Genomic DNA, 57515 nt, shown 5'->3' on the forward strand with positions numbered 1-57515 from the left:
AAATGTCGGATGAGCCATAATCTCTTTCGATTCTTTATATATAGCCCATGTCTGATAGCATGGGAAGAGATTTGCGTATCTGTCTTTATATTTAACAAATCGCTATTTTGTCCCGAATTGGGGAAAATATTATAAATATTTTAAACATCTATGTTCTGTCTCGTGGATTATTATTATATTTGCATTATAAATAGCTCGTCTAAAAGATAAAACAATGACAGTTATGATAAATAACAGTATATAAAAAAACAAATACTATGATTAAGGATTTTAATTTCTATGCACCTACGCGTGTAGTTTTTGGCAGTAATGCTGAAAAACAAATAGGTAGTCTTGTAAGTGCTTATGGCGGCCATAAGATATTACTACATTATGGCGGTGGGTCTGCAGAAAAAACTGGTTTGCTGAATGTGGTGCGCACACAATTGCGTGACGCTGGTTTATCATTTGTTGAACTTGGCGGCGTGGTGCCAAATCCTCTGCTAAGTAAAGTTTATGAAGGAATTGATTTGTGTCGCAAACATGATGTGGATTTTATTCTTGCCGTTGGCGGCGGTAGCGTTATAGACTCTTCAAAGGCTATTGCCTATGGTGTGCATTATGACGGTGATGTTTGGGATTTTTGGGACGGAAAGGCTGTTCCTCAGCAATGCCTGCCAGTTGGCACTGTCCTCACTATTCCTGCTGCAGGAAGCGAAATGTCTTCAAGTTGCGTGATAACGAAAGATGACGGTTTATTGAAACGTGGCATAAACAGCGATTTATGTCGCTGTAAGTTTGCTGTAATGAACCCAGAGCGGACTTACACCTTACCTTCTTATCAGACAGCTGCTGGCGGTACAGATATTATGATGCACACCATGGAACGTTATTTTTCCAAATATGAGGAAATGACATTGACTGATGGTATTGCAGAATCATTGATGCGTACGGTGAAGGATGTGCTGCCATTGGTACTCAAAGATCCTGAGAATTATCGTTATCGTGCCCAAATTATGTGGGCTGGCTCTCTTGCACACAATGACCTGACTGAGTGTGGAACAGAAAAAGATTTCGCAACCCACCGTCTTGAGCACGAACTGAGTGCTTTGTTTGGTGTAACACACGGAGCTGGCCTTGCAGCCCTTTGGCCCTCATGGGCACGTTTTGTCATGGATCGACACATGAATCGTTTTGTTCAATTTGCTGTCAACGTCATGGGAGTCACAAACGATTTTGCCAATCCTCGGCAGACTGCTCTGTCCGGTATTGAAGCTGTGGAGAAGTTTTATCATGAAATTGGTATGCCGACTTCAATTCACGAACTTCTCGGTCGTGAAATTACCGAGGAAGAGCTAGAGGTGATGGTTGACAAATGCTCTCGTGGTGGAAAGATTACCGTGGGTGCCATGGAGGTTTTGGGTCAGAATGAAATGCGAGAAATATATCGTATGGCGCGATAATTCACTCCCCCTACTCTATTCTTATGTAAAATGTAATTGTTTATAAAAAGAACGACGAAAAACTATCATAAGTACTTGTGTTGCAGAAAAGTAAAAGTACAGAGTTTTAGTGTTTAATGAAAGACTTTCGTTATGAAGAGTTTTTAAAGTTCACTATAAAATAAACAAAAAGAAGTTCCGGCTTTACTAAAGATCATTTAAAACCGGAACTTCTTTCTTGTATGCTGATTCAATTTGTTGGTTTATTGATGGTTTTCTTCCCAAATACTCATTCTTTCTTCCAATTGTGCATATTGGTGATCTTCAATGAAAGAAGTGCACACCCGCAATCCTTCTTGGTCAGATCCTGTAGTTACGAGGCATATTGCTGAAACACCATAACTCATCAATTCGTAAGCCAATTGTCCGCTACTCATATTTTTGTATCCTATGGTGAAATAGAATCCATCCGCTACAGGTTCGTCCAAGTCTTTATCATAGACAATATGGAATCCATGTCGAAGGAATATTTCTTTCAGTTGATGTGCTCTTTTTCCATAGACACTTACTTCGCTTCGGAAATCATATTCCCCATTAGAAGCAGCTCGCAGCATGGCTGCCATAGCATATTGTGCAGAATGACTAGTTCCAGAGGACAAAGCATAAAGCATGCGTGTAGAGAAAACTGGTCCGAAGGTCAATCCTCCATATCTTGCTGCAAGTTCATCGAAATGGCGATGAAACAGTTTGTCCGAGATGCATGTCACACCAATACGCTCACCCGCATAACTGAAAGCTTTAGATCCGCTAATCAGCAGGATGTAATTGTCTGTATAGCGACCTACCGTCGGTTGGTACGGAGGCAGGAACGGTTTACTCAAGTCTCGACGGAAATCCATGGCAAAATATGCAAGGTCTTCCATCACAATCGCATCGTATTGAGTGGCCAGTTGTCCAATCGACTTGAGTTCTTCCTCGTTGAGACAAATCCACGACGGATTATTGGGGTTTGAATAGACAATAGCACAGATATTACCTTGTTTCAGATAAGATTCAAGTTTCTCACCCAGACGTTCTCCCCGGTAACTATAGACATCAAATGTTTCATATTTTACCCCCATAACCTGCAATTGCATTTTCTGTACAGGGAATCCTGGATCAATGAATAGAACCGTATCTTTTTTGCTGTCAGCCTGCGAACAAGTCAAGAAAGAAGCAAACGTACCCTGCATGGAACCACAAACGGGCACACATCCTTCAGGTGCGATATCAATGCCGATGAATGCTTTGACGAAGCGTGACGCTTCATTCTTCAGTTCGGGCAGTCCCTGAATATCAGGATACAGATTAGCTATTCCGTTGCCCAACGCTTTCATCTGAGCTTCCACCCCTACCTTTGCAGCAGGAAGTCCTGGAATACCCATTTCCATTTTGATAAACTCCACTCCAGACTGTTTCTCTGCCCGTGCAGCCACGAGTTTAACTTCTCGTATAGTTGCTTTAGCAAAGTCGTTAATGCCCAGTTCGCCTACCAGTGAGTCAATGAGTTTTGGATCTATAGGTGTCTGTTTCATAATTGGTGTTCCTTTCCAATGGCCAATGCCTTGATATTCGCCTCGACGATAGTTTTTCCTTTTCTGGCGAATACCCGTTGTATGGCAGCTTCCAACTTATCATATTCAATATTCAAAGCCTTTTGTGCAGCTCCCAGAAGAATTACGTTGGCAGAACGAGGCACACCATTGTCCTTGGCCAGTTGTTCGATATCGAGCATGATAACGTGTGGTAATTTTTTGAGGTCATGCTCAATAACTGCCATTTCTGGATAGTTTGGTATATTGACAAAGGGAGATGCAGAAGTGATAATCCATCCCTCTTCGTTGAGGAACGGCAAATAGCGTAGAGCCTCCATAGGTTCCATGGAGATGATAACATCAGCCTTACCTTTTGCAATAAGGTCGCTGGCGATAGGTTTATCAGAGATACGCAGATTGGACTGCACATCACCTCCACGTTGTGACATTCCGTGTACTTCAGCCTGTTTGATATAAAGGTTTTCGTTCATTGCGGCTTCACCGATAATCGTGGCAATAGAGAGAATTCCTTGTCCGCCGACACCGCATAGTATGATATCTGTTTTCATCTTGTTCTTGGTTTTAGTATTATACGGAATATGTTATTTTCGCTCGGCATTCTTTTTCTGCTTCAGATGTCTTTGCAACGTCTGCATGCACTCACGTCTTGGAATGATCACACTAGGACCATGATAGTTGATTTCGTCACGAATGGTCTGTGTGATTTCTGCCATGTTTTTAGGCAGGGGGACAACCACTTTGAGATGCTCCTCGCTTAGTCCCAGTCCTCGGCAGATGGCTTCAAACTTATTAGTTCCAGCCGAGTCTTGTCCACCTGTCATTGCTGTGGTGAGGTTGTCGCTGATGATAACTGTGATGTCAGCATTTTCGTTGATGGCATCTAAGAGTCCTGTCATTCCCGAATGAGTAAATGTAGAATCTCCGATGATGGCAACAGCAGGCCATTGTCCGGCATCTGACGCTCCTTTAGCCATTGTAATAGACGCCCCCATATCTACACAAGAGTGAATAGCTTTGTATGGTGGAAGGAAACCGAGAGTGTAGCAACCAATATCGCCAAATACGCGTGCGTTGGGATAGTCAAGCAATACTTGGTTGAGAGCAGCATATACATCGCGGTGTCCACAACCTTGACAGAGTGCAGGTGGGCGTGGCACGACATCCTCACACGTAGCATACCTCTCGTCGCTTTCTATACTCAAAGCCTTTTTGATGAGGTCTGGATTAAGTTCTCCTGTACGTGGAAGTTCTCCTGTGAGTCTTCCTTTGATGACAGTATTTCCAGGCATTACGCCACGCACCATTTCTTCTACGAATGGTTGTCCTTCTTCTGCAATCAGCACACTCTCACATGCCTCTGTCATTCGTCTTACTAACGCTTTTGGTAACGGGTAATGACTGATTTTGAGTACGGGGAACGGACAACCGTCAGGGAAACATTCCATCAGGTAGTTATAGGCAATTCCCGTAGCGATAATACCCATGGAATGATCAGCAGCATCCTCATATTTATTGTGTGAACTCTTTTCTGCAATAGTTTCGAGTTCTGCTTGTTGCGCAGTAACGATAGCATTACGTTTTCTAGCAAAAGCAGGCAGCAATACCCAGTTAGAAGCCTGAGCATTGTAGTTGAGTTCGTTTTGTTGTCTTGGTGTCTCTTTCACTTTCACCACGGCACGAGAGTGAGCCATGCGAGTTGTAACACGCACGAGTACTGGCAGATGTTGTTCTTCAGAGAGTTGGAAAGCTTCTTCCATCATATCGTAAGCCTCTTGTTGGCTTGCGGGTTCGAGTGTGGGAATCATGGCAAACTTACCATAGAATCTGCTATCTTGTTCATCCTGTGAAGAGTGCATTGATGGGTCATCAGCCACTAGAACGATGAGTCCACCGTTTGTTCCCGTCATTGCCGAGTTGACAAACGGGTCGGCGCATACATTCAGACCTACATGTTTCATGCAGACCATGGCTCTTTTACCCATGAAGGACATTCCCAATGCTGCCTCCATTGCAGTTTTCTCGTTGGTTGACCAACGACTGTGCACTCCCCATTCGCGTGCGAGTGCAGAGCCTTGGATATACTCGGTAATTTCCGTTGACGGAGTTCCAGGATAGGCATAGACGCCGCTCAATCCAGCATCGAGAGCTCCTTGCGCAATGGCTTCGTCGCCTAATAATAGTTTCTTCATGATTTTAAGTATTTTAGTTTATATCTGCATATTATGATTGTTAGAAAGGCATAGGTCCGTCAGGTCCATCATAGCCAAACGGAGATTCCATCGTGCCACCTTGGTCTCCCCCATTCACTTTGCTGCCAAGAATTTCACCTCCGCCGTCATTTGCGTTCTTAGTGTTGAGTTTGCCGTCTTCCGGATTCTCAAATCGTGTAAACTCACCTCTGAAGTTGAGCAACACATCACCAGTCGCACCTTTACGGTGTTTGGCAATGATAATCTGTGCCATACCTCTGAGGTCGTGTCCGTGTTCATCTTGATAAATATGGTAGTATTCTGGTCTGTGAACAAAGAGCACCATGTCCGCATCCTGCTCAATGGCACCCGATTCACGCAAGTCAGACAATTGAGGTCGTTTTCCATCATTACCTTCTCGGCTTTCAACACCACGGTTCAGCTGCGAGAGTGCGATGATAGGGATATTGAGTTCCTTTGCGAGTCCTTTGAGTGAGCGGCTGATGGTCGATACCTCCTCTTGTCGTGAAGAGAACCTCATACCTTGAGCGTTCATCAACTGTAGATAGTCGATCATGATAATCTTCACCCCATGTTCTCTGACGAGGCGTCGTGCCTTTGTGCGCAGTTCGAAAACCGACAGTCCCGGCGTATCATCCACATAAAGCGGTGCTCCCAATAGATTGTTGAGTCGTTTGTCAAGCCTATCCCATTCGTCAGGGTGCAGTTGTCCGTTGAGTATTTTCGAACCCTGGATTTCGCATACGTTAGAAATCAACCTGTTGACCAATTGCGTATTGCTCATTTCAAGAGAGAAGAAAGCCATCGGAACTTTATTGTCTGAAGCAATATTCTTAGCCATGGAGAGTGCGAATGACGTTTTACCCATGGCAGGTCGTCCTGCGATGATGATTAAGTCAGAGGCTTGCCATCCACTGGTCATATCATCAAGTTTATAATAACCAGTGGAAACACCCGTCAGTCCGTCTTTGTTTGCTGCAGCCTTTTGAATGCCATCTACAGCATTTTTGATGACCGGGTCGATTTGGGTATAGTCCTTCTTCATATTCTTTTGCGAGAGTTCGAAGAGCGAACCTTCTGCCTCCTGCATCAGATCTTCCACATCTATCGTTTCGTCAAAAGCTTTCGTTTCGATGACGCTGGCATAGGAAATCAGCTGTCGTGCGAGGAATTTCTGCGCAATGATTCTTGCGTGATATTCGATACTTGCCGATGAGGAAACCCTTGAGGAGAGTTCAGTAACATACCCTGGTCCTCCAACATCTTCGAGGTCCCCTTGATGAGCCAACTGTTCGGTCACAGTCCATACATCAACAGGTTTTTCGTGCAATTCGAGTTCTCTTATTGCCTCATAGATTTTTTGGTTTCGAGGTTCATAGAAACTTTCAGGATACAGCAGCTCACAGACCACCGAATAGGCATCTTTGTCGATCATGAGTGCTCCGAGCACAGTTTTTTCTATTTCTGTAGCTTGCGGCTGAACGTGTACGAAAGTATTATCAGTCGCCGGTTTTCTTGTGCGGCGTGGTTGTTTGTTATCTGGCATTTTGTTTTTAAAGTGTTATAAGCTTTCACATTCTTTTACCCACAATGCATTTGAGGCATCACTTGCCATTCTCCAGTCACCTCTTGGCGAGAGGCTGACGCTTCCCACTTTCGGTCCGTCAGGCAGACAAGATCGCTTGAATTGCTGGTTAAAGAATCTGCGGCAGAATGTGGTCAGCCATTTTTTGATGGTTTTCCTGTCATATTTCTCGTCGAAAGCTTGTTCTGCAAGCATCATGATCTTTCTGGGTCTGAATCCAAATCTCAGGAAATAGTAGAGAAAGAAGTCGTGCAGTTCGTAGGGACCTACAAGGTCTTCTGTCTTCTGTTTGATTTGTCCTTCATCGTCAGCCGGTGTCAGTTCTGGCGAGATAGGTGTATCAATAACGTCGATGAGCGTTGCTTTTTGTTCGTTGAACAGTTCAAGTTCTGCCATGTATCTTATCAGATACTGTATCAGCGTTTTGGGTACTCCTGCATTGACTCCGTACATTGACATGTGGTCGCCGTTATAGGTTGCCCATCCCAGCGCGAGTTCAGAAAGGTCACCAGTTCCGATGACGAGTGCGTTTTCCTTGTTGGCGAGATCCATAAGAATTTGCGTGCGCTCTCTTGCTTGCGAGTTTTCGTAGGTCACATCATGAGTGTCAATATCCTGTCCGATGTCTTCAAAATGTTGTTTGACTGCTTTGGCAATACTTATTTCCTTTTGGCTGATGCCCAGTGTCTGCATGAGACGGATTGCATTGTCGTGCGTGCGGTCTGTAGTACCAAATCCAGGCATGGTGACTCCCAATATCCCTTTTCTATCGTAGTCAAGCATATCGAATGTTCTGACACATACGAGCAAAGCCAACGTCGAGTCGAGACCGCCGCTTATTCCTATCACAACCTTCTGGCAATTGGTATGTACCAATCGTTTGGCAAGACCAGCCGACTGGATGTTGAGTATTTCTTCGCAACTTTCCTGCATATCGTCATCGTCGGGAGTGAACGGATGCGGATCTACGTATCTTGACAGTTTAAACTCAGCTGATTCCACCATTTTACATGAAATAATCTGCGCAAAAGCTTCTCGTTGGGCATTTACAAACGTGGTATTGTCCATTCTGTCCGTTCTGAGTCGGTCCACATCGATTTGTGCCACTTGTATCTGTGGCTGCAGCGAGAAGCGTTCGCCTTCAGCGAGCAAGTGTCCGTTTTCAAAAATCATGGCATTACCTCCATAGACCACATCTTGCGTAGATTCACCGAATCCCGATGAAGCATAAACGTATCCGCTAATGGTTCTTGCACTCTGTTGCATGAGCAGGTTGCGAAGGTATTTATGTTTGCCGGTGAGTTCGTTGCTTGCTGAGCAGTTGAAGATAATATCTGCTCCAGCCAGTGTGAGATTGTTACTTGGTGGCACAGGTGCCCATACGTCCTCACATATTTCCACTCCAAACTTCACTCCGTCCGTTGTTTGGAAGATGGTGGGTTGTGCAGTCAGCGCGACGGGTGATCCTGCTAAGTAAACTTCCGTTGTTTTGAGATCTTGCGCAGAAGCGAACCATCGTTTCTCATAGAACTCGTTGTAGTTGGGCAGATATGTTTTTGCCACGAGTCCGAGCAGTGTACCTGCTTGGATGACAGCTGCGCAGTTGAGCAACATTCCTCCTGTCTGTACGGGTAGTCCCACGATGCAGATGACGTTGAGCTGTCTTGTAAAATCAAGAAGCGTCATGAGTCCCTCTTCCGCCTGTGTTAGTAACAGCTGTTGTCTGAACAGATCCTGACAGGTATAGCCCGTTATACATAGTTCTGGAAAGCAGAGAATCTCCACTCCCCTGCCCTCTGCGTCGGCAATGATTTTCTCGATTTCAAAGACGTTGTATGCTGTGTCTGCCACTTTTACTGCAGGAACAGCTGCTGCGACATTTACAAATCCGTATTTCATATCTCAACTATTTGTTACTATTTGCTTGTTTACTTCTCCGTTTATGGTATGAGGAGCGAAGAGTCGCCATAGCTCAGGAAACGGAAATCGTGGCTTAATGCGTAGTCGTAGATGCGTTTCCAGTCGCCTTTCACAAATGCGCTGACCAGCAAGAGCAACGTGCTTTGCGGCTGATGGAAATTGGTGATGAGCATCTTCACTATTTTATATTCATAGCCTGGTGCGATGATGATTTGAGTGGAAGAGTGAAGTGTGGTCAGATGGTGACTATCGAGCCATGCGATGATATTCTCCAAAGCCTTTTTTGCAGGCAGTTTACTGTCTGTTCCGGCTCCGTTTTCCTCTTCGTATGGTTCCCACTGGCAAACATGAAGTTGTTCTTTGGTGAGTTCCGGGTTGCATTCGAGTTTCAGACCTATATAATATAGGCTCTCCAGCGTTCTGACGCTGGTGGTTCCTACGGCAATGGCATTGGCATTGTGCTCCACGAGGCGCTCCAATGTATGTTTTCTGACAGCAATATATTCTGTGTGCATGTCGTGTTCGCCAATGTGTTGGCTTTTCACCGGTCTAAAGGTTCCTGCTCCAACATGCAGTGTGAGTTCCTCGCATTCCACTCCGTGACGGTCGAGGTCTGCGAGCACCTCCGGTGTGAAGTGGAGTCCCGCTGTTGGTGCAGCCACACTTCCTTTTATTTTAGAATATACGGTCTGATAGGTAGTTTTGTCGCTTTCCTGTGTTTCTCTGTTGAGATACGGAGGTATAGGGAGTTCGCCAGCCACATCGAGTATATCTGCAAAGTTTACATCTGTATTGTCCCATTCGAAATCCACCCATTGACTCGTACCGTGTTCGCCTTTTCTCGTGGCTTTGATGGTGAGGGTATGTTGCTTAACCGTGATGGTTCTGCAGAGTGTTCCCTCTTTCCATTTCTTGAGATTTCCCACGAGGCAGAGCCAACTGCATTTTTTGTTGGTTTGGAACATCTGTTCATAGTCTGCCGGTTCTGCCGGTTCGAGCAGAAACACTTCAATGAGTGCTCCTGTTTCCTTTCGGAAATGTAGTCTTGCCTGTATGACCTTTGTATTGTTGAACACCATCAGGGCACCTTTCGGCAGGAATTCTGCGAGGTGGTAGAACTTACTTTCTGAAATGTTTCCTTGCTGATAGATCAGCAATTTAGATTGGTCGCGCACGGGCAATGGGAATTTTGCTATGCGTTCATCGGGCAACGGATAGTTGTAATCGCTGATTTGTATTTCTTTCTCTTTCACGATAATATATTATTCAGACCTGTTTTCGAATGCACTTGTCGTAAGCTGATTGCGCCCTCGTCTTGTTGCTATCAAATGATGATTCGTGTCTTGTGGTAGTTCTCCCGAAACTCTGTCGGTGAACAGTCTTTCTTCTTCTTAAAGATACGATTGAAATTGCTGAGGTTGTTGAAGCCACATTCGTAGCATATTTCCGCCACGCTTTTTGAGGTATCCACAAGCATTCTGCTGGCATATCCCAGTCTCATGTCAATGACATAGTCGCTGAGTGTCCTTCCGGTATGGAGTTTGAAGAATCGGCTGAATGCCGACGGACTCATACCTGCAATATCAGCAAGTGTTCCGAGTCTGATCTCGTCCATATAGTTTTTGGCTATGAAATTCTTAACCTTGAGCACGCGTCTTGAGTCGCTTGCCACTTCTACCTTGGCGTAACTATTGCTTGCCAGCGGGCGCATTTTAGTGCTTTTCGACAGTTCGTAGAGTATGGCAAGAAACTGTGTCACAGCATAAAAACCGTCTTTGATAGAGCTGAGTGTATCTATAAGGTTATAGACGCGGAGGATGTCTTCCATGTGGAAGGCCAATCCTTTCCTTGCTTCAAGCATCATCTTCCGTAGCGAGTTGAATGGATTCCTACCGAAAAAACCGTCTTCGCTCAAGTCGATATAGAACTGTACAGTGACTTCGCGTATGTCTTCACTCTTACATTCGTTTTGTTCCCATACATGTTCAAGGTCAGGACTGGTTATGAGGACAAGGTCGTATTCTCCGATCACTTCATTAGAGTCACCCACAATTCTCCTCACACCTGGTGCATGTTCCACAAAGTTGAGTTCAAACACTTCATGATTGTGAATAGGATAAGTAAACTCCTTCTTTCTGCGGTCGGCTATGTAGAGGGAGTCTTTGCCCATCAAGGGCGTAATTTCGTGAATAACCCTGTTTTCCTCCATAAGACACTTGATACTTTAGATTTTCAGTTCCTTCATGATCTCGCTCATGCGCTGCAACGTTGAGATGCGTGTGGGAACCAATGGCAGTCGTAAGATATTGTCGATGAATCCCATTTCGTGAAGCATCGCCTTAACGCCTGCAGGATTGCCATCTACAAACAAGAGCGAGAAAAGATCGGTAAAGCGGTGGTGTATCTTTCGTGCGCCATCGTATTCACCTCGCAACTGCAAGCGAATCATCTTAGAGAACTCGCGTGGCAGCGCATTGCCTATAACGCTGATCACACCGACGGCTCCGCATGATATCATGGGGAAGGTAAGCGCATCGTCGCCTGAAATAACATCAAAGTCGTTGGGCTTGTTCTTGATGATTTCATCCACCTGCTCCAGATTGCCGCTTGCCTCTTTGATAGCCACGATATTGTGGCAGTCGCGTGCAAGTCTGACGGTGGTTTCCGCCTTCAGGTTGACACCTGTTCTTCCCGGTACATTATATAGTACTACGGGCAAATGAGTAGCAGCCGCAATGGCTTTGAAGTGTTGGTAAAGGCCTTCCTGCGATGGCTTGTTATAATATGGGCAGACGCTCAGCACACCATCAATGCCTTTGAAGTCGCCATTCTGCAACTCTTCGACAACGGCAGTTGTATTGTTGCCGCCACAGCCTACGAGGATGGGTACCTTTCCGCTTACTGTGTTAATCACCAATTCCTTGATTTTCTTTTTCTCTTCTGCGGTCAATGTGGGTGTCTCGCCTGTTGTTGCGAGAATGCAGAAAAAATCGGCACCGTTGTCCAACTGATATTCCACGAGGCGATGAAGCGACTTGTAGTCAACCTCTCCGTTCTCTGTAAATGGTGTAATCAGGGCGATGCCCAAGCCTTTGAATATATTGTGTACCATAAAAAGCAATGTTTCTGTGCGCAAAATTACATAAAATTTTCTGGAATCTATTACATTTTGAAGAATTTTTCACTAATTTTGCAGCATTGAAAATATATAATGAATAAACAATCAATTCCTATACCGAAAAAAATATTCGGGTTGGCGTTCGCCACCATTGCTGTGCTGGCTTTTTCTGCCTGCCAGTTTAATTCTGATTCTTCCAACTGTCGTTCGGCCGCCAAGACGCAGCGTCTGATGGCTTTGGGAGATTCGCTCAAGCGGCAACAGCCGGGTTCTGTAGATTCCATCCGTCACGCCATGGCGACTGCCGATGATTCGCTCGAATATTACGACTATGCCCTGCTTTACGCTTCGCATTTCCTGATGACCGTCACACCAGACTCCTCTTTGTTTTATGTGGATAAGGCAGAACATTTTCTCAAGGCGTTTCCTGTCTCGCCCCGCATCAACGGTATGCGCGCCAGGATGTTGGCAGCACGCGGTTCTCATCTCTATCTGCTCCATGGCAATCCCGACAGCGTAGTGAGACTTTACCGTAGCGCATACCAGTTATTGTCTGTTAGCGACCAGACAAGCTACTTGCCCGACTTGGCGGCTAATATGGCGGATGCCTATGCCGAGAAACATGATCTAACGAAGGCTTCACATTGGTTTAGAAAAGCCCTCGTGCTTGCCGACTCATTGGGTAGAAACGATACGCAGACACTCTCCTATCGTATGGGACTCGGTCGGGTTTATACTGCTCTTGGCGACTTCCCCTCTGCACTCAGGAGTTACAAAATCGTAGATCAGCGTTTTGACGACCTCACTCCTGCCATGCAGATCGTGTTTCTTAACAACTATGGTAATACCTATTATTACCAAAAACAATACAGGCAATCGCTGAAAGCCTTTCGCAGACTGCAACGCCATTTGGAGCAAAAGGGAACCCCTGATGTGCTCGACATGAAGATTTGCAAGCTCAATATGGCAGACGTCTTTCTCCGACTCCATCAGTCTGATTCATCACGTGTTTATCTCGAACAGGTTGAACCTTTCTTCCACCAACGAAACATAGAGGCTGGCGTGTTCTATTGCAACACCATACGTATCGGTCTTGCACTCCATGCAGGACACTATGCAGACATTGAGCACACCTTGAGACAGGAACGCCTTTCCGCTCCGGTCAATCCGATGCTAAAAGACATACGCTACGAGTATCTGAGTGAGTATTACGCGCGTACGGGTGACTATTCACGTGCCTACCGCTTGCAGAAGAGTGTTTATGAGACCCACGACAGTATCATGAACCGACAGAATATCGCGCGAGCGAACGATATCATGGTGCGTTTGAGTGAAGATACGTTGCGACTCCACAACCAGCTCCGGGTGCAGGAGGAGCGTGCCAACTATCAAGTCAATCTCCATATCATGGGGGGAATCGTTGCTTTCCTGATCGTGGTGGTGTCCGTATTGTTGGCAAAACTGTTCTATAACCGCAAGCGCACCTTACAGCGTCACATCGATATGCTGAACCTCCGTCTGACCATCGTGCGCCAGCGCATCTCTCCCCACTTCATCTTTAATGTGCTCAATTCGTGCGTCGGTTCTAATGGTCCCAATGAGGCCAATCGGCTGACGCTGCTGGCGCGTCTCATTCGGTCGAGTCTCGACATCTCCAGCAAGACTTTCGTAACGCTGGACCAGGAAATAGACTTCGTGAAACAGTTTGTTGAAATGGAGAAATCACTTATGGGACAAGACTTTATCGTGTCTTATGACTTTCCTCCAACAGACAAGATGAACGCCATTCTCATCCCGTCGATGTTTGTGCAGATACTGACCGAGAATGCCATCATTCATGGACTGAAACATAAGGAAGGCGAGAAACATCTTATGATCAGCGTTGCCATTGACGATCAGCAGGCATGTATCTGCGTGAAAGACAATGGTCCTGGTTTTGACATCCGTGCCTACAACAATGCCAAGGCACGTATCGGACTGAATATCATCCGCCACACCATGGCGATTATCAACGAAGAAAACAAAAGTTCGAAGATCCGTTTCGACATCCATAATGACCATGGATGCAGCGCCATACTTACGGTACCGAGACACCTGAAAGCACTATAAAGTAAATATTTTACGAATTTAAACTGTTACACTATAAATTAAATACTTATGAAAACAATCATCATAGACGACGAGATTCTGTCCATCGAAACTCTGAGCCGCATGCTCTTGGAATACGACGATATTGAAGTGGTGGGAAGCGCCTGCAACACCACGGTGGCAGAAGGTCAGATCAAGGTAGCTTCTCCTGACCTCGTCTTTCTTGATGTAGAACTGCCGGGCATGTCGGGAGTGGATTTCATCCGCGAGGTGAAACGTCTGACACAAGGACGCTGCCGGGTGGTGATGTACACCGGACATAAGGACTCGATGCTTTCTTCGTTTCGTAACGAGGCATTCGACTTTCTACTCAAACCCGTTGACCGCGACGAACTCTCGGCGATGATTCAGCGCTTACGCCTCCATATCGAATCCTCCAACCAGAAGGCGCCTGACAACAATCCTGCCGACATCAACAGTACTGTACGGCGCGACCGCGAAAAACTGATTTTCAATACCAACTTCTCTGACTTTCGAGTGGTTTCCATTGCCGACATCGGACTCTTTTACTACAATAGTGACCAGCGAATCTGGGAAGTCGTTGTGTCGGGATGTGAAGAACCCATACGCCTGAAACGTAACGTCAACTGTGAAACATTGCTCGCCCTCGACCCTTGTTTTGTACAGGTGAGCCAGCGCTTTGTCATCAATATCAACTGTTTGATGGAAGTGTGCGACAATGTCTGTCGCCTCTATCCACCCTTCGACCATATTAATAATGTCAAGGTGGCGCGGCTCTATCGCAAGAAACTCATCAGTCGGTTTAATACCATTTGAACCGCTGTTGCCGACAAAAAGAAATAATATATCCATCACCATCATGAAAACTGAAAGCAACAACGATATCAACAAGCGTTCCAAGCAGACCATCCTCTTTCTGTGCATGGCCATGATCTGTCTCCTGACGGCGTGCAACGACGTTTTTGATGTTCATCCCTACGATGTCAACTACAAAGGCGAGACCCATCATAACAAGCAGGCCATCGCCGAAATAGAACAACGGTTTGCATCAAGAGACTCCCTGCGCATCGCTTTCATCAGCGACACCCATGGCTGGTACACCAATACCAAGGCAGAGATTGACGACATTAACAAGCGTAACGACATCGATTTCGTGGTGCATTGTGGAGACCTCACCGACACGGGCACGAAAAAGGAGTATGAACGGACACGGAAGATCCTTCAGAAGCTGGATGTACCCTATGTGGCATTGATAGGCAACCACGATTTCTTAGGCACGGGCGATCAGTCATACCAAGTACTCTACGGATCCTTGGATTTCTCATTCATCGCAGGACGCGTCAAATTTCTCTGTCTCAACACCAATGCCACAGAATATGATTATATGGCGGCAGTACCCAATTTCGACTATATTGAACAGGAGATTACCGCGCGTGCCGATGAGTTTGACCGTACCGTCATCATCATGCACGCCCCACCCTATAGCGACCAGTTCAACAATAATGTGGCAAAGGCATTTCGAAGATATATAGACTTTCTGCCCCATCTCATGTTTTGCGTCTATGGTCACAACCACAATAGCGTAGTGAACAATATTTACAGCGACGGACTGCTGTTCTACGGCATCGACTGTTCCGACCACCGCATCTATCGCATCATCACAATCAGAAAGGAGGGATATGATGAAGAAGAGGTTCATTTTTAGTCTGATCATGCTCCTCGTGGTGTTCCGTGCCCAAGCACTCCCACCAGACACCACATACGTGGAAAAGGCAAAAGAGAGTTACTATGACAAGCGCGTGCACCGTTACCGTAAGCATTGGGCCGCGCTGATTCCCACACAATTCATCATTCAGAACGCAGGCAACATGGGTGTGGTCTCTGCTGGATTGGGATGGGATTATGGTAACCGCCGACAATGGGAAACCGACCTTCTCTTCGGTTATATTCCTGCCCACCAGAGCACACGTGGCAAACTCACCATGACGCTCAAGCAGAACTTCGTTCCGTGGAGTCATAGCATGAAAAACGGGTGGAGTATCGAACCGCTGACCGCCAGCATTTACATCAATACCGTCTATGGTCATGAGTTCTGGAAATCACAACCCAGGCGCTATCCCGATGCCTACTACAATTTCATGTCAACAAAATTCAGACTCAATATCGCGTTAGGCCAGCGTGTCACCATGACCATTCCCAACCACCGCACGAAATTGTTTGCTAAAAACATTTCGTTCTTTTATGAAATCAGTTCGTGCGACCTATATATCCGCTCGATGATCCTCGATCATGCCGTCAGTCTGAATGACATCATCGGCTTATCACTCGGAGTAAGAGTCTGCATTTTGTAACCGCAGAAATTTTTAAGGTCAGAAATAACGGAATTATTTAAGGTCATACTTTACACGGATTACACTCTAAGTTTCCTAAAACGAATTTTTTGCGTTACAAATAACAGATAACTGTTTCCTAAAACGAAATGACGAACAAGAAGCGGGTAAGTTTCATTGGCAGAAAATGGAAAGGGTGCACCCAAAGATGCACCCTTCATTTCTTTTGGTCCTGTGGGAACGGACCTACGCAAACTAAGTAATTCTAAATGTTTCAGCTCTGTGGCTGAGTCTTCTTGCTTAAAATCTCTTGCCAGTTGAAATTACGAATCAGACCTGTGACGGTTTCGAATGTCATAATGAAAACTGAGATGAAACAGAAGATAAATACGCCCACAACCATCAGTCCGATCTTCATCACGATATAGATGAAGTTGGCGGGGTTGACCTCTCTACGGGTCTCCGTATAGCCGTTGGAATAGCGATATTTCACAATATCGTCGGGGAGTAACTGCATGGCAAGACCTACTCCGAAGAAGAATGCTGCCAAACGGAATCCCCACTTCTGCAAGCCTCGCATGAGACTTGCCTGGCGACGGTGACGTGATAATATATAGCCTCTGGGGTAGCCTGATATGATATATAGCGGGATGAGAATGATGAGGTAGATCATCCACGCACGTTTGGTATTGCTGCTGCTCTTCATAGAGTCAACAGCTCCCTGGGTATCTTTCAGCGCCAGTTCTTTCACAGCCTTGAAATCTTTTGCTGCGAATTCCTCAAAGCGCTTCTTGTATTTCTCGTAGTCTTCCTGTTCCTTTTCGGAAGACTTCAAATAGGCTTTCTTCCTTTCGTCGGTAGAGGCGGTGTCTGCCTGCTGCTTGTATTTTGCAGAATTGAGGCGTGAACTCTCTGCCCTCTGGTTATAATCGGTGAGATAGTAGGCTTTATATGCATTGGCACCATTGAGGCGCTCGTTGTAGTTTAAATTCCTTTCCCAAAGGACGGTATCCATCTTCTGATAAGCAATGGTGGTGTCGGCTTTCTGCCACAACTCTACTATCTTCACGTCTTTCTGGCGGTTTTGGGCTGATTCCTGATCTTGGTTGCTGAAATACCAAAAGATGCAGGCACCGAGAATACTTCCAGCGATAAGTGCCAATTTCCAAGTACGGTGACGCTTGCGAGAATAGTGCACCACCTCTTTCAGGTCGCGTATGCGCTCATTGAACTGTTCGTCGTTAGGGTCGTCTGCCGAAGCCTGTGCCTGCTGGATGAGATCCTCCATGCGGTCGATTTCTTCTGGTGAGGTCGGATAGACGTTGTCCCAGTCGGTACTTCCCATCTTGATGTCTTTTGCTTTCACATGCGATGAGGTGAAAAGAGCTTGGTCAAGGTAACCCCAAGCGTCATAGTTTTTTTGTTGCTGTTCGTCCATAATTGTTTTATTGGGTTAAGTAATAATTGTCTTGTCGACTACGATGTCGCAAAGGTAATGCTTTTATTAATAAATCGTGTTTCATTGGGTAAAAAAACATGCTCATTAAAACAAAATCAGCATCTACCATTTGGTAAACGCTGATGTTCATCGGGTAAAAACAGCTTAGTATCAGGACGATGTGTGGATTTTACGATATTCTATGGGTGAACAGTCATGATAGCATGCAAATACACGGCGGAACGTAGATTGGGAGTTGAAACCTGATTTTTCTGCCACGATTGCCAGCGAATCAGATGTGGTGCGGAGCAGATGTTCGGCATGACTGATGCGTAGTTTGTTGACATAATCATAGAAGGTCTGACCGTTTTCCTGGTTGAAATATCTGCTGAGATAGGTACGGTTGGTACCAACCAGCGTGGCAACATCTGAAAGTTTAAGTTTGGGGTTGAGGTAGATTTGTTCCTGATAGAACAACCGTTGCACGATAGTGGCTATTGTACTCTGCTCCATATCGCTTTCATCTTGTGGTTCGTCGATGGTTTCAGTATTGACGAGTTCGTCTATGACAGATTCGTGGCGATACAGAAAATAGCTCAATACCATCCATAATGCCAGCGAGCATATCATGTATAGGTCGTCAGCATACGCTGTGCGCCGTAAAGAGGCTATGGTCCATACGATGAGGATAAAGAAGAAGCTGAACAATACGCCTTGCAACCAGTTGAGATTGATATTTTCCTGATAGGAGAAGCGGTCTTTCAACTGGCGATGGTAGTCGGAAATGAGCATCAAGGTTACGACAAGTGTGCCGATACCATAGATGGCGCCCCACCCTACAAGGCAGTGAAACCAAATAGGTGCATTGGTTATAAACAGTACTGCGATGAGGACAATAAAAACGGTCTCATGGAGTATGACTTTCTTCCAAGTAAGCCATCCGGGCTTAACAAGTTCCTTGAGGATGAAATTATAGATCGGTATCACCACCATGTCCATGGCTGTGAGTTCGTTCCACAGACCATCGTTCACTATGTTCTGGTTTTCTATGTAGAGGAAAAGGTCCTTGAAACTCTCTGCACAGGTGATAATCATGAGGATGGAAAACAGCCGTGAGAGCATATCGCTTCCTTTGCGCCAAAACATCCATGCCATCATAGAATAAAACATGGTACACAGGCCATATATATAATAGGTGAGCGAATCAATCATCGGTGTCGTCCTTTTTTTGTAAGTAGCGTTATGTTTTTAGTAAATGCAAAATTACGAAATAATAATGGAAAAAAGAAAACTTAACGCCGTTTTTTTCTTCGATTTTAAACAAAGTGTAACTTCCTAACCCTAATATCGGCTAATTTCTTTGGAGTTTCACTTTTTATTTGTAACTTCGCAGCGTTCTATAAACATTTTCAGCAAGATGCAAAGCAAAATCCTACTCATTTACACAGGTGGAACAATCGGTATGAACCGAAATCCACACACAGGCGCTTTGGAACCTTTCGATTTTGAGCACCTGCTCTACAATGTGCCAGAACTCAAACAGTTTGACACGAAGATTGATACCATACAGTTTGAGCCTCCTATCGACTCCAGCGACATGACGCCTGCCCGATGGACTGAACTGAGTCACATCATCGCCAGTCACTATGACGCATACGATGGATTTGTCGTGCTTCACGGTACTGACACCATGGCATATACTGCCTCTGCCCTATCCTATCTGCTGGAAAACCTCACCAAGGCGGTCATCATCACAGGGTCGCAGCTGCCCATCGGGATGTTGAGAACGGACGGAAAGGAGAATCTCATCACCTCGATAGAGATTGCTGCAGCGAAAGACCATGAGGGTCATGCGCTCGTCCCTGAGGTTGGCATTTATTTCAATGGACGCCTGCTACGAGGCAACAGGACAACGAAGCAAAGTGCTGAGGAGTTTAATGCTTTCGAGTCGTTCAACTATCCTCATCTTGTGGATGCAGGAATTAATATCACCTACCATACGGAAAGGATGCTCAAACCGGATTGGGACAAACCGATGATCCCGCATTTCAAGCTCGACAATAATGTGATTATATTCTCGCTCTTTCCCGGCATACGCGAAGACTTGGTGCGCCACGTGATTGCCACACCAAATCTGAAGAGTATCGTCATGCGTACCTTCGGTTCGGGCAATGCCCCACAACGACCTTGGGTGATGCACGCGCTGAAAGAGGCTACGCACAACGGCAAGGTGGTGATCAACATCAGCCAGTGTATTCAAGGTGCAGTAGAAATGGGCCGATACGACACGGGGTATCAGTTACAAGAAGCGGGGGTCATCAGCGGCTACGATTCAACAGTGGAAAATGCGGTGACCAAACTGATGTATCTGCAATCGATTTTTGATGATCCGGAAACGGTAAGATATTACATGCGGCAAAGCATCCGTGGAGAAATAACCGTCTGACATCGGTAGTGTTTCGGGATATGCCACACAAACATTTCGCTTGATCCTGCCACACATCGATTACAAAAAAATAAGCCCCATACCTTCAAGGTATGGGGCTTAAATATTATCTTCCAGTTTCTACTTTTAGAAGAAGAGGTAGCGGTTGTCAACTACTTCAGCCTTCTGGTTGAGTTCCTGCATGTAACGTCCTGCTGCACGCATTGCCATCTGCTGAAGCATCGCCATCTGCTGCTTCACGTCAAACTTAGCACCTGCCTGCAGACTGCGCTTAGTCACTTGGAAGATGTAAGCACCACCATTGCCCTTGACAGGAGCCTGACACATCTGTCCCTGCTTAACAGCTGAAACTGCACCACTCAAAGCTGGCTCGCTGGCACCTGTGCTCTGTACGAATGCAGGAGCAGAGAATGTGATCTGGTCAACATTGCTGATGACAGCACCCTTCTGCTTGGCAGCGGCAATGGATTTAACACCATTCAACTTAGCAGCGGCAACTTCAAACTTCTTATCGCGGATGACTTCCTGACGTACCATGTCTTTCACGTCGTCAAGGCTACGATAGCCTACACGGTGAATCTTGGTCAGCGCAATAACCATCATGTGGTCGTTGTTTCCACATTCGTAGAGTGGTGAAACATCGCCTGGCTTAGCATCAAATACCCATTTCATAGCTTCACGTGTTGAGCGTACGCCTGCCACATAGTGCTCTGAATTGACCATATCCTGACGCTCCATCACTTTGAAACCAAATTTCTGAGCATTCTTCTCCAGTCCCTCCAGTGTTTTGTTTTCACTGACAAACTGGCTGAACTTGTTGTATGCCTGGTTGTAGGTTTCCTTAGAGAAATCAATAGTGTGCTTGATGATGGCAACATCATATTTGGTGGTCATCGCCTTGCGGTTGGTCACTTGAAGTACCATATTAGCCTGTGAGAGACTGAGCTTCACTACCTCGCCAACAGCAGTGTTGTTGAGGGCTGCGATGTATGCCTTCGTATCAGCATCGAGCGTCTGTGCACTTTCGTACATGGCAGAAGTCATCCATGTCTTCTGACCAGTCTGACCATACTTCTTAGCGAGGGCTTCAAAATCAGCATTACCCTTCAAGGCTGTATAAACGCTGTCTGCACGCTTTGCAGCTTCAGCTGTTTCGTCGCCTACCTGAATCATGCGGAACTCGATAGAGTCTGGCTGTTCTACTTTAGCGATGAGCTTGATGACGTTCAAGGTGTTGTCATAGCTTGTTTCGAAAACAGCAGAGGTCTGACCTACAGCCATAGAGTCAAGTTTGGCAGCTACATCAGCTGGGAATGCACGCTTGGTGGCTGCAATGCCTGTGTAGGCAACCTGTGACCGAGCTTTGCGAACAACTTCAGAAGGAGTCATTCCGCTTTCAAGTTTCAGCTTGGCTTCGCTCATGGTCTTGTTCAGCACAGCACGGTCAGTCTTTGAAGGGAGAACCTGAAAGTCAACATACTTGATGTCGCGGCTTTCAACGGTCTGTTTGAACATTTCCTTCATCTCGTCATACTTAGCCTTCAGATCGCTGTCGGCAATCTTCACCTCGTTGTCTTTGATAGAGGTGTATGGGATGGCAGCCAAGGTGATGTTGCTTTCAATATTGTTATCATCGAAAGCCATCTTTGCTGAAACAGGGTTAGACAGCAGGCAATGACCCAGGAGGCTCTGGTATTTCATCATCAGCGTCTGCTGACGCAGCTGCTTCTCGATGAATTTCCAATAGTCGTAGATCTTCTTGTACTGCTCTGCAACCTGTTGCTGTTGTGGCTGTGACTGCATTTTCTTATACTCATCAAGGAATTTGGTGAGCTGGGTTACGTCGAAACGTCCTGTCTGCTGGTTGATGAAAGGAGTCTGAGCCAACATGGGGTTGGTACCGGCCTTCAGAATATTCTGAAGTTCTGCATCGGTAACGGTCAGACCTAATTCGTTGGCCTCTTTCTCCAGGATGGTGGTATTGACCACTTCCTGCCAGATTTGGTCTTTCAGCTGATTGAGTTCATCGTCAGAAAGGCTTTCGCGACCTTGGGTCATCTTGATTACTTCCTGATACTCGTCGACCATTGCCTGAAAGTCCTGAACGGACACTTTCTTACCTAACACTTCGCCGACTTGTTGACGTTTCTCGTTGTTTGTTGCTTCGCAAGAGCGAAACATTTCTTCGGCGATAAAAGCAAAGAGGGCCAATCCAATCACGGTGGCGAGGACAGGTCCCCAGCTTCTGATTTTTCCAATTACTGCCATTGTTTTTTAATTATTTTATTTTTTTTGTTATTGCTCTAAGTTTTTCATTGACATGTTCCACTTGTCTTTTTCTGCCATGCTGTCAGTATAGGCAAAGATGTGCAACTTGTGGGTCATGTTTCCGCTTTTAGCGTACAAAGTTAGTAAAAAATAGTCATTAAACGAAAGATAATCACAAAAAAGTGTAGTTTAGAATCGTTATTCTTCTACTTTCAACCTTACAAGTTCTATCTTTGTCATGGTATTTTTTACTATCTTGAATTCAAAATGCCCGATTTTGACCACTTCATTGAGTTTCGGAAAACTTTGATATTCATGAAGAATGAGGCCTCCGACTGTCATATAGTCGTCGCTTTCGGGCAGGTCGAGGGAGAACATCTCGTTGACCTTTTCTATTTCCAGTCGGGCAGAAAGCATATATTCGCCTTCACCCAACTGTTTTGCCACATAGTGCATGTTGTCATGCTCGTCTTCAATATCACCGAAGATTTCCTCAACAATGTCTTCAAGCGACACAAGGCCACTGGTGCCACCGAATTCATCGATGACCACTGCCAATGATTTCTTTTCTTGAAGGAATGTGTGCATCAGTTTGCTTGCTGCCATCGTTTCCGGAACATATGGCATTTCGCGGATCATGCTACTTGGAATCGGGTCTTCGCCCACGATTTTAGCGCCTATTCTGAAAAGATCTGATGAATGGACATAACCGATGACGTGGTCAATATCTTCACGATAGACCACAATCTTGGAGTGACCACTTTCTATGAATCTGCTTTTCAGCTGGTCCATCGATGCCTTCTCTATATCCACCGATTCTATCTCTGTGCGGGGAACCATACAGTCGCGTACCTTGGTATCAGAGAAGTCGAGTGCATTATGGAAGATCTTGACCTCTTCAATCTGTTGTTCGTCAGGAGCATTGTCTATGCTGGCCTGTACGAGATAGTCCAAATCTACTTTTGTAAATGCCTTGTCGGCACTATCGTTGTCGATCTTCTGTCCTGACAACCGCAGCAGACCTTTTGATAGTACTGTGGCAAAACGCGAGATGGGAAAGAGTGTGACGTAGCACGCCATGGTAGGAACAGCAAAGAATCGCAGCATCGTATTGGGACTCGCCTTGAATATCGTCTTGGGCAGAAATTCTCCTGTAAAGAGCACAATGACTGTGGATAACAGCGTGTCGGCCGTGACACGACTTCCGTCATTAAGTGAGGCAAACAAGGTGTTGTCGAATATTGCTGCAAAGAGAATACCATATACTACCAGAGCGATATTGTTGCCCACTAGCATGGTGCTCACAAAGTCGTTGGGGTGGCGGTAAAAGAAGGAAATGGCCTTGTCTGCCAGTCCGTTTTTCTCCCGTTCCATCTCCGCTCTAAGTCTGTTACTGGAGACGAAAGCTATTTCCATGCCTGAAAAGAAGGCTGAAAATATCATGGTAATGATGATACCTACTATAAGATTTGTCATGGTTGTGATGTTTTGGTCATTGCGGCACGCCTGACAGCCGGTTGGCGTTGTGACTGTTGTGTAGTGGCAGTATCGGAAAGTGTGGCAGTCTTCTGCTTGTCGGGAGCAGTGTTCTCGCTTTCACCACTCATATCCGACTCCAGGAAGGAACCGACACTATTGGTGACTTCATAACGTTGCATGCGTTCGTCACTCCGAAAATACGTGCCTTGCATTTCGCGTTCGGGCGTGATAACCTTGGAAAATTTATGGGAATAGAATTCATGGGCAATACCGTCCCAGAACAGTTCTTCGCTTCTGAATATAAGTCCGTTTACATTACGTATGCGCACTCTTCCACGCAGTTCCCACAATTTCTTTTGATCATAATACCACGCAGTATCGGCCTGTATATAACCTTCTACATGAAACTTCTCATCAAACTGTTCAAGGAAAATGCCCTTTTCAAAAGTCCAACGACTGGGGTTCTTCACGGTATTGACATCCCACCGTTCAGTAACGATGCGGTATTTGATGACACCAGAGTCGCTGATGAGGGTGTTGATACCATAACTTGTCATCATCGAGACAGAGTCACGGTCACGCACAGCAGGTGCAGTATGGTCTTTTGGCTTTTGGCAGGACCCTGCCCCCACAGACAACAGCAGGGCAAGCATAGTGCCCGCCCAGATGTTGGAAGAATGGTATTTTCGCTTAAGTATCAATTTACAAGTGTTGTTTGTTTATTATATGTTCTGAGACAGACTTATTCTACTTTCCACTTAGCAAACCATTTCTCATTGAAGGTAATGCCAAGATTGATGCGGAAGGTATTTTCTGTTATCAGATTGGTGGCTGACTGTCTTGCCCATTGGACACTAATGTTGAGAACAGAACGGTTACCCCATTTGTTGACCAATGGGATGCCCATACCTGCACTCACGCTGAGTTCTTTCGGTCCATCTTGTCCGTTTACTTTATAATAAGGTGTGGCGTAAGATGCGCCAAAACGATAGTGGGTGTGCGTAAGAAGATTCTTAAGACTCAAGGAAGTCCAGTTGGATGCACTTGGAATCCAATCAAGTCCAACAGTCATCTTGTGGCGGTTGTTGAGCAATCCGCTTACAAGTTGATATTTGTTGTTTTCGTATTTAGGATAATCGATGTTTGACCAACGCTGGAAAGAATAATCCGCACCAACTGTGAGCGTTTTGTTGTGACACCATGCAAAACCAAGACCCAATGTCATTGGGAGCTTGAAAGCATCGTCTATAGTCGCCGTGTCTGACGTCATTACACTATTCTGGGTATCGGTATTGGTATTGATCAGCTGTGCCTCGCCTCCCATTTTATGACCTAATCCGAATGTTGCACCAATGGTCAGTACATCTTTCTTACCTAAAGCCTGTTGGTACTGCGCTCCAAAATCGAGTTTGTAGGTATTGACGCTTGTTGAATAAATACGGCTCAGGGTATTGGCTGCAGACTGGTTGGTGGTGTTGGTAATGCTGCGCTCTGTATTTCCCCAGAGATAGCCAGCGTTGACACCGACAGAAAATCCTTTAACAGGTTCCCAACCGGCACCGACATATACTTCACGCAATCCGCCGTTACCGCTATGGGTCTCTATACTATAGAGTGAAGAACTGGCAACATCGGTGCGCGAATAGGAATAACCTACATTGGTGAATGGTACGATACCGAAACTAATACCCAAACTGGGCATTGCACGGAACATAGCCACTGCATATTCAAAATCAGCATTCTTGGCATTCACCTTCGTGTTACCTTCCTTAAAATTTGTAATTTGTCCGGAAAGCCCCACGTCAAAAATCATAGTTAGGGAGTCGGCTGCAGAATACGATGCAGGGTTGAGCGTATTCACCTGATTTCCGTAGCGGAAGCCAAGGCCAAGACCATTCATGCCACGATTAAACCCTTGTGACTGTTCTGACAAAATACCGAGGCCATATTGGCTGTAAGGCGAGTTGGTGCCACTCTGAGCGCTAACAGTCAGGGCACTGGCAAAAAGGAGTATGCCATTTATAAAAAGCTTCTTCATCTATTTGTTTTGTTTATCTTTTCGATTACGGCTTGCAAAATTATCGAAAAAAAACGAAATAAAAGCACGATAAGTGGAAAATATAGGTTAATTTTGCATCGTGAAACATTTAGAAAACATTTTTAATGCTCTTAAAGGGGGACTTTTAACACTCTCGCTGGTATTGTCGCAAGCAGTATGGGCACAACCTTATGCCCCCGTTGGAAGCAATAGCGGAACTGTTGCTGTGGAAGATGAAAACAAAGAAAAAGCGTCGGATACGAACGCAACAGGCCAGCCCGACTTGTTTGCCCAGCGAATGGATTCTGTAGAAATCAGTCTCCTAACTTGTCAGCCTCACGACGAAATATACAGTCTTTACGGACATACTGCAATTCGCTATCATGAATTGTGGCCTAAAGGCATTGATGTCGCTTTCAATTACGGTGTCTTTGACTTCAGAAAGCCTTTCTTTATAGGAAGATTTGTATTAGGATGGACCGACTACGAATTAGGAGCTTACCCCTATACTTTATTTAAAGAGGAATACCGACGCTTTGGAAGCATGGTTACCGAACAGGTTCTCAATCTTACTACCGAAGAGAAGCTATGCTTGAAAAATGCACTTGCAGATAATCTTCAGGACGGAAACCGTATCTATCGTTATAATTACTTTTATAGCAACTGTACTACGAAGGCACGCGATATTATAGAACAATGTATTTCCGGGAAGCTCATATATGAGCCACGGGATAATTATCAGCCAACCTATCGTGAAATGATTCATGAGATGACAAAACGTCACCCATGGGCTGCTTTTGGCAATGACATGCTGTTGGGAATCCGTTCTGACATAAAGACAGACCAAAGGCAACAAGAATTTTTGCCTAATAATCTCATGTATGATTTTGACCATGCACGCATCTTCGCTAATGGCGAATATCGTCCGTTGGTGAAAGAACGAAGAGTGGCTGTTCCGGCTGGTGTTCAGCTGTTAAAGTCTGAGTTTCCATTATCGCCAACAGCATGCGCTATCATCATCAGCTTATTGGCGTTAGCTCTATTTGTTGTTCAATGCCGAGTACATAAGATTCTGTTAGCTTGGGACATACTGTTGGTCGCCATACAGTCAATCATCGGACTGTTGCTCTTTGTGATGCTTTTCTCTGAGCATCCTACGACCACCCTGAATCTGCAGATCCTGCTCTTCAACCCTATCCCACTTTTTTTTCTTTATAAGGTTGTTCGAGGAAAGAAAACAATCTATTGGAACATAGCCTTAGTCCTTGTTATATTCTTCCTTATTGGAGGAATTTGGCAGGATTATGCAGAAGGCATCTGGAGTTTGGCATTATGTTTGCTGTTACAAAGTATCGTACATATAAAAAATAATAATAAAGTGCCAGAACAAAGGCAGCAGAAACCTGCAAAATGAAGAATAGATATATCTACATCACACTCATGAGTTTGCTTGGGCTTACAGCAGAAGCACAAGCACAACTTATAGCACAGGCTCCTAGACTGGTGGTCAATATTCAAATAGACCAACTGCGTACTGACTTTCTGGAAACATACGCTCCTCTTTATGGGCCAGACGGATTCAACAGATTGTTGAAGCACGGAATGGTGTTTACGAATGGAGCGTACAATTTCTCACCTGTTGACCGCGCATCAGCCATTGCCTCTGTCCAGACCGGAACATCACCCTACTATCACGGAATAACAGCTTTTGAATGGCTCGACAAAGAAACCCTACGTCCACAACAATGTGTGCGCGATACTAAGGTTGGATATTCACCTAACCATCTAGGGACTTCTACTTTGGGAGATGAATTAAAGATTGCAACCAATGGTATCGGAAAGGTCTATTCGTTTGCAGCAACTGCCGATGCAGCCATCCTTTCTGCCGGACATGCAGCTGATGGAGTATTGTGGGTCAATAACAACCAATGGACATCCACCACGTATTATCAGCCTTACGACAAATGGATTTCCGGTTATTCCAGACTATATGCGCCAGGAACAGACGTCAATGCAGGAATTACAACTGCAGTGTTGGAATGTGTCAAACAGGCAGGAATCGGTATTGATGATAAACCCGACCTGATCAACCTCACCTATGAGGCTGGTCGCACGATGGAGTCGTATGTAAAACTCGATGAGAATATTTCAACCCTCATCCAAGGAATAGAAGGACATCTCAATAGATACCGCATCCTATTTGTGATTTCAGGAACAGCCTATCGAGAGGAAACAGAAGATGATCATGCTACTAATGCACGCTTCCGAATCCCAACAGGAAATTTCTATATCAACCGAACGGCAAATCTTCTCAACATGTATCTTGGTGCAATCTTCGGACAAGCACAATACATAGAATATTGCTACCATAATCAGCTATTCTTCAATCGTCAGACTTTAAGACAAAAGAATATCAATCTCGGAGACTTGATGGAGCGTTCGCAGGAATTTCTCCTTCAAATTTCCGGAATACGTAACGTCTATACTGCTAATCAGTTGCTAACAAGCGATAATCATCTGCTTGAACCTATCCGCAACGGATTTAATATAGAAAAATGCGGTGACTTGATTATTGACATCACTCCAGGTTGGCAACTCGTTAACGAGGAAACCTTGGAAAAGTCAACATCACGCGCTTACAACATTCCTTTCCCTATTATTATTTACGGAGACGGTGTCCGGAGCGAACGCGTACAGACACCTGTCACAGCCGACAGAATTGCTCCAACAATAGCCCGTTCCATACGCATCAGGGCTCCTAATGCCTGTTCGGCAGTCCCTCTTTTCTAAAGACGACGGACAATAAATATCAGTTAACTTGCAACTTTACGGAATATTATTAGTAACTTTGCAAGCGTTTTTACGTAAAATAATAATAGTAATCAAAGAAAAAGAAACAAAACAAATATGAACTTAACGAAAATATTGACATCACTCTTCGGTAATAAATCGACGAGAGATATGAAACTCATCCAGCCGTTGGTGGAAAAGGTTAAAGCCGTATATCCTGAAATACAGAAATTGGACAACGACCAGTTACGTCAACGCACTCGCGACATACAAAAACGCATACAGGAATCTGCCAAAGAACAAAAAGCAGAAATCAAGAGACTTAAAGATACCATCGAAGAAACACCTATTGATGAACGTGCCGACATCTTTGCCAAAATCGACAAACTGGAGAAAGAAGTTCTCGACATCTTTGAAAAACAGCTTGACGAAGCGATGCCTGAGGCTTTCAGCATCGTCAAGGAAACTGCACGCCGATTTGCCGAAAACGAAGAAACAATTGTTACTGCAACCGATTTCGACCGCGAACTGGCATCAGATCCAAGAAAAGACTTTATTACCATTGACGGAGATAAAGCTATTTATCACAACCATTGGACCGCAGGAGGAAACGACCTTAAATGGGAAATGGTACACTATGATGTACAGCTGTTTGGTGGTACTGTGCTCCATCAGGGAAAAATTGCCGAAATGGCAACTGGTGAAGGTAAAACCCTCGTAGCCACTCTTCCTGTATTCCTTAATGCCCTGACAGGAAACGGTGTCCATGTGGTAACTGTCAACGATTATCTAGCTAAGCGTGACTCTGAATGGATGGGACCGCTTTACATGTTCCATGGTCTTTCTGTAGATTGTATCGACAAGCATCAGCCTAACTCAGATGCAAGACGTCGTGCTTACCAGTGTGACATTACTTTCGGCACCAACAACGAATTTGGTTTCGACTATCTGCGTGATAATATGGCCACCTCACCACAGGACCTCGTCCAGCGCGCACACAACTATGCCATCGTCGATGAGGTAGATAGCGTGTTGATTGATGATGCACGTACTCCTCTGATCATCTCTGGTCCTGTTCCTAAAGGTGACGACCAGATGTTTGAGGAATATCAGCCTCTCGTAGAAAAAATCGTGGCTGTACAGCGTCAACTTGCTACACAATACTTGGCAGAGGCTAAGCAGAAAATCAGCGAAGGACAAGCAAAAGGTGACAAGAAGCTCACAGAAGAGGGTTTCCTTGCCTTGTTCCGTTCGTTCAAGTCGCTCCCTAAAAACAAACCGCTCATCAAATTCCTCTCTGAAGAGGGTATTAAAACCGGACTTCAGAATACTGAGAATACCTACATGGAGAACAACAACCGACGCATGCCAGAAGCAGTTGAACCTCTGTACTTTGTAGTTGATGAAAAGCTGAACTCATGTGACTTAACCGACAAAGGAACGGCATGGTTAGCCCAACAGGTGAATGACTCAGAACTCTTTGTATTGCCCGATATCGCCGGACAGCTGTCGGCTCTTGAAGCAGATAGCAGCCTTTCTGAGGAAGAGCGCGTGACCAAGAAAGATGAGTTGCTCAGCAATTACGCTATCCAAAGCGAACGCGTACACACCTTGCAGCAGTTGCTCAAAGCATACACCATGTTTAATAAAGATGATGAGTATGTTGTGATTGACGGTGAAGTGAAGATTGTCGATGAGCAAACCGGACGTATCATGGAAGGACGCCGTTGGAGCGATGGATTGCATCAGGCTGTGGAAGCCAAGGAACATGTGAAAGTGGAAGCTGCAACACAGACCTTCGCCACCATTACACTCCAAAACTATTTTCGTATGTACCATAAACTCGCAGGTATGACAGGTACTGCTTCTACCGAGGCAGGTGAGTTTTGGGACATCTACAAACTCGATGTTGTTGAAATTCCAACAAACCGTCCTGTTATCCGTAAGGATATGGACGACAGAATCTATAAAACCGCACGCGAGAAATACAATGCTGTCATTGAGGAAATTGAGGAAATGCGCAATAGCGGACGCCCTGTACTTGTAGGTACAACCTCCGTTGAAATCTCTGAATTGCTCTCTAAAATGCTCAATATGCGAAAGATTCCTCATCAAGTCCTGAATGCCAAGCTCCACCACAAGGAGGCTGACATTGTGGCAGAGGCAGGACGCAGTAATTTGGGACGTGTAGAGATTGTTGATGAAGAAGGTAATAAACACGTAGAAGAACGTATGCTTGGTGCCGTGACTATTGCAACCAACATGGCTGGACGTGGTACCGACATCAAACTGACTGCAGAAGTGAAAGCTGCAGGAGGTCTGGCAATCATTGGTACTGAGCGTCATGAAAGCCGACGGGTTGACCGTCAGTTGCGTGGACGTGCTGGACGTCAGGGAGACCCAGGTTCATCAGTATTCTATGTATCTCTTGAAGATAAGCTCATGCGTCTGTTTGGTTCTGAACGTATTGCCTCTGTTATGGACCGCTTAGGTTTCAAGGAAGGCGAACGCATCGAGAGTCCGATGATGAGCAAGCAGATTGAACGTGCACAGCGTAAGGTAGAGGAAAACAACTTTGGTATCCGTAAACGTCTTTTGGAATATGATGACGTCATGAACCGTCAACGTACCGTTATCTATGAGAAACGTCGCCATGCCTTGATGGGAGAACGTATCGGAATGGATATTGCCAATATGCTTTGGGACCGTGTTGCTACTACTATCGAGCAAAACGACTATGAAGGATGCCGTGAAGCTTTCATTCGTTTGTTTGCCATGGAAGTGCCTTTCACCGAAGAACAACTGCAGTCTGGACATCTTGAAGAACTGGAAGAAAACTCCTACAAGAAAGTGATGGAAGCCTTTGAGCGTAAGACAGAACACATCTGTGAGATTGCTCAACCCGTCATAGAGAAAGTCTATACCGAACAAGGTGACCGTTTTGACAGAATAGCAGTTCCTTTGACTGACGGACGACGACTCTATCAGATTCCTTGCAACCTAAAGGAAGCATACGAAACAAAATCGAAGTCTATTGTCAAGCAGTTTGAAAAACAAATGTTGCTCCACGTCATCGATGAGGCATGGAAAGAAAACCTCCGCGCACTCGACGAACTTCGTCACTCGGTACAGAATGCTTCATACGAACAGAAAGACCCCTTGCTCATCTTCAAGTTGGAAAGTGCAAAGGTATGGGATAACATGATTAACGATATGAACAATCGCATCGTCTCTGTACTCATGCGCACCACTATTCCGGAAATGCAGCAAGTGGAAGAGGCTGGTCCAGAACCAGCTCAACGTCCACACCAGCAATACACGGAAAACAAACCAACCGTTGAGCAGGAGCAGATGAGGGATCCTAACATGCGTGCGGCAGCCGCTCACGACACACGTGCACAACAGCCACGTACTCCTATCGTCAAGGAAAAAATGCCAGGACGTAACGACCCATGTCCTTGCGGTTCGGGTAAGAAATTCAAAAACTGCCACGGACGCGGATTAGTATAAACAAATCATGCAGCACACCACACGTTATCATGCGGTGTGTTGCATTCTCAATAAGTTGCACACGCTGTGCGCAGCGAAAATACAAATAACAGTCAAGGATAAAACCAATAGAAATCAACAATGATTACCATAAACAATCTTCAGAAGAATTTCGGAACTACAGTAGCTTCTTCCATCGAATACTTTGAAATAACAGATGGAGAGATTCTCGGCCTCGTTGGCAACAATGGTGCAGGCAAGACTACCCTATTCCGACTCATGCTCGATTTGCTCAAAGCGGATTCCGGCTTTGTCACTATTGATGGCATTAACCCCAGTGAGAATGAAGATTGGAAACAACATGTTGGCGCTTATATCGATGAGGGATTCCTGATAGACTTTCTTACGCCAGAAGAATATTTCGCCTTTTTGGGAAAAGTGTCAGGAATGACCAAAGAACAATCTGAGAAGCGTATGGAAGATTTTACTGACTTTGCTGCAGGAGAGATTTTTGGACAGAAGAAACTAATCCGCAACCTATCGGCTGGTAACAAGCAGAAGGTGGGTATTATATCTGCCCTATATAGACGTCCCAGCATCGTCATCCTCGACGAACCCTTCAATTTCCTTGATCCGAGCAGTCAGACACTACTCAAACACTTACTGACTGACTATGTGGCACAGACCAAGGCAACCCTACTGATCTCAAGCCACAATCTTCAGCACACAGTAGATATTTCTACACGAATAGCTCTACTCGAACACGGATGCATTATCCGTGACTTAGACAATAAAAACCAACAAGCCATACACGAGCTGGATTTGTATTTCGGCAGTTAACACATGGACAAAAAACATCTCTCCAAACTATATAAATTTTAATAATAAGAAAGGGATGTCTGAATTTGCCACAAACTGTGTGTAGGTTATCGTTGGCACGTTATTTGCAATCATGTTTTCAGTTATGACAAATCAGTTTTCAGAAAAGATATCAGAAATACTCGCATACTCGCGAGAAGAAGCCATACGGCTCGCAAACCGTTGTGTGGCTCCAGAACACCTGTTGCTGGGAATGATGCGCCTACGCGAAAGCACTACCAACAGTCTGTTTCATCGCCTCGGCATCGACAGTCAATCGGTCAAGGAAAAACTTGAGGAACTTGCCCGTAACGAGAAAGTTGCCATAAGTGAAGAACAGTCTGACATCATTCTCACTCCACAAGCTAACAATATTTTGAAACTGGCCGTTCTTGAAGCACGTTTCGGTCACAGTCAACAAGTGGAAGAAGAACATCTGTTGCTTGCCATCATGCACGATGCGGCAAACAATGGTGCAAAACAAATTTTGGAATCCAACAACATGAACTACGAAGAAATACGTTCTTTACTCCATGTCACAAATGGTGTAGGACTTCCTGAGGAAGAATTCGAAGAAGAGCAGAAAAAAGCTAATTCTTCTAACCAAAGCAATGGAAATACTACCACTACACAACAAGACAAACAGAAATCGAAAACTCCCATGCTCGATAATTTCTCAACCGATCTGACTCTTCAGGCTCGAAACAACAAACTTGATGAGGTTGTGGGACGAGAGAAAGAGATGATGCGGGTCATGGAAATTCTGGGACGCAGAAAGAAGAATAACCCTATTCTGATTGGTGAACCTGGCGTAGGAAAGAGCGCTATTGTGGAAGGATTGGCACAAGCCATCGCCAACAAGAAATGCCCTCCTTTATTGTTTGGTAAACGTGTATTAACGCTTGATCTTACAGGGGTTGTTGCTGGTACGAAATATCGTGGACAGTTTGAAGAACGCATACGGCAGCTCATTAAGGAACTCGAACAGAATGATGATGTCATCATCTTCATTGATGAAATCCATACCCTCATAGGCGCTGGTTCAACACCAGGCTCTATGGATGCTGCCAATATTCTCAAACCAGCATTGGCACGTGGTGTGATACAATGTATCGGAGCTACCACACTTGACGAATATAGAAATTCCATCGAAAAGGATGGAGCTTTGGAACGCCGATTCCAAAAAGTCATAGTAGAGCAGAATACTCCCGCAGAGACGCTTCAGATACTTCACAATATCAAGCATCACTACGAGAAGCATCATCACGTGAACTATACCGATGAGGCTCTTGCTGCATGCGTTAGTCTCACGGAGCGATACATCAGCGACAGACAACAACCGGATAAAGCCATTGATGTAATGGATGAAGTCGGGGCACGTCTGCACTTGACAAACACACAAGTTCCGGCAGAAATCATCGAAAAGGAAAAACAACTCAAGGAGGCAAGCGAAAAGAAACGCCAAGCGGTGAAAAACCAGAATTACGAATTGGCTGCCAGTCATCGTGATCGAGAAGCGCAACTTCAACAGGAACTGGATGCCCTTAATACTAATTGGCAGAATGGTGAAGACATAGACCGCCAGAATGTCAGTCTTAAGGATGTACAAGACGTTGTTTCGATCATGACTGGTGTTCCTGTACAACGCTTAGCGCAAGCCGAAGGTATCCGATTGAAAGGCATGAACCTGAAACTGCAGGAAGAGGTTGTGGCACAAGACAAAGCCATCGATAAGATGGTAAAAGCAATCATGCGCAACCGGGTGGGACTGAAAGAACCTAACCATCCTATCGGCGTGTTCATGTTCATTGGTCCTACGGGAGTAGGTAAAACCTATCTGGCGAAGAAACTCGCAGAATTTATGTTCGGCAGTAGTGATGCGCTCATTCGTGTTGACATGAGTGAATATACCGAATCGTTCAACGTGTCCAGACTGGTTGGTGCACCTCCAGGTTACGTTGGTTACGAGGAAGGTGGTCAGTTGACCGAACGCGTTCGTCGTCGTCCCTACTCCATCGTACTACTTGATGAGATTGAAAAGGCACATAGTAACGTTTTCAACCTCTTGCTTCAAGTTCTCGACGAAGGTCGTCTGACTGATGGTAACGGACGCTTTGTGGATTTCCGCAATACGGTTATCATTATGACCTCTAATGCAGGTACACGCCAACTGAAGGATTTCGGTCGGGGTGTAGGCTTTAACACAGCAGGAAACAGTTCATTCATGCTCAATGACCAGGATAAGGAACATGCGCGCAGTATTGTGCAGAAAGCATTGTCTAAACAGTTCTCACCAGAGTTTCTGAACCGCATGGACGAGATTATCACCTTTGAGCAGTTGGATTTAGAGGCTATTAAGAAAATCATCGACATCGAACTACGCGGACTTTTCAAACGTATGGAAGCACTCGGCTATCAAGTGCAGATAACCGACGAAGCCAAGGCTTTTGTTGCAGAACGCGGCTATGATGTGCAATTTGGTGCGCGTCCATTGAAACGTGCGATTCAGAACTATATAGAAGATGGTATTGCAGAACTTATCATCGATGGGGAACTGGAGGCTAACAGTACCATATCAATAAGCAAAGAGGAAGGAAAAAGTGAATTGACTATCCAAAAGATATAATCTTCACCTTCTTACTCCAATATATGAATACTAAGGCATCATCTACCTTTCAAAGGTAAGATGGTGCTTTTTTCTTATTGTGCTCCCAAACAGGCGAAAAAGCAATGTTTTTTTCTGTTTTTATACATATTTGCTACAAAAAGAAAGAAATATAGTATATTTTTTGATAATTTGTTTGGTATTTCAGATTTTTGATGTAATTTTGCAACCGAAAACAAAAAAGAAGTAGAAAAAACGTTATAATTTAACCAAAAAAGAAAAAATTATGAATGCAGCACAAGTTGTAGAAAATCTGAAACAAAGATTTCCCAATGAGCCTGAGTACATTCAGGCCGTAAGTCAGGTACTTCCAACTATTGAGGAAGAGTACAACAAGCACCCTGAATTTGAGAAAGCTAATCTGATTGAGCGTCTTTGCGTGCCCGATCGCGTTTACGAATTCCGCATCACATGGGTTGACGATAAGGGAAATGTTCAGACCAACATGGGATATCGCATCCAACACAACAACGCCATTGGTCCGTACAAAGGCGGTCTGCGTTACCACAAGAGTGTAAATCTGGGAATTCTGAAGTTTCTCGCTTTTGAACAGACTTTCAAGAACTCGCTGACAACACTTCCTATGGGTGGTGCCAAAGGTGGTTCCGATTTCTCTCCACGTGGCAAGAGCGATGCAGAGGTTATGCGCTTCTGTCAAGCATTCATGAACGAACTGTATCGAGTAATCGGTCCTGATGAAGACGTTCCTGCTGGTGACATCGGTGTTGGTGGTCGTGAAGTGGGTTACCTCTTTGGACAGTACAAGAAGCTCACCCATCAGTTCCAAGGTGTACTTACCGGTAAGGGTATCCCCTTCGGAGGTTCATTGATTCGTCCTGAAGCAACAGGTTACGGTACAGTATATTTTCTGACTTCTATGCTGGCTACTCGCGGCATCGAGCTGAAAGGCAAGAAGGTTCTGATTTCTGGTTCTGGTAATGTGGCTCAGTATGCTACAGAGAAGTGCATCCAGTTGGGAGCCACAGTACTCACCTTGTCAGACTCAGATGGCTACATCTTCGATCCCGATGGAATTGACGCTGAAAAGCTGGCTTATGTGAAAGAGCTGAAGAATGTTGAGCGTGGTCGTATCAAAGAGTATGCAGAAGAATATCCCAATGCTGTTTATCATGCTGGCGAGCGTCCTTGGCATGAGAAGGCTGATATTGCCCTTCCTTGCGCTACCCAAAACGAGATTAACGGCGAACAGGCACAGGCTCTTGTTGACAATGGCGTAATTGCCGTGGCAGAAGGTGCAAACATGCCTTCACTTCCTGAGGCTATCAAGATTTTCCAAGACAACAAGTTGCTTTATGCTCCGGGAAAAGCTTCAAACGCTGGTGGTGTATCAGTATCTGGTCTTGAAATGTCTCAGAACTCAGAGCGTCTGAGTTGGACCGCTGAAGAGGTTGACAACTACCTGAAGCGTATTATGAACGATATTCACGAAAACTGCGTGAAATACGGTACTGGTGCTGACGGATACATCAACTATGTGAAGGGTGCCAATGTTGCAGGCTTCATGAAGGTTGCATCAGCTATGATGAGTCAGGGTATTGTATAAGTTCACAGCAATCTATCTCACAAACACATATATAGATTAGCCACTGTAAATTGGGAGAGACGAGTTAAGCGTTTCTCCCAATTGTTTTTTTGTGAGCACACCCTACACCATTAATTTGTAATGAAGAGGTAAGACGTTTCAATACCTCATCAAGTTCATAACAACTCAGATTCAATAGGTTTTACACGCGTAAAATAAGTCAATTGTTAAGTATTGGGGGTACGCAAAATACAAATTAAACCGAGGGCATCCCGAATGAATCATGATACATGAAGCAGACGAATTACAAAGTCTGATTATCTGTTTTGTAATTTATTGATTGCTTTTCCGCAGAAATAATAATACCAATAGGTATCTTTATAGTTGGTCTGCATATTGATAAGCCATTCGCGTTGCTTAGGATATCTTTGCTGAAGACTTTTCATCTCGTCAAAATCTGCCTCCATAGCAAGATTATTGAACACGATGATCGGTTGTGCACGCAGATGTTTATATAGAACGAGGGCTTCTTGGTAGTGTTTGGGCAAACTGCTGTTAATTGGATAGTATGTTGGAAGTAATTTGACAAATTGGTCAAGTTGACAATCTATCAAATAGCCACATAACATTTTATCGCCTCCGCAGTGTTTCATATCCCTACCTGACCCGGAAATGGGATAAGTAAACAGTTCATCTCCTAATCGATGCTGTTGATAAAGCGCTTCAACTCTAAGGGCTGTCAGTAGTGAATCAGTCTTGTCTGATTTGCATCCAATTTGAAGTGCTGCATCATAATCTCCCTTATTCATCAGGGCTTCCATCTGTTTTGCATATTGCTTCACGTCAGAAGATCCTGCGACCATACCGATGACAAGCATCAGTATGGTCACATGTGAGAGAATCAGCCAAATACGGCGGATATTGTATTTCATAAGTATGCAGAGGTGTGGTTGTTTTACCTTTGTTCCACTTACAGTTTTCTGAGCACCACAGCTGATCTGGCTGGTAGATAGAGCTTGAGCCACTCTTTGCGGTCTTTCACATAGAGTTCATCGTAGTTGGTCATGTGAGTCATCGTGTCATCTGCGAATCCATTACCACCAAACTCCTTGGCATCTGTGTTGAGCACTACTTCATAGGAACCTGTAGGTACAAGGAATCCATAGTCAGTATAGGAGTGTGTTGGAGAGAAATTGAATACAAAGACAAGGTCGCCTCTCATAAAGCAAAGCACCTGATCTCCATCATTATGCCAAATTTCTGTTACGGGTGTGTTCTGGAAATTTCGTTGGCTCTTGACCACTTCCAACATTCTGCGGTCAAAATCACCAAGCCAGTGGTAGCAGAGTTCTTTGTTATCTACAAGATTCCATTGGCGTCTTGCATATTTGTACGACCATCCATTTCCTTCACGCGGGAAGTCAATCCATTCTGGATGTCCGAACTCGTTACCCATAAAATTGAGGTAACCGCCATTTATAGCTCCAAGTGTCACCAGTCGAATCATCTTATGTAGCGCGATACCCCTTCGAACTATTTCGTTTTCGTCGCCTTTCTTGAAATGCCAATACATATCGGCATCTATGAGTCTGAAGATGATGGTTTTATCTCCCACAAGAGCCTGATCATGGCTTTCACAATAAGATATGGTTTTCTCGTCCGGTCGTCTGTTCTTCACTTCCCAGAAAATGCTACAAACGTTGACATCCTCATCCCTTACTTCCTTAATGGTCTTAATCCAATAGTCAGGAATGTTCATAGCCATTCTGTAGTCGAAACCATACCCACCGTCTTCAAAACGTGCGGCAAGTCCTGGCATACCCGATACTTCTTCGGCAATCGTTATTGCCTTGGGATTAACTTCGTGAATCAGTTTGTTGGCCAATGTCAGATAGCAGATCGCATTGTCATCCTCATGTCCGTTGAAGTAATCTCCATAGCCTGTAAATGCTTCCCCAAGTCCGTGAGAGTAATACAGCATAGACGTAACTCCATCGAAGCGGAAGCCGTCGAAATGGTATTCTTCCAGCCAATATTTGCAATTGGAGAGTAAGAAGTGTAAGACGTCATCCTTTCCGTAGTCAAAACACAAAGAGTCCCATGCTGGATGTTCATGACGTTCACCAGGATAAAAGTATTGATTGGGATCTCCTGCAAGATTTCCGAGTCCTTCAACTTCGTTTTTCACAGCGTGCGAATGAACAACATCTATGATGACCGCAATACCCATTTTATGGGCAGTATCAATCATTTCCTTTAATTCGTCAGGAGTTCCGAAACGACTTGAAGGTGCAAAGAATGATGATACATGGTATCCAAAGGATCCATAGTAGGGATGTTCCTGGATGGCCATAACCTGAATGGCATTATATCCATCTTTCTTAACACGTGGCAATACGTTTTCCTGAAATTCACGATAAGAGCCAACCTTTTCGGCATCTTGTCCCATTCCAATGTGGCATTCATAGATAAACAATGGTGAAATGTCAGGCTTAAAGGTCTTTTTCTTAAAGACATAAGGATGTTCAGGGTTCCACACCTGTGCTGAGAAAATCTTGGTCTGTTCGTCTTGTACCACACGTTGACACCATGCTGGTATGCGTTCACCCTCTCCACCATTCCATTTGACTTTCATTTTATAAAGGTCTCCATGTTTAATGGCCTTTTCCGAGAGTTTGAGTTCCCAGTTTCCTGTACCTTCAATACGTTTGCATTTATATTTGGGTGATTCCTGCCAGTTGTTGAAATCTCCGATGAGGTATATTTCTGTTGCATTAGGTGCCCATTCACGGAACACCCAGCCTTTTGCAAGCTTATGAAGTCCGAAATAGAGGTGTCCTGATGCAAAATCAGAAAGAGTCTTTTTCCCGTTTCTCGTCAACTGGGCGATTTTCCATAGGGCATGCTCATGTCTTCCACGAATGGCATCCTCGTAGGGTTCAAGCCAAGAGTCATTTTTTACCAGACCAATATGCTTGTTTTCCTGTTTCACACTTTTACGTGTCGTTCTCTTTGCCGCAGTCTTTGCTCCGGCTTTGGATTTTGTAGTTTTATTTGTTGTCATGATGATATTAGGCTTTAACTTTAAAAATGGCTTTCTTTATTTCATCTACACCTGCAATACACGGGGCATGACCATCCTGTGGGAAGAAGATGGCAAAACATCCGGGCTGAGCTGTCACATAACTCTCGGCAGCAAGTCCGGGTATTTTGGTAATGTCTTTCTCTTCGTTATATGCAGCCTCCGGAAGTGCTTCACGGGGAGTATATCCGTATGTTTCAGCAGCAGAGAGCGGTATCTGTATGTCGATCATCTTATTGTGGGTTTCGATAACAGCCTCGTCGGGTGTCTTTCCTTTGGCTGTCTGGATGTTGACAAAGAGGTCTTTACCCACTATCTCATGTTTGCCTTCCTCAAGTGTGTTGAGGTCGTGCTGGTTGATAAACTCCACAACTTTTGAAAACAATGGGTTCAACGACTCATAGTCTTTCAGATGTTTTAGTTCGTCGATAATCATAATTCTATTGATTTATTTAAGGGTTGCTTATTTTGTTTTGTCTTCCTCACGATGTCCTCTTGTATAGTTACCTTGTGCTGTAACATTACCGTTGGCGTCCTTTTCTACAAAACGTCCGTCACGTCTGTCATCTACATAGGATCCCTCAAAGCGTTTGCCGTTTTTATCCTCTTCTACGGCAGGTCCGTTTCTTCGTCCGTTGATAAACTGTCCTTTGAATTTTGACCCGTCTGCAAAACGTGCTACACCTTGTCCGTGTATGGTTCCGTTTTTGAACTGTCCTTCAAAGACATCGCCGTTCTTCATCGTCAGTTTTCCGTATCCATTAGGTTTGTCGGCTTTCCATTCACCTTGATAGACGTTCCCGTTTTTCCACACAAGTATGCCCTGGCCTTGTTTGTCGCCATCCACAAAGGCTCCTGTGTATTTGTCGCCATTGGCAAATTTGAAGACGCCTATACCGGTACGTTCGCCCTGTACATAGTCACCTTCATAGACGTCGCCACTCTGAAATTTATAAATACCTTTTCCGTGTGGGGTGTCTTCTTTCCATTGTCCTACATAAACGTCACCATTGGAGTATCTGAACACTCCTTTGCCATCACGTAAATTATTTGCGTACATGCCGTCATAAGACGAGCCGTCTGGCCAATGATAAACACCTTTTCCTGATTTCATGTCGTCTTTCCACAGACCTTCATACCAAGTGCCGTCTTTGAACGTATAACGACCTTTTCCTTCGCGTTTGTCCTGTTTCCACATGCCATCATAGACGTCACCATTATAGTAGTACATCTTACCATGACCCTGTTGTTCGTCAATATACCAGAGTCCTACATACTTATTATTGTTTTGGAAATAGAACGTTCCAACGCCATGCTGGTGATCTTGGAACCATTCTCCCTCATATTTTTCACCATCGGAAAAAGTATAAGTACCCTTTCCCTGACGTTTGCCTTTGGAGTATAGACCTTCATACCAGTCCCCGTTTTTATAGGTTGCCCGACCACGTCCGTCTGGCTTTCCGCCAACCATCTCACCTTGGTATTCGCCACCATCGGCCGTTGTACACGCACCGACTTTTATCTTCTGCGCCGGTAGTGTCAATGCTGCCGTCGCTAATGTTATCGTAAGGAAATATCTCAGTCTAATAATCATTGATTTTATTTTAATAGCAATAAATCGGAACAAAGGTATGAAAAAAAATCGGTATTTATCATTTTTGTTAGCGTATATTAACGCACCATAAGGATATTTTTGTACCTTTGCAATGAAAACAAATAAAAAATCCTATAGAAAAATGAAATTCATAGCTATCATCCCAGCCCGATATGCATCTACAAGGTTTCCAGGCAAACCGTTGGCTCTTTTGGGTGGACGCCCAGTCATACAACATGTATATGAAAAGGCAGCACAGGCGCTCGACGAGGCTTATGTTGCTACCGACGACGAACGCATCGCTCGTGTGGTAGAAAGTTTTGGCGGACACGCCATCATGACAAGAGCTGACCATAAAAGTGGTACCGACCGTATTGAAGAAGCTGCAGAAAAGATAGGTACAGATGCTGATGTCGTGATTAACATTCAGGGCGACGAACCGTTTGTTGATGCTTCACAGCTCAAAACCTTACAGTCGCTTTTCGATTGTGAGGAAACGCAAATTGGTACACTTGGAAAACGCTTTGACTCCATGGAAGCTACGGAAAATCCTAACTCTCCGAAGATTGTTTGCGACAAACAGGGCTTCGCCTTGTATTTTAGCCGTTCTGTCATTCCGTTCGTACGTGGACAGGAACCTAAATCGTGGCTCAACCACTATCCATATCTCAAACATCTTGGACTTTATGCCTATCGTCGTGAAGTGCTCAGAGAAGTCACCCAACTTCCTCAGTCCCCCCTCGAACTGGCAGAGAGTCTCGAACAGTTAAGATGGTTGGAAAACGGCTACCGCATTCGTGTCGGATTGACTGATGTTGAAACCGTTGGTATTGACACCCCTGCCGACCTTGAACGCGCAGAACAGTTTCTTATCAATCAAGGGAAACAGAGATAACGATTTTCTATTATAATTACAATCTATCCACAATTCACACATGATAAGAGTTTTCACATTGCTTGCCCTCATGGGTTTTAACAGTTATCGTGGCAACGGTGGAGGCGAACTGCTTACCCGTGGTGCAGGGATTGCCAAGGAGGATATTCCTTCGCGTATAATTTATATGAGCAAGCACGACCAACGCTATTATCTCACACAAATGATAGAAAAACAGGGAACGGTAGAAGCTCTCCCACTCAACAACTGGCGATTCGTACCGGAGGAATGGACAAAACCGGCTATCGAACGTGACCGTCGTCTTATTTTCAAGGAGGATTAAGCCATGGAACAATATATCGTATTTTGTCAATCAGACCTTGTCTTGGAGAAAGACGGTGATGTATTACGCATTCCTACCGAACCTCCTGTCGAACTCAAGCCTTGGACCAACATTCTCCATGTTGCTGGTGCGAAAGCCTACCGTATCGACCAACCTCTGACTGACAATCCACGCTATAAAATGTGTGGACTTCGACAGAGTTACTATCACCTTTCAAGTCACGACTATCTTCTCGCTGGAAAATGCCACGAACTGCTTTATTGGGATAGTAATACCAAATTCTGTGGAGTTTGTGGCGCTCCTATGAAATTCCATACAGACATCTCCAAGCGCTGCACACAATGTGGTAAGGAGGTGTGGCCACAACTGGCTACTGCTGTCATCGTACTCGTCAGCCGAGGCGATGAGGTGCTTTTGGTTCATGCCAAGAATTTCCGTGGCGATTTCTACGGTCTTGTAGCAGGATTCGTGGAAACCGGTGAGACGCTCGAAGAGGCTGTTTGCCGTGAGGTCATGGAAGAGACCGGACTGACCATCAAAAACCTGCACTATTACGGTTCACAGCCTTGGCCCTACCCTTGCGGACTGATGGTTGGGTTTCTTGCAGAATATGACAACGGAGACATTCATCTGCAGCGATCAGAACTCTCACGTGGCGCGTGGTTCAATCGTCACCACTTACCACAAATTCCAGAGAAGCTCTCCATTGCCCGTCAAATCATCGACTACTGGCTGGATCTGAAGTCTAAAGAAGATTCTAATAAAGAATAGTCAAAAGATTATTGTTCAGGAGGTTTAAAAAATGTGTACTAAACGTCGGATAGATCTTGTCGTCTGCCTACTGGTAGTAGGAACAGCTATTGCTATTGGTTGGCGGTATTACCGCGATTGGTTGAATAACCGCAATATGGGTATTGGGCCTAAATGGGAAATTATCATGGCTGGCAGACCATCTGATGACTCACTTCACCATAGGCTTGATCAGATTCGGAAAGAGAGAGAGGCTATGGACGATTATTTTGCTGTACATAATGTGACCGACGAGGGATTTGATTTGATAGCACAACACGACAACCAACTGCAACAAGAACAAATTCGACTGAAGAGTCTGCTGCAGACTGATTCCACACGTCGTATCATAGGCAGACGCTATATTCCTGAAACAAAGCGCCCCTTGATAGCGGTACGCATCAATGGTGGCTATTGGAAGGCAGGAAGATTCCATTTCGGTCTGCTCAACGGTCCTGCTGTCTGGCGGGATCCTCAGGGACGTATTGTTTGTGGTCTGTGGGATAACGATACCATCGTGGTAGCACGACGTTACGATGACGAAGGCTGTTATGATGGACAGATGGACACTTTGGGACTGGCTTCCGGACAAGGAAGTATCGTACGACAAGATGGAAGCAGTTACACCGGCATGTGGGTGAATGACCGTCCCGAAGGATGGGGATTTGAATCCTCTTCGCATGGCATAAAAGCTGGCGAATGGCGAAAGGGAAGATTCCTTGGGGAAAAAATCAAATACACCTCAGAACGCATCTATGGCATCGACATCTCTCGCCACCAGCATGAGAAAGGACGTAAACGGTTTACAATAAACTGGCGTCAAGTTCGCATCACTTCACTCGGTTCGAAACACAATAAACATGTCATGGGGCGTCCTGATTTCCCCATTTCCTTTGTTTATATCAAAGCTACTGAAGGCATTTCCATCCGCAATCGCTATTATGCTGCTGACTGTCAACAGGCACGACGTCAGGGCATACGTGTAGGAGCATACCATTTCATGTCACTCAAAACCTCAGCAGAAAGACAAGCACGCCATTTTCTGCGATATGCACAATTTCGCCGAGGCGACTTTCCGCCTGTTCTCGATGTCGAACCCTCTCATGCTCAGATTGCCGCTATTGGTGGTGCAGAACAGTTATTCAAGCATATTCGTACCTGGTGCAATATTGTTGAGCGTTCCACAGGACACCGCCCCATACTCTACGTCAGCCAGATGTTCGTCAACCGCTATCTGTCCAAGGCTCCTGATATCAAGCAGCGTTATCAGGTATGGATTGCCCGTTATGGCGAGTACAAGCCTGACGTACATCTGGTATTCTGGCAACTCAGTCCTGAAGGCCGTGTTGCAGGCATCCACGGTCCTGTTGACATCAATGTTTTCAATGGCTATGGTCTGCAGTATCAGGAGTTTCTTCGCAATAATACCATGAAGTAACTCTGTGAGTCATTCGTCTGGCCAGGGTTCAAACTCCAGTTCCAGTTCTATATATTTAGCGGGCTCTGACGGGTTAACACGCTTATGGTTAGAGACACACAAGCCCAACAGTCGGATGGGATGTGAATGAAACTCAACCTGACGGATCAACTGTTTGGCTAAAGGAAGGATATCGTCTTTGCAACGGAGAACACGGTCAACGGTAATGCTGCGGGTGATTTGCTGAAAGTCCTGAAACTTGACCTTCAGCGTTAGCGTACGCCCCTCAAAATTGTTTTTCTCTATCCGCCCAACCAAATTCAGTACCATGTGGTAGAGTTGAATGGTAACGGCGGAATTGTCACTGATGTTATTGTCAAAGGTTTGTTCACAACTCACACTCTTACGCTCCCATTCGCTGATCACGGGACGTGAGTCTATGCCTCGTGAGAATTCGTAAAACACCTGTCCCATCTTGCCAAATTCTTCCGTGAGTTGGTTAAGGGGCGTGTTGCGCAGATCTAATCCGGTGAAGATACCCATGTGGTGCATTTTCTCTGCAGTCTTTGGCCCCACGCCCCATATCCTATCCACTTTGAGTCGGGAAATAAAGTCTAATGCCCTGTCGGGATGAATGACCGTCAGCCCATCGGGCTTGCGCCAGTCAGAGGCTATCTTCGCTATAAACTTACAGTAGCTCACACCTGCCGATGCGGTAAGTCCCGTTGTCTGATAGATGCGCTGTTTGATTTCTTTTGCAATATCCACCGCCAGTTCAATGCCTTTCTTGTTTTCTGTTACATCGAGAAAGGCTTCGTCGAGGGATATGGGTTCTATGAGGTCGGTATATTCGTGGAATATCTCGTGCAAATGTGCCGATACTTCTTTGTATCGTTGGAAATGGGGCTCTACGATGATGAGTTCTGGACATAGCCGTTTGGCCAACTGAATAGACTGTGCCGAATGTACTCCAAAGCGTCTGGCTTCGTAGCTTGCTGTTGACACCACACCACGTTCGGCATCATGTCCTACTGCAATAGGTTTGCCTTTTAGTTTTGGATTGTCTTGCTGTTCTACAGCAGCAAAAAACTGATCCATATCCACATGAATAATCTTCATCAGGGCGATTGATGGATTACCATCCTATATTGTTAACGTGTCTCTTTCCGTATTCTTTTTCAAGCGGTTAAAGCAGTTGTTCCAACTGTTCTACCGCATCCAGGAGTTCTTCGGCAAAACGCCTATGGTCGCGCAAGAAGTCGGGTTTACCTTTTGCCAATCTGGCATAAAGATCTTCATTCATCGATTCTACATAATCAGCAATAGCCATTTCAATATCGTCTTTCTGCCACGACAGGGTAGAAAATTGATAGATTCGTTGCTTTTGGTGAAAGAAGCTATAGGCTGTTTCTATAGCATCATGAGGAATATTCATCGTCATAGTATTCGTTAGAGCGGTCAAAGGTCGGTATTGGTTTCAAAGCCTTGGGGTCGAAACTGATGTTGTTCCTCAGAATAGACGAATCCATGGGCGTAGAGATAGTCTTTCAACGCCTGTGGCTCTTGATTGTAACAATAGCAAAGGGCTTCCAAAGAGTCAAACTCTTCATCACGCAGAAACATGTTGATGCTTGATACTAGAATTGCGGGGTCTTTCGGTAGTTTGTCCATAATGAAATGATTGATGAATTGAATATTTGTATGATCTCTTTTGATTTTCTGATAGCGATTTCTATGGGAGGTTATGCTTCCAAATCAATCTCAATGGTGAGTATTCGTTGGGTAGTATCATCAACAGCCACACGATTGTCACAACGTTTTCCCATGAGCCAAACCACGACACCCGAAGCATCCACTACCACACGCTGGCGGCGCTTGTCCAAAAGTGTCATCTTGCAGTCGGTCATCAGATCACTCAACAACTTATGTCCCTTCATGCCAAAAGGAATCATCACATCTCCTTGTTGTACCAGTCTGACGACAAGAGGAAAGCGTATCTTGTCGGCATCAACGGTAATCTTGTGTGACGCTTTGGAAACCTTGAAGTCACGGGGTTTATCTGCCATCCCGACTCGGAGTTTTTCGTTATGCTGCATGACATAGACTCCTGGTTCTGGAATTGTGATCTGCCGAAAAGCAGGCTTTTGCTTTTCCATAACAATCCGATCTCGGTCGATGACCAATTCATAGTCTTTCGACATGAAAGCACGACCGGTACCATCCGCCATCATGCTATTGAAAATTTGCGTACATTGTCGGGCATTAAAGCCTTTATCCCGCAAGAGTTCATACAACAGGTAGTCATTTCCCACATCCTCCAGAATTTCCTGTTTGGTATATTCCGTCTGGTTTCTCAAGGGCTTCAACAGTCTTTCCATCATCTGTTCTGCTCCTGCCATTCTTTCTGCCATGAGGAGAATGTTTTCGGCAGCCTTCGGATTGATTTGCTTCAACAGGGGTACGATATGATGTCTCACCTTATTGCGCGTAGCGTCATCCTCAAGATTGGTGGAATCGGTAACAAAGGGCTGCTGACGGTCTGCCAAAAACTGTTCAATCTCTGCCCTTGTCACTCCCAACAGGGGTCTTAACACATTCCCTTGTCGTGGACTGATACCTGTAAGGCCATGTATGCCCGTACCTCTTGCCAGATTCATGAGAATGGTTTCTACCGAATCGTCACGATGATGAGCCACGCACACCCCCTTCGCGCCGATATCCATTCTGAGCTGTTCAAAATAGCCGTATCGCAACTCACGCGCAGCCAGTTCGATACTCATGTGATGCAGTTCTGCGTAGGTCTGCGTATCAAAATGGATGCGATGAAAGGGAATGTCGAGCCTGTGACAAAGGGATTCGCAGAACGCTTCGTCCCTATCCGATTCTTCCCCTCTCAGGTGGAAATTGCAATGGACGGCATGGATCTTGATCTTCATCTCGTGAAGAACGAGTAGCAATGCCACACTATCAGCCCCACCGCTTAACGCAACAAGATACATTTCCCTGTCGTCAAGCAGCTGATGCTGACTCATGAAGGCCTTGACTTTCTCCACCATTCGATGTCCTCCTGTTATTGCATGTTATTTTATTCCACGTAAAGGACGAGTCCTTTGAGGTACTCTCCTTCCGGATGATAAATATTGATAGGATGATCGGCAGGCTGATGGAGCTGATGGAGTATTCTCACATTTCTTTTTGCTAATGCAGCAGCAGTAAACACAGCATTTCTGAAATGGTCTTTCGTAACCACCTGTGAACAAGAGAAGGTAAAGAGGATGCCTCCCCTTTCTATTTTTTCAAATGCTTTCTGATTCAGACGGGTGTAGCCCTTCAGCGCATTATGCAGCGCCCCTCTGTGCTTCGCAAAGGCTGGCGGGTCGAGGATAATCAGATTATAGTTGTCGCCTGCTTTCTCCAGGTATTTGAAGGCATCTTCACAAAAGGCCTCATGGCGCTGGTCGCCAGGGAAATTGAGCGATACGTTCTCTCTGGTCAGGTCGATGGCTTTTGCCGAACTGTCAACAGAGTGTACCAGTTGTGCACCTCCGCGCATCGCATAGAAAGAGAATCCGCCGGTGTAGCAGAACATATTGAGCACACGCTTCCCTGCTGCATATTTCTCCAGGAGTGATCTGTTTTCGCGTTGATCCACAAAGAATCCGGTTTTCTGTCCTTTCAGCCAGTCAACTCGGAATTTGAGTCCGTTTTCCAACGCCACGTTATTGTCGCTTCCTCCGTAAATGAATCCGTTCATGTCTGTTGCGTCCATAAACGGCAAGGTTGTTTCGCTCTTGTAATACACATTGGAAATGCGCGATTCCATCACATCGACGAGTGCCTTGGCAATCTCCTTTCTGACCTTGTGCATGCCGATGGAATGGGCTTGCATCACGGCAGTATCGCCATACACATCTATAATAAGTCCGGGCAGATTGTCGCCCTCTCCGTGTACCAGTCGGTAGGTATTGTTGGATGGCGAGTCGGCAATGCCGATGGATTGACGCATTTTCAACGCAGATGAGATTCGTGAATGCCAGAAATCGTCGTCAATTTCCCGATCCTCGAAGGTGAGCACACGAACGGCGATAGACCCCTCTTGGTAGTGGCCCACGGCAATGAAGTTGCCATTTCTGTTTACGAGGCAAACGGTATCGCCCTCCTCTATTCCTTCTTCGATAGCCTGTATAGCTCCCGAAAACACCCAGGGGTGGAATCTTTTCAGACTCTCCTCCTTACCTTTCTTCAGTATGATCTGTGGATACATGTTCGTCGTCTGTTTTTATGAGTTCATAATCGCCGGTCTGCTCCAGTCTGATGAGTTCTTCATAGAGCAGGATGCACGACCAAGCATCTGTTGCTGCGTAGCGTTTTTGTTTTTCCGTCAGGATGTCAGCCTCCCAGTTGGTGAGTCTTTCTCGTTTGCTGATGCGCATGCCGAAGAAGTTGGCATAGATCTTCTGCAGACTCATGTCTTCCACGCCGACTTCTTTGACTCTATCCTGAAGGTCGATGAAATGTCCTGGTTCAAATTCGCCAATCTTATGGAGCATCTTCACGTCGTCGTGGAGCGACAACCCTATCTTGGGTACTGTAGTATCTTCCAGCAAACGCTTGATGGATGGAGAAAATTTGAGGTAGTTGAGACGCAAGAGAAAGCAGATATCGTGGCTTGCCACTTGAAGTAGCGATACCGTATAGGTATGTCCTTTCTTAAATGAGGGTCTTGTCTCTGTATCCAGTCCGATAATGGGTTGGCTGAGCAGGTAATCGACCGCTTTTTCTGCCTCGGTCTCGCTGACTACAACCTCGATTTTTCCCTCGAAAAGTACACGTGGCAGGCTGGGTATCAACTTCTTGTCGTATTTACTATAAATGGTCTTTTTCATCTATCATTTGTTTTCGGTGTGCAAAAATACAAAAAAAACACGATAAAATGTTGATTTCTGACAATTTTCCATTACTTTTGCATATTAAATCATTAAAACATACCACCATCATATATTATGGCAAGAAAAAAGAAAGAACCCAAGACACCATCAGTAAGAGAGACTTTTGGCCTCGATAAAATACACTTTAGCGATCGCATTCTCCCCTTTTTAGGCTTGTTATTGATTGCCATTGCAGGATTTATGGCCTTCGCTTTCATTTCCTATTTCGGCACGGGAGCTGCCGACCAAAGCATATTGGAGAATCCACGTGCCGGTGAGATTCTCAATCTCAATGGTGAGTTTACCAACAGTTGCGGTTCGTTGGGCGCGAAGGTTTCTTGGTTCTTTATCAAGAAATGTTTTGGTCTCCCTGCCTTCCTCATTCCGTTTTTTCTCCTCCTTGCGGGCATCCGCATGTTGCTGACCTATAAAGTCAACTTGTTGAAATGGTTCATGTGTCTGACCCTCATCATGCTATGGTCGTCACTCACGTTGGCTAAATTCCTATCGCCGCTGTTCGTCGATATGCACTACAATCCCGGAGGCGATTACGGACAGACTGCTTGCGATGTGGTAGAAGGACTGGTTGGCACACCGGGCTTAACGCTATTGCTCATCATCCTGGCTATTGCGTTTCTGACGTATCTGAGTGCCGAAACCATTATTATTATCCGCAAGATTTTCAATCCTTTACGCTATGCCAAGAAGATCCACATGGAGATTCAAGTGGGTAAAGGTGAGCCGGAGGCGGACACACCTACCTTGGAGACGGTGGAAGACCCTGAAGTGTTTGACGATCCCGATGCACAGATTGTGGAGTTCGACCAAGTGAACGACCCACAGACGGAACCTATCCCCACGTTACAACGGTCTGAAACACCAGGCAATAAAGGCTTGTCAACAGAACCTGTTGCTGACGATAGTGCCGTGGAAATGACCGTTGATACTGGCGAAAAAGAGGAAAAAGCCACAGGTAAGAATTTGGCAGGTGAGAATGGCAGTCTTTCTACGCCTTATGATCCCAAGCTCGATTTGGAAAACTACCACTACCCCACGCTCGACCTTTTGAAGAAATACGACGATGACGGCAAACCATATATTGACATGGCGGAACAGAATGCCAATAAAAAACGCATCGTCGATGTGCTCCGCAATTTCGGAGTGGAGATTAGCAGCATCAAAGCTACCGTTGGTCCTACCATCACCCTCTATGAAATTACGCCTGCGCCTGGTGTGCGCATCTCGCGCATCCGCAATCTGGAAGATGATATTGCATTGTCTTTGTCAGCACTCGGCATTCGTATCATCGCACCGATTCCTGGCAAGGGCACCATCGGTATTGAGGTTCCTAATGCCAAACCCAATATTGTGTCGATGGAGTCTATTCTCAATTCCAAGAAGTTCCAGGAAACAACCATGGAACTGCCTTGTGCGTTGGGTAAGACCATCACCAACGAGGTCTTTATGTTCGACCTGGCAAAGGCGCCTCACCTTCTGGTGGCTGGTGCAACAGGACAAGGTAAGTCTGTAGGTCTTAATGCCATCATCACCTCGTTGCTCTACAAGAAGCACCCGTCGGAATTAAAGATTGTACTTGTTGACCCGAAAAAGGTGGAATTTAGCGTCTATTCATCTATCGATAAACACTTCCTTGCCAAGGTTCCCGATGATAATGCCGACCCCATCATTACCGATGTTACCAAGGTGGTACGTACGCTCAACTCGCTGTGTAAAGAGATGGATACCCGTTACGACCTGTTGAAAATAGCACAGGCACGTAATATCAAGGAATATAATAAGAAATTCATCAGTCGCCAGTTGAACCCAGAGAACGGCCATCGCTTTCTGCCCTATATCGTGGTCGTTATCGACGAGTTTGGCGACCTCATCATGACAGCAGGCAAGGAGGTGGAACTCCCCATCGCACGTATCGCTCAGTTGGCACGTGCCGTGGGTATCCACATGATTATCGCCACCCAGCGTCCTACTACGAATATCATCACCGGTACCATCAAGGCCAACTTCCCAAGCCGCATAGCATTCCGTGTCGGTGCCATGATTGACTCACGCACCATTCTCGACCGTCCTGGAGCCCAACAGCTCATAGGACGAGGCGACCTCCTTTACCTCAACGGCGGAGAACCTGTGCGCGTACAATGTGCCTTTGTTGATACTCCGGAAGTGGAGCGCATCAACACTTTCATCTCGCAGCAACAGGGCTATACGTCGGCCTTCGAACTGCCTGAGCCTGATACTGCCGACGGTGACCTTGGTGAAGCAGCTGATGTCGATATGTCACACCTCGACCCGATGTTTGAGGACGCTGCACGACTCATTGTCATGAATCAAAGCGGAAGCACCAGTCTTATCCAACGTAAATTTGCCATTGGCTACAACCGTGCAGGCAGACTGATGGATCAGCTCGAACGTGCAGGAGTGGTCGGTGCTGCCCAGGGCAGTAAGCCACGCGAGGTGCTCATTCAGGATGAGGTAAGTCTGGAAAACATTTTAAACCAGTTGCGCCATTGATATTCAAATCTCCATTATCGCATATCACAACATAAACAGTATATCTAAAAACAGATCATCATGATAAAAATCAGATTATGGATTATAGGCCTTTTGGCTACCATCTTTACTACTGCGGCAGCACAGAGCGCCAAGAGTGTTCTCGACAAGACTGCCCAGGTATTGTCTAACAAAGGAGGCGTTACAGCCGCTTTTACCATCCGTGGAGCGCAGAACACCGGTGCCAGCGGTACCATCTCGGTAAAGGGTCGTAAGTTTTATGCCAAGACATCGGCAGGAATCGTATGGTTTGACGGCAAGACCCAATGGACCTATGTTCCTCAAAACGACGAGGTAAACATCAACACCCCTACCGCCAGCGAACTGCAAGCCATCAACCCCTATGGCTTTATCTATCTCTATCGCCGGGGCTACACCCTCTCCCTGCAGACCAAGGGACAGCATTATATCGTTACCATGAAATCGCAACGTAATGCCATCCGAGAAATGATTGTCACCATCTCGCGCCAAAGCTACGTACCCTCACAGGTGCGCATGATGCAAAACAGAAAATGGACCACGGTAAATATCAGCGGTTTCAAGCGTGCCAACCTCTCCGATGGACTGTTTCGCTTCAACAAGAAAGTTTGTCCTAATGCCGAAATTATTGATTTACGATGATATCCTTTTTCAAACTCTATCTGCTGCTGCGCAGAAACAATAAGTTAAGTGCGAAGCGTAGTGTCATGTTCGAAGCAAACCAATATGGCAAACTCTTCGGATATATCTTTTTGGGTTTCATGGCAATCTATATGATAGGAATTGGAACATTTCTCGGATGGGCTTCGGCAAAAAGTCATGAGCCGGCGTTCATCCTGTTGCTCATGCCCCTTTTCTTAATACTGGATTTCGGTTCGCGCTTTCTGGCACAGCAGACACCACTCATGCTCGTCAAGCCCTACCTGCTCATGCCCTTCAGTCGCTACCGTGCCATCGACTGTTTTCTTATTGACCAGCTGTTTTCCAGCAGCACCCTTATCTATCTCACACTTTTCATCCCCTATTTCTTTATTAATATATGTGGAGGAACACCATTCATAGCCGCTGTCGGCATGACGCTGTTGCTGCTGATGATGGTGGTGGTCAACAGCCAATGGTATCTGCTGGTACGTACACTCGTCAATCAGAAGGTGTACTACTGGATATTACCCGCCCTGTTCTATGGCTGTTGCATACTCCCCTTCTTGCTGATGAGCGACAAAGAGATAGATAAATCTGTGGATTATATCATGGACTTCCTCTGCGACTACGGATTTTCCTGGATGTCGGTATTGTTGTGGGCAGGATTGCTTGTTTTGCTGTTCTCACTCAACAGATGGTTGCAGATGCACTTTATCTATGATGAGATATCCAAACAAGAGAAGACCAAACTCAAGCACGTGTCAGAATTCAACCTGCTCAACCGCTTTGGACAGATGGGAGAATATCTCAAACTGGAGATTAAGAGCACCATGCGCAATAAAGCCATTCGCGGACGTTTCATCCAGGGCATTTGCATCATCGTCATGCTGTCGCTGCTTATCGCCTATACCGATATATACGATTCACCTACTATGCTCAACATCTGGTGCCTGTATTGTTTTGTGTTCTTCGGAGCAGTAAACCTCATCAAGGTCATGGGACCGGAGGGAAACTATATCGACCTGCTCATGGTCTATCGGGAGAACATCCTCACACTTTTACGCGCGAAATACTATTTCTATAGCGCCATCGTTCTCATCCCGTTTCTGTTGCTGCTTCCTGCCATCATCTCAGGGAAATTCTCTTTGATGATGATATTGGCATACATCTTCATCACTATCGGTCCGGAATACTGCTTGCTGTTTCACATGGCAATATGGAACAGACAGACACTTCCGCTGAATGAGAAGATCACAGGACGCAATCAGATGGAAAACAAGCTCCAGATGTTCATAGAACTCATCGTGTTCTTCGTGCCCATCATTCTGGTCAGCCTGTTGAGCGCATTATTCGGAGATACCACAGCATACACCATTCTCACCATCATCGGACTGGCTTTCACGCTCGCCATGCCAATATGGATGAAGGCCATCTATCGCAGAATGATGAACCATCGCTATGCGAATCTTGAAGGTTTCCATTCATCAAGATAATATACCCCCGAAAATCATAGAACCACATGAAGACTGTACTCCTGCAAGTAGGCAAAACCGTCAACAAGCATTTTGTTACCATTATAGACGATTATGTGGGACGCATCGGCCACTACATGCCCTTTGAGATAGTAACCATCCCCGAACTGAAAAATACGAAAGGTTTGAGTGAGGCGCAGCAGAAACAGGCCGAAGGCGAACTCATCCTCCGCCAGCTACAACCGTCAGACACCGTTGTCTTGCTTGATGAACACGGCAAGCAGATGCGAAGTATCGAATTTGCAGCATGGCTGGAACAAAAGCGTGCCACAGCGCGTCGCTTGGTCTTCATCATCGGAGGCCCTTATGGTTTCTCCCCCGCTGTCTATCAGCGAGCCAACCATCAAATCAGCCTGTCGATGATGACCTTCTCTCATCAGATGATACGCATGACCTTCACCGAACAGATTTATCGTGCATGTACCATCATCAAGGGAGAACCCTACCATCATGAGTGAATAAAGTCGCACGGAAATGATTCAAGGAACACACAGAGCGTTTAGGTTATAGGTTATGGGTTACAGGTTATGGGTTACAGGTTATGGGTTATGGTTTAGAGATTCTAGTTAAAGATTATTATTTCTGGCCAAAGGCCATATTTCATTAAAGATTTCCTCCAAAGATTTACCTATGGTTTGTTTTGTCGTGACTCAGCATAGTGAAAGCGCGCTCTCACTCTGTCTTCGCTACTCCAAAACATCTTGCGAAGCAACCCCCCAAAAATCTTTCCGTGCAATCCGTGCGACATAAAAAAATATTAATATAGTAAAACGTAAAAAGATAAAAAACTATGATTTCATTCGAAAGTGATTACAACAATGGTATGTTGCCAGAGATACTGGACGCTTTAGGCACTACCAACAAAGAGAAAACCTCTGGATATGGTTTTGATCCATACTCAGAAGCAGCAAAAGAGAAGATACGTAAAGCCATCGACAATAAGAATGCCGATGTGTTCTTTCTTGTAGGCGGTACACAGACCAATACCACCGTCATCGATTCCGTCCTCATGGGATGCGAAGGAGTGATAGGGGTAGATACAGCCCATATTGAGGTACACGAGTCGGGGGCAGTAGAAGCCTTTGGTCATAAGGTCATTACGCTGCCGGGAGAGAATAGCAAATTGTCTGCCAATACCCTGTCAGCCTATATGGATACATTTCTTGCAGACGAAACGCATCCTCACATGGTACAGCCTGGCATGGTTTATATCTCGATGCCAACAGAGTTTGGAATGGTATATACCAAGGAAGAACTGACTGCGATCTATGCAACCTGTCAGAAATACGACCTCCGTCTCTTCATCGATGGAGCACGACTGGGATATGGTCTGGTATCAGAAGCCTGCGACTACGACTTGCCATTCCTTGCCAGCCATTGTGATGTCTTCTATATCGGTGGAACAAAAGTGGGCGCCATGATGGGCGAAGCTGTCGTTTTCTCAGGAATGAAGGCACCGAAATACTTCTTCACTAATGTAAAGCGTCATGGAGCCTTACTTGCCAAAGGCAGAATGTTAGGCATCCAGTTTGACACGCTCTTTACCGACCAACTCTATTTCAAGGTATCGCGCCACGCCATGACCATGGCAACTTGCCTCCGCAGCATTTTCCAGAAACACGGCATCGCCATAGCCTACGATTCCCCCACCAATCAGCAGTTTGTCATCCTCTCACCTACCCTCTATGATGCCCTTTCCAAGAAAGTAGCCTTCGAGATATGGGAAAGAAAGAGCGATACCGAAATCATCTGCCGTTTCGTAACGAGTTGGGCAACTAAAGAAGAAGAGCTCGATGAGTTAGACCATATTCTGCAAACTCTAAAGTAAGTAAAGTTTAATGTCACACGGAAATTATCCACGGAACACACGGCCAAATAAAATCTGTGTCATCTGTGTGCTCCGTGGATAAAGAATACAGCGCCCCTTGACAACAAGGAGCGCTGTGACGATGAAGGGATTATGGTTAAGAAGAAAACGGAAGACTAACCCTCCAGACCTCCGCCACCAGGCTGTTCTGTACCCTGGTCGCTTCCACCGGGCTTCTGCTCAGTACCCTGGTCGCCGCTGCCAGGATTGGTAGTAGAACCGGTATCCTCGTCGTCCACCTTAGGTGCATCGATGGAGTCAGGCAACTTGATGTTAAACTCCTTGTCCATGTACTTAAACAACACCTGGTTGACGTTAGAGAAGGCGAAGGTGCGTTTCAGCTTCAGGGCATACTGGTAGATAGGAGTACCCTTGATGCCGTTCTTCTCGTTCGGGCGGTTAGCATTAAGCCATGCGCTGCTGGCAGCCTGCTGCTTGGCGAACTTCTCGCGCTGCACCTTCTGCTTCTCGGTAGCAGGACCCTTGTATGGGTTGGCGAGTTTGGCGAGATGGATTTTGTTACTAGACTTGTTAGTGGCGAAGTAGTCGTTAGACTTGTTACCATACTTACCACTGATACCTTTGATGATGTCGATTG

General features: G+C 45.4%; 45 protein-coding genes and 1 pseudogene. 21 read left to right on the forward strand and 25 right to left on the reverse strand.

Annotation, left to right across the window (positions count from 1 at the left end; all coding sequences use genetic code 11):
* Positions 1-260: 260 nt before the first annotated feature.
* Positions 261-1442 (forward strand): iron-containing alcohol dehydrogenase, encoded by a 1182-nt coding sequence (locus CIK90_RS04105; RefSeq protein ID WP_094464437.1) that lies wholly within the window; start codon positions 261-263, stop codon positions 1440-1442.
* Positions 1443-1684: 242 nt separating this feature from the next.
* Here CIK90_RS04105 and CIK90_RS04110 read toward each other — a convergent pair whose 3' ends face one another.
* From CIK90_RS04110 to dapA, 8 genes are all read right to left on the reverse strand, one after another.
* Positions 1685-2995, reverse strand: coding sequence for a pyridoxal phosphate-dependent aminotransferase (locus CIK90_RS04110; RefSeq protein ID WP_094464418.1), 1311 nt, complete (start codon positions 2993-2995; stop codon positions 1685-1687).
* The gene (locus CIK90_RS04115) at positions 2992-3564 is read right to left on the reverse strand and encodes an indolepyruvate oxidoreductase subunit beta (RefSeq protein ID WP_094389601.1); all 573 of its coding nucleotides are present in this window, start codon (positions 3562-3564) and stop codon (positions 2992-2994) included. The genes CIK90_RS04110 and CIK90_RS04115 overlap by 4 nt, the downstream gene beginning before the upstream one ends.
* Before the next feature lie 33 nt (positions 3565-3597).
* Positions 3598-5205, reverse strand: coding sequence for a thiamine pyrophosphate-dependent enzyme (locus CIK90_RS04120; protein WP_094464419.1), 1608 nt, complete (start codon positions 5203-5205; stop codon positions 3598-3600).
* Between the two features lie 40 nt (positions 5206-5245).
* On the reverse strand, positions 5246-6772 hold the full coding sequence (dnaB, locus tag CIK90_RS04125; protein WP_094464420.1) for a replicative DNA helicase: 1527 nt from the start codon (positions 6770-6772) through the stop codon (positions 5246-5248).
* Between the two features lie 15 nt (positions 6773-6787).
* Positions 6788-8710 carry an NAD(+) synthase gene (locus CIK90_RS04130; RefSeq protein ID WP_094389598.1) on the reverse strand — a complete coding sequence of 641 codons (1923 nt, stop codon included), beginning with the start codon at positions 8708-8710 and terminating at the stop codon, positions 6788-6790.
* 41 nt (positions 8711-8751) lie between these two features.
* Positions 8752-9984 (reverse strand): S-adenosylmethionine:tRNA ribosyltransferase-isomerase, encoded by a 1233-nt coding sequence (locus tag CIK90_RS04135; protein WP_094464421.1) that lies wholly within the window; start codon positions 9982-9984, stop codon positions 8752-8754.
* 71 nt (positions 9985-10055) lie between these two features.
* Positions 10056-10940, reverse strand: coding sequence for an AraC family transcriptional regulator (locus CIK90_RS04140; protein WP_094389595.1), 885 nt, complete (start codon positions 10938-10940; stop codon positions 10056-10058).
* Between the two features lie 15 nt (positions 10941-10955).
* Positions 10956-11843, reverse strand: coding sequence for a 4-hydroxy-tetrahydrodipicolinate synthase (gene dapA / locus CIK90_RS04145; RefSeq protein ID WP_094464422.1), 888 nt, complete (start codon positions 11841-11843; stop codon positions 10956-10958).
* Positions 11844-11942: 99 nt separating this feature from the next.
* Here dapA and CIK90_RS04150 point away from each other — a divergent pair, with 99 nt between their 5' ends.
* From CIK90_RS04150 to CIK90_RS04165, 4 genes are read left to right on the forward strand one after another with little or no spacing between them, the layout of a single operon-like run.
* The gene (locus tag CIK90_RS04150) at positions 11943-13958 is read left to right on the forward strand and encodes a tetratricopeptide repeat protein (RefSeq protein WP_094464423.1); all 2016 of its coding nucleotides are present in this window, start codon (positions 11943-11945) and stop codon (positions 13956-13958) included.
* A gap of 48 nt (positions 13959-14006) precedes the next feature.
* Positions 14007-14774, forward strand: a complete 768-nt coding sequence (locus CIK90_RS04155; protein ID WP_094464424.1) for a LytTR family DNA-binding domain-containing protein — start codon at positions 14007-14009, stop codon at positions 14772-14774.
* A gap of 43 nt (positions 14775-14817) precedes the next feature.
* Positions 14818-15663, forward strand: coding sequence for a metallophosphoesterase (locus tag CIK90_RS04160; RefSeq protein ID WP_094436770.1), 846 nt, complete (start codon positions 14818-14820; stop codon positions 15661-15663).
* Positions 15638-16309 carry a hypothetical protein gene (locus CIK90_RS04165; RefSeq protein WP_094389591.1) on the forward strand — a complete coding sequence of 224 codons (672 nt, stop codon included), beginning with the start codon at positions 15638-15640 and terminating at the stop codon, positions 16307-16309. The genes CIK90_RS04160 and CIK90_RS04165 overlap by 26 nt, the downstream gene beginning before the upstream one ends.
* 253 nt (positions 16310-16562) lie before the next feature.
* Here the strand turns inward: CIK90_RS04165 and CIK90_RS04170 are convergent, their stop codons facing one another.
* On the reverse strand, positions 16563-17726 hold the full coding sequence (locus CIK90_RS04170; protein WP_094464425.1) for a hypothetical protein: 1164 nt from the start codon (positions 17724-17726) through the stop codon (positions 16563-16565).
* A 171-nt stretch (positions 17727-17897) separates the two neighbouring features.
* The gene (locus CIK90_RS04175; RefSeq protein WP_094389965.1) at positions 17898-18938 is read right to left on the reverse strand and encodes an AraC family transcriptional regulator; all 1041 of its coding nucleotides are present in this window, start codon (positions 18936-18938) and stop codon (positions 17898-17900) included.
* Positions 18939-19143: 205 nt separating this feature from the next.
* Between CIK90_RS04175 and CIK90_RS04180 the strand changes: the two genes are divergently transcribed.
* Entirely contained in the window at positions 19144-20172 is a 1029-nt protein-coding gene (locus CIK90_RS04180) for an asparaginase (RefSeq protein ID WP_094389964.1), read from the forward strand.
* A gap of 126 nt (positions 20173-20298) precedes the next feature.
* On the opposite strand, the gene CIK90_RS04185 is transcribed toward CIK90_RS04180, so the two are convergent.
* The 4 genes from CIK90_RS04185 to CIK90_RS04200 all read right to left on the reverse strand — a co-directional run bounded on the left by CIK90_RS04185 (position 20299) and on the right by CIK90_RS04200 (position 25957).
* Complete coding sequence (locus CIK90_RS04185; protein ID WP_094464426.1) at positions 20299-22440, reverse strand: peptidylprolyl isomerase; 2142 nt, start codon at positions 22438-22440, stop codon at positions 20299-20301.
* A gap of 198 nt (positions 22441-22638) precedes the next feature.
* Positions 22639-23916, reverse strand: a complete 1278-nt coding sequence (locus CIK90_RS04190) for a hemolysin family protein (protein ID WP_094389962.1) — start codon at positions 23914-23916, stop codon at positions 22639-22641.
* Positions 23913-24572, reverse strand: a complete 660-nt coding sequence (lptC, locus tag CIK90_RS04195; protein ID WP_094464427.1) for an LPS export ABC transporter periplasmic protein LptC — start codon at positions 24570-24572, stop codon at positions 23913-23915. The genes CIK90_RS04190 and lptC overlap by 4 nt, the downstream gene beginning before the upstream one ends.
* 89 nt (positions 24573-24661) lie before the next feature.
* Positions 24662-25957, reverse strand: coding sequence for a hypothetical protein (locus tag CIK90_RS04200; RefSeq protein WP_094389960.1), 1296 nt, complete (start codon positions 25955-25957; stop codon positions 24662-24664).
* A gap of 100 nt (positions 25958-26057) precedes the next feature.
* Here CIK90_RS04200 and CIK90_RS04205 point away from each other — a divergent pair, with 100 nt between their 5' ends.
* The 6 genes from CIK90_RS04205 to CIK90_RS04230 all read left to right on the forward strand — a co-directional run bounded on the left by CIK90_RS04205 (position 26058) and on the right by CIK90_RS04230 (position 37323).
* A complete protein-coding gene (locus tag CIK90_RS04205) occupies positions 26058-27371 on the forward strand; it encodes a DUF4105 domain-containing protein (protein WP_094389959.1) in 1314 nt (437 codons plus the stop codon).
* Positions 27368-28747 carry an alkaline phosphatase family protein gene (locus CIK90_RS04210; protein WP_094464428.1) on the forward strand — a complete coding sequence of 460 codons (1380 nt, stop codon included), beginning with the start codon at positions 27368-27370 and terminating at the stop codon, positions 28745-28747. The genes CIK90_RS04205 and CIK90_RS04210 overlap by 4 nt, the downstream gene beginning before the upstream one ends.
* A gap of 117 nt (positions 28748-28864) precedes the next feature.
* Complete coding sequence (secA, locus tag CIK90_RS04215; protein ID WP_094464429.1) at positions 28865-32257, forward strand: preprotein translocase subunit SecA; 3393 nt, start codon at positions 28865-28867, stop codon at positions 32255-32257.
* 120 nt (positions 32258-32377) lie between these two features.
* Positions 32378-33076: an ABC transporter ATP-binding protein gene (locus CIK90_RS04220; RefSeq protein ID WP_094389956.1), complete on the forward strand. Its 699-nt coding sequence runs from the start codon at positions 32378-32380 to the stop codon at positions 33074-33076.
* A gap of 124 nt (positions 33077-33200) precedes the next feature.
* Complete coding sequence (locus CIK90_RS04225; RefSeq protein ID WP_094389955.1) at positions 33201-35720, forward strand: ATP-dependent Clp protease ATP-binding subunit; 2520 nt, start codon at positions 33201-33203, stop codon at positions 35718-35720.
* 265 nt (positions 35721-35985) lie between these two features.
* Positions 35986-37323 carry an NADP-specific glutamate dehydrogenase gene (locus CIK90_RS04230; RefSeq protein WP_094389954.1) on the forward strand — a complete coding sequence of 446 codons (1338 nt, stop codon included), beginning with the start codon at positions 35986-35988 and terminating at the stop codon, positions 37321-37323.
* Between the two features lie 296 nt (positions 37324-37619).
* Here the strand turns inward: CIK90_RS04230 and CIK90_RS04235 are convergent, their stop codons facing one another.
* From CIK90_RS04235 to CIK90_RS04250, 4 genes are read right to left on the reverse strand one after another with little or no spacing between them, the layout of a single operon-like run.
* Positions 37620-38234 carry a DUF6057 family protein gene (locus CIK90_RS04235; protein WP_094464430.1) on the reverse strand — a complete coding sequence of 205 codons (615 nt, stop codon included), beginning with the start codon at positions 38232-38234 and terminating at the stop codon, positions 37620-37622.
* A gap of 38 nt (positions 38235-38272) precedes the next feature.
* On the reverse strand, positions 38273-40366 hold the full coding sequence (locus tag CIK90_RS04240) for an alpha amylase C-terminal domain-containing protein (protein ID WP_094464431.1): 2094 nt from the start codon (positions 40364-40366) through the stop codon (positions 38273-38275).
* A 7-nt stretch (positions 40367-40373) separates the two neighbouring features.
* A complete protein-coding gene (locus CIK90_RS04245; protein ID WP_094389951.1) occupies positions 40374-40820 on the reverse strand; it encodes a YhcH/YjgK/YiaL family protein in 447 nt (148 codons plus the stop codon).
* Positions 40821-40847: 27 nt separating this feature from the next.
* Positions 40848-41978, reverse strand: coding sequence for a phosphatidylinositol-4-phosphate 5-kinase (locus CIK90_RS04250; RefSeq protein WP_094436746.1), 1131 nt, complete (start codon positions 41976-41978; stop codon positions 40848-40850).
* A gap of 142 nt (positions 41979-42120) precedes the next feature.
* Between CIK90_RS04250 and kdsB the strand changes: the two genes are divergently transcribed.
* The 4 genes and pseudogenes from kdsB to CIK90_RS14415 all read left to right on the forward strand — a co-directional run bounded on the left by kdsB (position 42121) and on the right by CIK90_RS14415 (position 45422).
* Complete coding sequence (gene kdsB, locus CIK90_RS04255) at positions 42121-42873, forward strand: 3-deoxy-manno-octulosonate cytidylyltransferase (RefSeq protein ID WP_094389949.1); 753 nt, start codon at positions 42121-42123, stop codon at positions 42871-42873.
* Positions 42874-42943: 70 nt separating this feature from the next.
* A pseudogene (locus tag CIK90_RS04260) lies at positions 42944-43195 on the forward strand (bifunctional metallophosphatase/5'-nucleotidase); the annotation flags it as partial.
* Between the two features lie 3 nt (positions 43196-43198).
* Complete coding sequence (nudC, locus tag CIK90_RS04265) at positions 43199-43966, forward strand: NAD(+) diphosphatase (protein ID WP_094436744.1); 768 nt, start codon at positions 43199-43201, stop codon at positions 43964-43966.
* Between the two features lie 31 nt (positions 43967-43997).
* A complete protein-coding gene (locus CIK90_RS14415; RefSeq protein ID WP_254046273.1) occupies positions 43998-45422 on the forward strand; it encodes a GH25 family lysozyme in 1425 nt (474 codons plus the stop codon).
* Between the two features lie 9 nt (positions 45423-45431).
* Here the strand turns inward: CIK90_RS14415 and dinB are convergent, their stop codons facing one another.
* The 6 genes from dinB to CIK90_RS04300 form a co-directional block, all read right to left on the reverse strand.
* The gene (dinB, locus tag CIK90_RS04275) at positions 45432-46523 is read right to left on the reverse strand and encodes a DNA polymerase IV (RefSeq protein WP_094436742.1); all 1092 of its coding nucleotides are present in this window, start codon (positions 46521-46523) and stop codon (positions 45432-45434) included.
* Between the two features lie 64 nt (positions 46524-46587).
* A complete protein-coding gene (locus CIK90_RS04280) occupies positions 46588-46836 on the reverse strand; it encodes a hypothetical protein (protein WP_094436740.1) in 249 nt (82 codons plus the stop codon).
* Between the two features lie 23 nt (positions 46837-46859).
* A complete protein-coding gene (locus CIK90_RS04285; protein ID WP_094436738.1) occupies positions 46860-47072 on the reverse strand; it encodes a DUF4250 domain-containing protein in 213 nt (70 codons plus the stop codon).
* Between the two features lie 71 nt (positions 47073-47143).
* Positions 47144-48457 carry a tRNA lysidine(34) synthetase TilS gene (gene tilS / locus CIK90_RS04290; RefSeq protein WP_094436736.1) on the reverse strand — a complete coding sequence of 438 codons (1314 nt, stop codon included), beginning with the start codon at positions 48455-48457 and terminating at the stop codon, positions 47144-47146.
* Positions 48458-48486: 29 nt separating this feature from the next.
* Positions 48487-49665, reverse strand: coding sequence for a class I SAM-dependent rRNA methyltransferase (locus CIK90_RS04295; protein ID WP_094464432.1), 1179 nt, complete (start codon positions 49663-49665; stop codon positions 48487-48489).
* A complete protein-coding gene (locus CIK90_RS04300) occupies positions 49634-50287 on the reverse strand; it encodes a 3'-5' exonuclease (RefSeq protein WP_094464433.1) in 654 nt (217 codons plus the stop codon). Before CIK90_RS04300 ends, CIK90_RS04295 begins: the two co-directional genes overlap by 32 nt.
* 117 nt (positions 50288-50404) lie before the next feature.
* On the opposite strand from CIK90_RS04300, the gene CIK90_RS04305 reads away from it, so the two are divergent.
* The 5 genes from CIK90_RS04305 (at position 50405) to CIK90_RS04325 (ending at position 56878) form a co-directional block, all read left to right on the forward strand.
* The gene (locus CIK90_RS04305; protein WP_094464434.1) at positions 50405-52858 is read left to right on the forward strand and encodes a DNA translocase FtsK; all 2454 of its coding nucleotides are present in this window, start codon (positions 50405-50407) and stop codon (positions 52856-52858) included.
* A 60-nt stretch (positions 52859-52918) separates the two neighbouring features.
* Positions 52919-53518, forward strand: coding sequence for a LolA-like putative outer membrane lipoprotein chaperone (locus CIK90_RS04310; RefSeq protein ID WP_094438993.1), 600 nt, complete (start codon positions 52919-52921; stop codon positions 53516-53518).
* On the forward strand, positions 53515-55011 hold the full coding sequence (locus CIK90_RS04315; RefSeq protein ID WP_094464435.1) for a DUF5687 family protein: 1497 nt from the start codon (positions 53515-53517) through the stop codon (positions 55009-55011). Before CIK90_RS04310 ends, CIK90_RS04315 begins: the two co-directional genes overlap by 4 nt.
* Before the next feature lie 26 nt (positions 55012-55037).
* Entirely contained in the window at positions 55038-55508 is a 471-nt protein-coding gene (rlmH, locus tag CIK90_RS04320; protein WP_094389939.1) for a 23S rRNA (pseudouridine(1915)-N(3))-methyltransferase RlmH, read from the forward strand.
* 332 nt (positions 55509-55840) lie between these two features.
* A complete protein-coding gene (locus tag CIK90_RS04325; RefSeq protein WP_094464436.1) occupies positions 55841-56878 on the forward strand; it encodes a low specificity L-threonine aldolase in 1038 nt (345 codons plus the stop codon).
* A 155-nt stretch (positions 56879-57033) separates the two neighbouring features.
* Here the strand turns inward: CIK90_RS04325 and CIK90_RS14135 are convergent.
* Positions 57034-57515, reverse strand: a 482-nt coding sequence (locus tag CIK90_RS14135) for a hypothetical protein (protein WP_158216027.1), incomplete at its 5' end; no start/stop codon positions are given.

The organism is Prevotella sp. P5-126 (genome assembly GCF_002251185.1).
In the GTDB taxonomy this organism is placed as follows: Bacteria; Bacteroidota; Bacteroidia; order Bacteroidales; family Bacteroidaceae; genus Prevotella.

Bases quoted from the DNA above. Each gene is read 5' to 3' on its own strand.
- CIK90_RS04315 (WP_094464435.1), top strand. From the start codon at position 53,515: ATGATATCCTTTTTCAAACTCTATCTGCTGCTGCGCAGAAACAATAAG.
- CIK90_RS04200 (WP_094389960.1), bottom strand. From the start codon at position 25,957: ATGAAGAAGCTTTTTATAAATGGCATACTCCTTTTTGCCAGTGCCCTG.
- CIK90_RS04310 (WP_094438993.1), top strand. From the start codon at position 52,919: ATGATAAAAATCAGATTATGGATTATAGGCCTTTTGGCTACCATCTTT.
- CIK90_RS04190 (WP_094389962.1), bottom strand. From the start codon at position 23,916: ATGACAAATCTTATAGTAGGTATCATCATTACCATGATATTTTCAGCC.
- CIK90_RS04240 (WP_094464431.1), bottom strand. From the start codon at position 40,366: ATGACAACAAATAAAACTACAAAATCCAAAGCCGGAGCAAAGACTGCG.
- CIK90_RS04230 (WP_094389954.1), top strand. From the start codon at position 35,986: ATGAATGCAGCACAAGTTGTAGAAAATCTGAAACAAAGATTTCCCAAT.
- CIK90_RS04250 (WP_094436746.1), bottom strand. From the start codon at position 41,978: ATGATTATTAGACTGAGATATTTCCTTACGATAACATTAGCGACGGCA.
- dnaB (WP_094464420.1), bottom strand. From the start codon at position 6,772: ATGCCAGATAACAAACAACCACGCCGCACAAGAAAACCGGCGACTGAT.
- kdsB (WP_094389949.1), top strand. From the start codon at position 42,121: ATGAAATTCATAGCTATCATCCCAGCCCGATATGCATCTACAAGGTTT.
- CIK90_RS04210 (WP_094464428.1), top strand. From the start codon at position 27,368: ATGAAGAATAGATATATCTACATCACACTCATGAGTTTGCTTGGGCTT.
- dapA (WP_094464422.1), bottom strand. From the start codon at position 11,843: ATGGTACACAATATATTCAAAGGCTTGGGCATCGCCCTGATTACACCA.
- CIK90_RS04130 (WP_094389598.1), bottom strand. From the start codon at position 8,710: ATGAAATACGGATTTGTAAATGTCGCAGCAGCTGTTCCTGCAGTAAAA.
- CIK90_RS04175 (WP_094389965.1), bottom strand. From the start codon at position 18,938: ATGATTGATTCGCTCACCTATTATATATATGGCCTGTGTACCATGTTT.
- CIK90_RS04305 (WP_094464434.1), top strand. From the start codon at position 50,405: ATGGCAAGAAAAAAGAAAGAACCCAAGACACCATCAGTAAGAGAGACT.
- CIK90_RS04155 (WP_094464424.1), top strand. From the start codon at position 14,007: ATGAAAACAATCATCATAGACGACGAGATTCTGTCCATCGAAACTCTG.
- CIK90_RS04115 (WP_094389601.1), bottom strand. From the start codon at position 3,564: ATGAAAACAGATATCATACTATGCGGTGTCGGCGGACAAGGAATTCTC.
- CIK90_RS04325 (WP_094464436.1), top strand. From the start codon at position 55,841: ATGATTTCATTCGAAAGTGATTACAACAATGGTATGTTGCCAGAGATA.
- CIK90_RS04120 (WP_094464419.1), bottom strand. From the start codon at position 5,205: ATGAAGAAACTATTATTAGGCGACGAAGCCATTGCGCAAGGAGCTCTC.
- CIK90_RS04285 (WP_094436738.1), bottom strand. From the start codon at position 47,072: ATGGACAAACTACCGAAAGACCCCGCAATTCTAGTATCAAGCATCAAC.
- CIK90_RS04150 (WP_094464423.1), top strand. From the start codon at position 11,943: ATGAATAAACAATCAATTCCTATACCGAAAAAAATATTCGGGTTGGCG.
- CIK90_RS04225 (WP_094389955.1), top strand. From the start codon at position 33,201: ATGACAAATCAGTTTTCAGAAAAGATATCAGAAATACTCGCATACTCG.
- CIK90_RS04235 (WP_094464430.1), bottom strand. From the start codon at position 38,234: ATGAAATACAATATCCGCCGTATTTGGCTGATTCTCTCACATGTGACC.
- tilS (WP_094436736.1), bottom strand. From the start codon at position 48,457: ATGGTGGAGAAAGTCAAGGCCTTCATGAGTCAGCATCAGCTGCTTGAC.
- CIK90_RS04245 (WP_094389951.1), bottom strand. From the start codon at position 40,820: ATGATTATCGACGAACTAAAACATCTGAAAGACTATGAGTCGTTGAAC.
- secA (WP_094464429.1), top strand. From the start codon at position 28,865: ATGAACTTAACGAAAATATTGACATCACTCTTCGGTAATAAATCGACG.
- CIK90_RS04220 (WP_094389956.1), top strand. From the start codon at position 32,378: ATGATTACCATAAACAATCTTCAGAAGAATTTCGGAACTACAGTAGCT.
- CIK90_RS04110 (WP_094464418.1), bottom strand. From the start codon at position 2,995: ATGAAACAGACACCTATAGATCCAAAACTCATTGACTCACTGGTAGGC.
- CIK90_RS04280 (WP_094436740.1), bottom strand. From the start codon at position 46,836: ATGAATATTCCTCATGATGCTATAGAAACAGCCTATAGCTTCTTTCAC.
- CIK90_RS04300 (WP_094464433.1), bottom strand. From the start codon at position 50,287: ATGAAAAAGACCATTTATAGTAAATACGACAAGAAGTTGATACCCAGC.
- CIK90_RS04160 (WP_094436770.1), top strand. From the start codon at position 14,818: ATGAAAACTGAAAGCAACAACGATATCAACAAGCGTTCCAAGCAGACC.
- CIK90_RS04185 (WP_094464426.1), bottom strand. From the start codon at position 22,440: ATGGCAGTAATTGGAAAAATCAGAAGCTGGGGACCTGTCCTCGCCACC.
- CIK90_RS04295 (WP_094464432.1), bottom strand. From the start codon at position 49,665: ATGTATCCACAGATCATACTGAAGAAAGGTAAGGAGGAGAGTCTGAAA.
- nudC (WP_094436744.1), top strand. From the start codon at position 43,199: ATGGAACAATATATCGTATTTTGTCAATCAGACCTTGTCTTGGAGAAA.
- CIK90_RS04180 (WP_094389964.1), top strand. From the start codon at position 19,144: ATGCAAAGCAAAATCCTACTCATTTACACAGGTGGAACAATCGGTATG.
- CIK90_RS04165 (WP_094389591.1), top strand. From the start codon at position 15,638: ATGATGAAGAAGAGGTTCATTTTTAGTCTGATCATGCTCCTCGTGGTG.
- CIK90_RS14415 (WP_254046273.1), top strand. From the start codon at position 43,998: ATGTGTACTAAACGTCGGATAGATCTTGTCGTCTGCCTACTGGTAGTA.
- rlmH (WP_094389939.1), top strand. From the start codon at position 55,038: ATGAAGACTGTACTCCTGCAAGTAGGCAAAACCGTCAACAAGCATTTT.
- CIK90_RS04140 (WP_094389595.1), bottom strand. From the start codon at position 10,940: ATGGAGGAAAACAGGGTTATTCACGAAATTACGCCCTTGATGGGCAAA.
- lptC (WP_094464427.1), bottom strand. From the start codon at position 24,572: ATGCTTGCCCTGCTGTTGTCTGTGGGGGCAGGGTCCTGCCAAAAGCCA.
- CIK90_RS04170 (WP_094464425.1), bottom strand. From the start codon at position 17,726: ATGGACGAACAGCAACAAAAAAACTATGACGCTTGGGGTTACCTTGAC.